Consider the following 55455-nt stretch of genomic DNA (forward strand, 5'->3'; position numbering starts at 1 on the left):
CTGAAGCCGAAGGAGCTGACGCCCGCCGTGCGCGGCCGGCCGTCGGCGCGGTCGGGCCACGGGCTCGTCCGGTCGTTCAGAACCACCGGCAGCCGCTCGACGTCGAGCCTCGGGTTGGGGGTGCGCAGGTGCAGGTTGCCGGGGATCTCCCCGTGCCGCAGGGAGAGGACCGTCTTGATCAGGCCCGCCACTCCGGCCGCCGCCTCCAGGTGTCCGATGTTGGACTTCACGGCGCCGATGCGCAGCGGGGTGGCCGCGGTCCGCCCGGCGCACAGGGCGTCGGCGGCGGCGCGCAGCTCGATCGGGTCGCCCAGCGGGGTGCCCGTGCCGTGCGCCTCCAGGTAGTCCACGTCGCGCGGGTCGGTCCGGGCCGTGTCCAGGGCCCGGCTGATCAGTTCGCGCTGCGCCCGGCCGTTGGGGGCGGTCAGGCCGCTGGTACGGCCGTCGTGGTTCACGGCCGATCCCCTGATGAGGGCGAGTACGGGGGCGCGTACGGCAACGGCGTCCGCGGCGCGCATGAGGGCGACCATGCCGCTGCCCTCCGCCCGTGCGTAGCCGTCGGCCGCGGCGTCGAAGACCTTGCAGCGCCCGTCTTCGGCGAGGGCTCCGATCTGGCTCAGGGCGAGCATGACGGCGGGTGACATCATCGCGCTGACCCCGCCGGCGACAGCCGCCGCGCACTCGCCGCGGCGCAGGCTCTCGACCGCGAGATGGACGGCGAGCAGCGACGAGGAGCACGCGGTGTCGACCGCGAGGGCGGGGCCGCGCAGTCCCAGGGTGTGGGCCACCCGGCCCGCGGCGAGGCTGACCGCGGAACCGGTGGCCGTATAGGGCCCGGTGTCCCGCGGTTGCCGGGGCCGAAGGGCGTTCTCGGAGCCGGAGACGCCGACGAAGACGCCGACGCGCTGTTCGGCGCGGGTGCCGGAGAGCAGCCCGGCGTGTTCGAGCGCCTGCCAACTCGCCTCCAGCAGCAGCCGGTGCTGCGGGTCCATCTCGCGGGCCTCGGCGTCCGGGATGCCGAAGAACGAGGCGTCGAACGCGTGGGCGCCTTCGGTGAGGAAGCCCCCGCGGCGGGTGGAGGCGGGGAGGTCGGGTGAGTACCAGCGGTCGGCGGGGACGTCCACGATGCAGTCGCGGCCCTCACGCAGCAGGTCCCAGAAGCGTTCGGGGCTGTCCGCGCCGCCGGGGAAGCGGCAGCCGATGCCGACCACCGCGATGGGCTCCTCGGTCCGGGCGCTCAACTGCCCGACCTGCTCCCGCAGTGCGCGGACGGCGTCCAGGGAACGCCTCAGCAGGGCGTCATCGGTATCGGTCATGGCCGTTCTTCTCCCCAGTGATTCGCCGGACGGCGGCGTGGCCGGCTCCGTCGCGGGCGTTCGACGCACGTGCTCGGATTTCACGCCCTGCGGCTTCAGTTTCACCAAAATGAGTCCTGTTTCGGCCGCCACGGCCGAGACGCCGTCCGCAGGCACCCGGGGGCGGGCCGTGCGGGAACGCGGTACCGGGCCCCTCGACGGGACGGCGGCCTTACTCCATCATTACTGTCATGGCCACGACACAACGCCTGGGTCTCGCGCTGTCCCTGACCGCCGCCCTCGTCCTGATCTCCACCGGCTCCGCGCACGCGGAGCCGACCGTGCCGGAACACGCCGTCATCGTCTGCGAGAGCGCCAGCTTCTACGCGAACTACGACAGCGCCTCCGGACCTGCCGGACTGAAACGGACCCTCCCGCGCGGCGACAAGGTCGGACACACCCGCGGCGCCCACCCCGTCTACAACGGATGGGCCGCCAGCTTCGACTTCGGCCCCAACGACTGGGGCTTCGTCAGGCAGGAATGCCTGGGCGGCTTCGGTTCCTGGTGACCCCGCAGCAACTCACACCCGCGAAGGACCGCCCATGACCCGCACCAGCAGGCACATCACCCTCGTCCTGGCCCTGACCGCCGCCGTGGCAGCGCTGACCGCCGGCCCCGCCACCGCGGCCAACGGCACCGCGGGACAACGCGAGGCCGTCTGCGCCCAAGACCTCGCCGTCCGGGTCACCGCCCCCCACGGAGCCTGGATGGGCACCCTGTACCGAGGTCAGACCTTCCTCGTCGAAGAAGCCGGCGGACAGTGGGTCTACGGCTTCGCGTACGGCGACATCAACCGCCGGGGCTGGGTCCAGAACGGCTGGTTCTGCTGACATCTGACACCCCGTACGCGACTCGCGGTCCGGGGTCCGTACAGCCGTGAGTTCCCGCGCCTCCCCGTGACGCGCGTACGCCTTCTTCAAGGCGTACGCGGTGAGGTCCGAAAAGACCGGACCCTGGGGGTGGCGCGGGAACTCGTTACCGTGGTGCCGAGCCGGGGTCAGCGGACGGTGGTGACCCGGTGCTCCTTCAGGGCCGCGCAGTTGGAGTTCTCCACCGCGACGTACACGTTGGCGATGTTGCCGCCCCAGCTCACGCAGTAGCCCTTGCCGTAGACACGGCTCGGACCCGCGTACGACGTGAAGTTCCCGGAGTCGTCGGCCCACTCGCCGGTGTCGGGCACGTAGATGTACGCCGACATGTTCTTGGCGGTGCCCGGGTTGGTGCGGATGGTCGCGACGCAGTTCTTGCCGTTCGCGGAGTTGTACGTGAGGTAGACCGTGCCCTGCGAACCGATGGGAGCCGAGTTCACGGTCTTGTAGGCACTGCCGCAGACTCCCTGCGGCGTGACGTTGGGCGCGGCATGTGCGGTGGCGCCGAATGTGGCGGTGGCGCCGATCACCAGTGCGGTCAACGCTCCCGCGGACGCGGCATTACGCGTGATTCCCATGATTTCCCCCTTGTTACTCCGAGAGCGGTTTGCTCACACTTGGTAGACCCCCGAACGGCATGGATGGTTGTACCCGGTCCGGCGCGGAGGTGCCGCGCCGCCGGCGCTCCTGGGGACCGGGTCCGGCCCGGGGTGCGGAATGGGCGGCCTCAGGTGAGGATCAGGTGTACGGGTGGCGGTCCGCCCGCCTCGTTCTCCCTACTGGTTGTTCTCCCTACCGGCGGCCTCGGCCGCCGTCCGGCCACGGAGGGTCGCATGCCGTCAGCTGTCTGGAGCGGTGCCATTTCATTCGGCCTGGTCACGATCCCGATCCGGCTGCTCCCCGCGGCGGAGGACCACAGCATCCACTTCCGCCGGGTCCACCTGGAGGACATGGGGCTCGTCCGGAACAGGAAGATCTGCGAGATCGACGGCGAGGAAGTCACGTCGGACGAGATCGGCAAGGGCTACGAGGTGGCGAAGGACAAGATCATCCCCATCTCGGACGACGAGCTGGCGGACATGCCGCTGCCGACCGCGAAGGCGATCGACGTCGTCGCCTTCGTCGACCGCGACAGCATCGACCAGATCCGCCTGGGGGACACCTACTACCTGGAGGCGGCCGGCGAGGTCGCCGCGAAGCCCTACACACTGCTGCGGAAGGCGCTGGAGCGGTCCGCGAAGGCGGCCGTCGCCAAGTACGCGCTGCGCGGCCGCGAGCGCCTCGGGCTGCTGTCCGTCAGAGAGAACGCGATGGTGCTGCACCAGATGCACTGGCCCGACGAGGTCCGCGACCCGGCGGAGCTCGCACCCGCGCCGGTCGAACTGGACGAGGGCGAGATCGAGGGCGCGCTGGCGCTGATGGACACGATGGAGCTGGACGGCGTGTCCGGCTTCCGCGACGCCTACACGGACGCCGTGGAGCAGCTGATCCGGGCGAAGGCCGAGGGCAGGACCCCGGCCGCGCCGAAGGCCGAGGCGAAGCCCGGCCGGGTGGTGGACCTCATGTCCGCGCTGGAGCAGTCTGTACAGCAGGCCAAGAAGTCCCGCGGCGAGCGGGGTGAGGGCGCCACGGTGCACGACATGCCGACCCGCAAGAAGGCCGCCGCGAAGAAGACGGCGAAGAAGGCCCCCGCCAGGAAGACGGCCGCGAAGAAGACCGGCGGCCGTAGGCCCCGCTCGGCGTGACGGCCGGGGCGGCGGCCGAGTCGAGCGCGCCGAGTGCCGGACAGAGCGGGGCTGCGGCAGGCCGGGATCCGGCTACTTGATCAGGGCATTCGCGATGATGATCACCAGGCCGATCAGCATGTCCAGGGCCCCCGCCCCGCACGAGGACGGCCATCCGTGCCCGGCGGTACGGGCGGCCCAGGTGCCCCAGCCGAACAGGGCGACGGTGTTGAACAGCAGGGCCGCGTCGACGGCCGTGGATTCCGCCCACCACCCGGCCACCGCGGCGAGGAGCATCGCCACCGCGGGCAGCACGGCGGCGACCAGTGGCCATTCGGCGAGCACCAACCGCACTCTGCTCACGGTGGCCGCTCCGTCGGCGGACGCACGCTGGGCGATGACGTGCGCGTACCCGTGGGCGGCGCTCGACGCCAGCGCGGTGAGCAGTACCCACAGCGCGTCCGGACCGGGATCGGCCGTGTCTCCCGTCGCGTCCAGGGCGGCCACCAGGGCGCTGGCCAGCACGAGACCGTAGATGCCGCTGAACAGCGACTGCTCCGGCGGTCGGTGCGGCGAAAGCAGCCTCGCTGCGACGCCCCTTCGGCGGACATGGTCGGCGCGCTCGGACATCGCCTCGCCTCGGTGCGGGAAGAGGGCTCGGGTCCGCACATACTCACCCGCGTGACGCCGGGGAACACGACGCCACGCGCAAGGGCGGTCGGGACGCCGCCGTCATCGGGCAGTACGGCGCCCCGGGGTCAGCGGCAGCGGCTGCCGGGCGCTTCTTCAGGCCCGCCCCGACACCGCGGGGCGGGCGTCATCCCCCTGTCTCGACCAACCCGGTCCGCTGCGTGGACCAAGCCCCCGGTTCCGCTCCGGTCGTTGACCGCGGCCCGGCCGCGATCACGCGCCGGGCGGTGAGCACTCGATACCGGAGACGGTGGCCGCCGAGGACTCCTGGACGGTGGCGGCGGCTCGCTCGTCGACTCCGCGGGCGGCATGGATTCGCAGCAGACCATCGATGCCGCGCAGCAGGGTCTCGCCGGCCAGGACGGGGTCACCGAGGTAGCCGGCGCTCATCGCGCCGTCGCGGAGCATGACGAAGTGCCGCCCCGCGTGGTCGGCGGACGTGTCCGCGATCCTGGCGAACAGCGCGGTGATCGTCCGCAGGAACCACTCGCGGTGTTCCACGACGGCACGGTGGACCGGGTGACCGGGATCAGGGAATTCCGCTGCCGCGTTGAGGAAGGCGCATCCGCGGTAGCCGGGCGAACGGATCTGCTCGACCAGGGACGCACCGATGCCCCGCAGGATGGCGTCGGCCGGCACGTCCGCGGCCGCCAGGGTCCCGATCTGGGCCCGGATGGCCTGGTCGACGCTGCCGATGTAGGCGACGGCGAGGTCGTCCTTGCCGCGGAAGTGGCGGTAGAAGGTGGCGTTGGTGACCTTCGCCTCGGCGACCAGACGGTCCACGCCCACCGTGTGGATGCCCTCCGCGTAGAAGAGCTGCCCGGCGGTCCCCAGAAGCCGCTCCCGCGCCTCCGAGACTCGCCTGCCGGTGCCTGCGCCCGCTGCCGTCCGTGTCATGTCACCCATGGTAGCGGGTAGAACGATCTCTCTTGTTTTCGTGAGGGGGGTGTGCCAGGCTACGAAGCAGAGAGAACGTTCTCTCTGCTTCGATACCCACTGGAGAGCCCCATGGCAACCACCGCCTCAGCCGGACACGTCGGCGCCACACCCGCCCTGCGCCGGCTGTACGTCTTCCGCTTCGTCTTCGCCGCCGCGTGGGCGGCGCTCCTGCTGGTGTCCGGCTCGGAACTCACCGTCGGGGCCAAGCTGCTGCTGATCCTCTATCCGGCCTTCGACGTGGCCGCGGCCGTCGTCGACTCCAGGTCGACGCGCTCCGGCGGCGCGCCGGTCAAGGGCCTGTACGCCAACATCGCCATCAGCTCACTCGCCGCCGCCGGCATCGCGATCGCCGGCACCTCGGGCGTTGCCGACGTGCTGCGCGTCTGGGGCGCCTGGGCGATCCTCTCCGGACTGGTCCAGCTCCTCGTGGGCGCCGCGCGCCGGCCGATGGGCGGCCAGTGGGCGATGATCGCCAGCGGCGGCATCTCGGTGCTCGCGGGCGCGACCTTCGTCCGGAGCGCCACGCAGGACAACCCCTCGCTGACCAGCCTCGCCGGCTACGCCACCCTCGGAGGGATCTTCTTCCTCGTCTCGGCGTTCCGCCTGCCCCGTACGGAGTCACGTCCGTAGCACCTGATCCACGCGCGGTGGTGCGAAGCGCATCGACCGGGTGCCGGTGGACCTCGCCGGCCGCCGGCTGCTCCGCTGTCTACTCCGGCGTCTTGATCACCACGGAGTTCGACACGACGGGAGGCGGCGACGGCAGCAGAACGTAATCCGTTTCGGGGTCTGTCGTGGCTTTCACCGACCGGTATGTGTCGTTGTCCATCAGCAGAACGGAAACGGTGCGCTCGGAGCCCGGCGCCGTTGTGCCGAGTACCGCGTCGTAGACATAGGTGCCTGATCCCTGGCTCAGGTCGTTCCGCAGCGTGTAGTGCACACGCGGGCTGGTGGCCGTACCGGTGACTTTCCGTACCACCCACGAGAGGTGGTCACCGGGTGCCAGGACACAGGTCACCGTCGCGACCACGTGTGCCGCCGAACGGCTCGGCCTCCCGTCCGGCTTGAGCACGACGTCCTTGGCCGATGTGCCGCAGGTGGACGAGGAACCCGCCGAAGGGCCGGGCGTGGGGGGCGGTGAGCCGGAGACACCCGGCTGCGGGGCTTCTGAGCCGCCGAACTGTACGAGGAGTTCCTTCCAGATCCCCAGGAACTGCCCCACCACGCCCGCGACGAGCGCCAGGAATGTGAACGTGGCGGTTGTCGTCGTCGCCCAGCGGCCAACGGCCCCGTTGGCGCCCCTTGTCGATGGACGCCGCCGACGGAGACGGGGGCGGTTTCCGCCCGGGGCCGGAGTCCTCGGTAACCTCGGCATACCGTCAGTTTTCCTGTATTGCCGGGAGTTCAATCGAGATCCCGGCAACCGGCCCCATCGCCCCGGACGGAGCGGCGCTGAATCAGTTGAGCGAACGGACAACTCCCTTTATCCCTCGCCAGATCCACTCGAACAGTCCTGCCGGTGTGGCCAGGTCGGCGGCTCCGGCGGCGGCCTTCTCCCGGCCCGCCCCCGAACGGCATTGAGAGCAGGCACGGGGCCAACGGCGCTTCTGAGCACCGCACTTCTTGCACATCGTCATGCCCCATTGTTACCTGCCGTCACACCCCCGCGGATCACCGGGAGTTCAGCAGTCCGCAGCTGCCGTCGGCGCCCCGCCGCCGGCCGGGGGGGCGTCTCGGTGTCAACCGACGTGGAAACCGGCCGCCTTCGTGTCGAGGGTCGTGGAACCGTCACCGGCGCGGAGCAGCACCGCGACGTGCCAGGGTCCGCCCGGGGACTCGGCGGCGTCGGCGCCCGTGACAGCGGCGGTGTAGGTGCAGCGCACGGTGTCCTCACCCGAGGGCTCGCACGTGGCCGCCTCGGCGCCGGCCATGTCCTTCTCGGTCAGCTCCTTCCCGGCGAACGACGAATCCGCAGGCCAGGCAAGGACCTTGACGTCCCTGACACCGGAGGACGCCGTCGCATCGGCCGTGAAGACCAGCGAGCCGTCACGGCCACCGTCGGGAGCCGTGTAACGGGCCGTACTCCGCTCCAGAACGGGCGACTGCTCCCCCGCGTGCGCGAGGGCGAACGTCCCCGCACCACCCAGGACAGCGACAGCGGTCACGGACAGAACCACGGCACGTCGGGACATAGGAGAATCTCCACCATCGTCTCAGCGGTATCGAAACCGGCGCTCTCAGCTCCACCGGTGCACCGATGGTCGCCCCGCGAGACCGCACCCGACATGAGTACCGGCACTCAAACCCACTGAGTAGAGCGGTTGTTGCCGCAGCGCCTTCACCACCACGCTCCGCTCAGGAGAGGACGCGGACCGGAGTGACCTCCTGTGTGTGGAGGATGGCGTTGAACCAGTCCGCGAGCGATCCACCGGAGAGGTGGTGGGCGGCGTTGTCGGTGGGGTCGTAGTCGGGACCGATCAGACGCGTCCTGGTCGGTGTGTCGAGCCAGGTCCGCACAGGGAGTGGGCCGTCGTGGCGCAGGTCCAGGAGATAGGCGTCCAGCCCGGTGCCTCCCAGGACCGCGTCGGCGAACTCCGCCGGAGGGGGCAGGACTTGGTAGGGAGCCATGCCGTGGTGGAAGGTCAGGCCGATGGAGACGTAACCGGCCCCGAAGTGCTCGCGGAGGTAGCTGCCCGCGTTCCGGTGTGTCATCGGCGGGGAGGAGGGAGAGACGGTCCGCGGATTACCGTTGGCTGTGTGCGCGACGCCGCCCCAGTAGACGATCCTGTCCGAGGTGTCTTCGTGCCACTGGATGACGCCGTCCGCCAGACTCCGCTCGATTCCGGCCAGGCCGTCGAGCCGGGAGGTCCGGCCGCGGGGAGATCGGTCGGCCCCGGCGAACCGGACCGGGTCGTCGGGGTGCCGCCGGTTGAAGGAGCGCATCCAGTGGACGACGTCGAGGATCTCCTCTGTCTGCCAGAAGGACCGGGCCTCGGACAGCATCAGCCGCGGGTCCCCCGCTCCGGTCCTGATGTACTCGTCGAGCCCGACGCGTGACGCGTCGTCCCCTTCCAGCGCAAGTGAGCGGAACCCCAACTCCTCGACCAGCAACCGGACGAGCCTGTGTGAGAGCGCGGACAGTTCGCGGGCCTGGCGGGTCGCGGAACCGACAGCCACGACCTCGGCATCACGCACGAAGTCGGCCACCGGCAGGAGATCGGTCAGCGGGGCTTCGGGGTCGGGCGTGGTGAGGCGACGGGCGTGCTGCCGGATCCACTCGATCACCGTCTCGGACATGGTCGGACCTCGAATTCTGAGCGATCGGCTCCGGGACGCGTCCCCGGTCGCGACTGACGCCGCCCGGACAGCCTCGGACATGAACCAAGGTTGAGGTCAAACCGACGCGGACCGCTGCGGGCGATCCGCCCCGCGTACCGCCGTGAGATGCCGTAGTCCGTGGAACCGGTCGGATACCGGCCCACCCACGCACCCACCAGACGCACGAAGACAGCGGCTCGCGGCGCGGCCGCGAGCCGGCGGAGACGGGCTCAGTGGTTGATCGGGTGGGAGTGCCGGCCCGACCTCTCGTCGATCTCCGTGTGCGCCTTCTCCAGGAGCTGTGACGCGAGGTCCGACAGGGCGCGTGAGCCCGCGATCTCCTCGCCCACGCGCCGTTGCTCCGTGTCGGTCGGGTGACGCATCGCGTAGCCGCGACCTCTCAGCTCGGAGCCGTCGGCAAGTCTGACCAGAGCCGCGGCGGTGGTGCGGTTGCCCTCCTCGGTGAACTCCAGCTCTACGTGCCATCCGACGAGCGTGGACATGATGAACCACCTCCAGGTCCCCCTGTGCCGTACACCGCATGAACGCCCCCGTTCCAGCGTGCGCCCGGTCCGGCCCCGGAGCCAGTCGAAGCGCCCCGGCGGGCACAACGGGGCCGGGACCGTACGGAGTTCTGCGCGCGCCTCACGTTCCAGGAGTGGGTGCCGGCGCGGCGCCACAGGTGATCAAGAGTTCTCGCGGTCCCGACCGAGGACCGGTAAGGGCCAGGCCGGGTTCCAGCTCCAGGCCGCCCACCGGCCGGCGTCCGCGAACGGCCCGGCCCGGTCTTCGAGCATCCCGAGGACCTGCGCGCGGGCGAGCTCCACCGCTTGGTGCTCGGTGTCGGTGACGATGCCCAGACGTCGAACGTGGGCGTACTCGTCCTCGTCCTTCCATGTGAAGGCGCTCAGGTCGGGGTCGATGACGAGGTCGACGGTCAGGTCGAAGGTGTCGAACCCCTCATGGGTACGGCGGATGGGGTGCTCGAAATTGACGTACCAGTTCCTCAGTCCGACGCCTGTGTAGAAGGCGTTGACGCTGAACCACGCCGTCGGCGGCTTCCACAGCAGCAACTCGGTCTCCTGCCACTCCCCGGGGGTCAGCTCCCACTCCCCCCTCGACATCGCGTCGAACGCCTCGGTACGCACCGAGCGATCGTCCTGGGCGCGGGCCTTGGCGTAGAGGGTGGGCCACCGGGCCTCGGCCCCGGGCGCGCACGCGGCCACCAACGCGTCGGCGGTGTCACCGATGACCCGCAGAGCCTGCTCGCTCCACACCCGCCCCGAGCGGTGCACGTCGCGGCGTACGATCCGCTCCCCCACCTTGAAGTTCTCCACTGGCTCCTCCTCGGTGCCGTCCGGACGGAGGACCTACCCCGCACCGGGCAGGACGGTCACCTGCGGGAGCGGCGCACGGAACCGCCATCCGGATCACCCCGGGCGGCCCTTCCGGTGATTGCGAGACACCTCGTGAGCGAGGGGGCCGCTGCGAGGGTACGGCACCTCAGCGCAAGGACGAACCCGGAACCCCGCGAGGAGATCAGCCATGTACGCAGCGGTACGGCGGTACGAAGGCGTCACCGATCCGCCCGAGGTGGCACGCATCGTGAAGGAGGGCTTCGTGCCGCTTCTGCGCGAGATCCCCGGCCTGGTGGCCTTCTACTGGGTCGATGCCGGGGACGGGGTCTTCGTCTCGACCAGCGTCTTCGAAGACCGCGCCGGTGCCGAGGAATCGACACGGCGGGCATCGCACTTCGTGCGGGACAACCTGGCCTCGCGTCTCCCCAACCCTCCCCAGGTCACAGCCGGCGAGGTCGGGGCCTCGGCCTAGCGGTACACGCCCGTGGGCACAGCTCACGGGCGGTCAGCACTCTCCCGTACCAACGCGCCCTGACCTGGGCGCAGTTGAGGCGCGGCGCGGTCAGGAGTCGTCGTCGCGTTTGAGCGACTTCCTGGCGCCCTCGACACGGTCGCGCATGTCGGCGGCCTTCTTCTCTGCGGCGGCCTTGACCTGGTCAGTCCTGCCCTCCGTCTCCTTGCTCTTGTCGCCGGACGCCTTGCCGGTCATTTCCTTCGCTTTGCCCTTGAGCTTGTCCATGTCCTTGTCGTCACTCACGATCGCTCCGTCACGCATAGGAATAGGGATAATTTTCCACTTTTCACTATAAAATGCCCCACGTCGCCGCGCCAGGGCGTGGACCGCGCCCCCGCCTCCGCACGCAGCCGCGGCCCCCAATTCGCCTGGGATGTCCGTCTTTTCGATATGCGCAACCAGGGGTTGACCGTTCCGGGAAGTGCCCCTAGGTTTCTCGCAGCCCACTGGTACATCGATTAACCACATGGTTAACGTCCTGGTTGGAGACATCCCGCTGTGCGCTCATCCCTGAGTCGGCGCGGTTTCCTCGCAGCAGGCTCCGGCCTCGCCGCCGCTACCGCACTTCCCGCTCTGTCCGGCTGTTCCACGCTCGCCTCGGCCGATTCCGACCCCGGCACCCTGCTCGTGCACACCCAGCTCGGCACCACCGCACCCGGCTCCCCCACCTACACGGCGGTCGTCAAGGAATTCCAGGAGGCGAACCCCGGTCTCCGGATCAAGAACCTCGTCAACGGCGACGACCTTCCCCAGGTGTACGAGACCTCCCGGCTGGCCCGCAAGGAGCCGGACGTGGTCATGGTCAACCTGTACGACAAGACGCTGGCCTGGACCGATGTCGGTGCCACCGTCGACGTGAAGGGGTACCTCGACGACTGGGGGCTGCGCGAGCGCGTCCTGCCCGCCGCACTGGCGGAGTGGACCGACGGTGAGGGCAGGCTGCGTGCCTTCCCCTACTTCGCCACCAACTGGCCCGTCGCCTACAACACGGCCCTGCTGGAGCGGGCCGGCGTCGACTCCGTACCCACCACCGGCGACCAGCTGATCGGCGCCGCGCGCAAGCTGCGCGCCGAGGGCATCGCCCCCGTCACCGTCGGCGGCAACGACTGGACCGGCCAGAAGCTGCTGGCCCAGATCATCCAGACGTTCCTCACGCCCGACGAGGCCAGGAAGGTCTACTCGACCGGTGACTTCAGCGGCGGCAGGGGTGTCCGCGAGGGCATCGACTACTTCGTCGAGCTGCGCGACGCCGGTGTCTTCGCCGACAAGGCGCAGGGGCTGACGTCCGACACGATGACGACGCAGTACAACACCGAGGCGGCGGCCATCCAGTCCGCGATGTCCTCGGCGCTGGCGAAGGTCGCCCCGAAGCCGGCCGGGCACACCGCGATCGGTGGCTGGCCGCTGGCCCCCGGCGCCTCGCACGGCAGACCGACCATCCTGCGCTCGTACACCCTCATCGGTTTCTGGATCAGCCCCAACGGCGTCAAGAAGCTGTCCTCGGTCGAGAAGTTCCTGCGCTTCATGTACCGGCCCGAGGTGGTCTCGCGCTTCATCACCGAGAGCGGACGGGACATGGCTCTCGTGACGGACACGGTCAGCAAGCAGTTCCCGCTGGTCGCCGAGGCGCAGCGGCTCGGTGACCGGGTCAGCCAGGTCCTGCTGCCCGATCTGTACGTCCCTCCGACGGCGACCCAGCCGCTGATCACGGCGACCAGTACCGCCTTCACCCCGGGGACGAGCGCGGCCGCCGTGCGCTCCGCCCTCGAATCCGCCTACCGCACGGCCTGATCCGCGCGCCCGAGCCCTCTGCGAGTCCCTCATGACGTTGCTCTCGTCCGCCCCGGGCGGCGCCCCGGTCCGCCGGCCGGACCCCCCGTCGCCGTCCCCCGCCGCTCCCTCGCGACGCAAGCAGGGCGGGGTCGTCCTGGCCGTGCCGGCGCTGGTCTGGTACCTCGTCTTCATGGTCGGCCCGCTGGTCGCCATTTTCGTCATCGCCGCCCTGCACTGGCCGGGCATGCTCCAGCCGGTGTCGTTCGCCGGTTCCGGCAACGTCCGCGCCGTCCTCGACGACCCGGTCTTCCGGGACGCGGTGGCCAACACCGCCGTCCAGCTCGTCGTCGCGCTGCCCGTGATGATCGTGGGCGCGTACATGCTGGGGTACTACGTCGCGCAGAGGCCGCCGGGCCACCGCGCTCTGCGGTACCTGCTGTTCATACCCGGTCTGATCTCCACCCCGGCCAAGGCGATGGTCTTCTACGCGGTCCTCTCGCCGGACGGGCTGCTCAACGGCGGTCTGGAGAAGGTCGGTCTGGGTTCGCTGACGGACGCCTGGCTGGCGTCGCCGTCGACCGCGCTGTACTGCCTGATCGTCCTCGACGTGTGGAGCGGCATCGGCTTCACAGCCGTGCTGTTCGCCGCCCGGCTGGGAAGTGTGCCGGACGAGATCGGGGAGGCCGCCCAGCTGGACGGCGCCGGGCACTGGCGCGCCATGTGGCGTATCCACTTCCCGGTGATCAGGGACTTCGTCGGTGTCGTGACGATGCTTCAGTTCCTGTGGACCCTGTTCGGCTCCGCTCAGAACGTGCTGCTGCTGACCCAGGGCGGTCCGGGAAGCTCGTCGACAACGTTGTCCTTCCTCGTGTACCAGAAGGCGTTCATCGCGGCCGATCTGGGCTACAGCCAGACCGTCGGTGTGGTGCTGTTCCTGGTCGGTCTGGCCGGACTGCTGACCATCCGTCGCGTCTTCCGCCAGAACTACTGATCGGAGCGGTTCCATGAAGTTCGGAAGGTCCTGGCTGCCGGCCCACATCCTCGCCTGGCTGTACGCGGCACTGCTGGTGGTCCCCCTCTACTACCTGCTGGTCTCGGCGTTCAAGACGAACGACCAGATCTTCGGGAGCCCGTTCTCCCTGCCCTCCTCCATGTCCCTGGGCAACTTCGGGGAGGCGTTCTCCTCCGCGGACCTGGGTACGGCGATCGTCAACTCGGTGCTGGTCACGGTGCTCGCCCTGGTTCTCACCCTGGCGCTCGCCATACCGGCGGCCTTCGCCATCGCGCGCAGCGAGGGGCGCCTCGGCGCGTTCGTGGAGCGGGTGTTCTCGCTGGGATTCCTGGTCCCTACGTTCGCCGCGCTGTTCCCCACGTTCCTGCTCGCCGCCGCGACCGGGCTGTTCCACACCCGGGCGTTCATGGTGCTGTTCCTGCCGGCCACGGCGATGCCGCTCTCGGTCGTGATCCTGGTGCAGTTCATGCGGACCATCCCGCACGAGATGGAGGAGGCGGCACGCCTGGACGGCGCGTCGACGTTCGCCGTGCTCCGGCACATCTACACGCCGATGTGCATGCCGGGGATCGCGACGATCCTCCTGCTGAACTTCCTGACCTTCTGGAACGAGTACCTCTACTCGCTCGTCATCGTCGGACCCGACCCGGAGCAGCGGACCGTGCAGGTGGCGCTGCCCACCCTGAAGTCCCTCACCGGCACCGACTACGGCATTCTGACGGCGGGCACGGTTCTGACGCTGGTCCCGGTGTGGGTGGTGTACACCGTGCTCCAGAAGCGCATGCAACAGGCTCTCGTCAGCGGGGCGGTGAAGATGTGACATCACGTATCGAGCAGCGTCCCGAGGACGCGGGGAGCGGCGGAGGCACGTCGCCGGGGTCGGAGGCCCCGGCCGCGCGACCGGACCGGACTCCTGACGGTCCTCCCGGCGGGCACCGGTCCCGTACGGGATCCGAGGGAGCCGCCAGGCCCACGATCAAGGCCGTGGCCGCGGCGGCCGGGGTCTCCACCGCCGCGGTCTCGCAGGCGGTCAACGGCACCGGCCGGATCTCGGAGGCCACCCGCCGCCGGGTCCTGGACGCGGCCGCCGAACTGGGCTGGTCGCCGAGCGCGTCGGCGTCGGCCCTGCGCCGGGCGCGCACCCGTACGATCGCGCTCGTCGTGCGGCGGCCCACGGATGTGCTCGGCGCGGACCCGCACTTCAGTGAGCTGATCACCGGTCTGGAGGGCGAACTGGCCCCCCGGGGCTACGGTCTGCTCCTCCATCTGGTCGCCGACATCGCCCAGGAGAGCGCACTGTACGAACGGCTGGCCGCGGAGGGCCGGATCGACGGTGCGGTGCTGACCGACGCGCGGGCGGACGACCCCCGCCCCCGGCTGCTGCGGAGCCTCGGACTGCCCGCCGTACTGCTGGGCGCGCCGGACCCGGCGTCGCCGGTGCCCGGCGTCGGCCTCGGGCAGCAGGACGCCGGTGTCCGGGAGGCCGTCGCGCATCTGCTGGAGCTCGGGCACCGGCGTCTCGCGTACGTCGCGGGCCCGGCCGAGCTGGTGCACACCGGGCTGCGCCGGGCCGCGTTCGAGGACGCGCTCGCCGGGGCGGGGCTGCGGCCCGTCGCCGTGCGGCACACCGATTTCACGGAGCGGGCGGCCGTCGCCGTCACCGAGGAACTGCTCGCCCTGGCCGACCGGCCGACCGCGCTGGTGTTCTCCAACGACTCCATGGCCGTCTGCGGTGTCGGTACGGCCCAGCGCGGCGGGTTCCGGGTGCCCGCGGACGTGTCGGTGGTGGGGTACGACAACCTGCCGCTCGGCCGCTGGCTGCACCCCCGGCTCACCACCGTGGACCAGCAGGTGCAGCGGGTCGGTGCCGCCGCCGCCCGTGCGCTGCTCGTCCGGTGCGGCGAGGACGTACCCCCGCCGGTCCTCGACGGGCGCCCGCGCCTGGTCGTACGGGAGTCCACCGGTCCCGTACCGTCCGCGCCCTGACGCATGGGCCCGCCACTCCTCACCGCGCGAGGCCCGCCGGGGCACGGCCCCGCCCCGCCCCGCGGCTCACCGGCGTGGCCCGAACGGCCCCGCGCCGGCCGCACCGGCCCCACCCCCGCACTTCGAAGAGGTCAGAGAAAGACCATGCGACGCCACAGCGCCCAGCTCACCCATGACTCCGCCGTCCTGCCCTGGCTCGGCGCCAACTTCTGGTCCCGCAGCGGTGGTCCGCTGATGTGGCGGAACTACGAGCCGAGGACGGTCCGCGAGGAGCTGGCCGTCCTGCGGGACCACGGGCTGAACATGACCCGGTCCTTCTTCTACTGGCCCGACTTCCACCCGGAGCCGGGACGGATCGACGAGGAACTGTGTGACCGCTTCCGTGACTTCCTCGACGCCCATACCGAGGCGGGGATGGGGACCGTTCCCACCTTCATCGTCGGCCACATGTCGGGCGAGAACTGGGATCCCGCCTGGCGCGGGGACCGTGATCTGTACGAGGACGTATGGCTCGTCGGCCGGCAGGCGTGGTTCGTCTCCCAGATGACCCGCCGCTTCAAGGACCATCCCGCGGTCACCGGCTGGCTGATCACCAACGAGATGCCGGGCTACGGCCGGATCTACCAGGTCGACCCGCCGTCCGCCGATGTCGTCACCGCCTGGGCGCAGTTCATGTGCGACGCGGTGCGGGCGGCGGGCGGCACCCAGCCCGTGTCGCTCGGGGACGGCGCGTGGGGCATCGAGGTGACGGGCCGCGACAACGGCTTCTCGCTGCGGGACACCGCCGAGTACGTGGACTTCGTGGGGCCGCACGTCTACCGCTCGGACACCGACCGGGCGCGCCAGCACTACCGTGCCGCGTTCGAGTGCGAACTCGCCGCCGTCACCGGCCAGCCGGTCGTACTGGAGGAGTTCGGGCTGTCGACCGACACGGTGTCGGCGGCGAACGCGGGCGTGTTCTACCGGCAGACCCTCCACAACTCGCTGCTCGGCGGCGCCACGGGCTGGATCGCCTGGAACAACACGGACTACGACGAACTGTGGGAGCAGTCGCCGTACGACCATCATCCCTTCGAGATGCACTTCGGGATCACCGACCACACCGGCAGGCCGAAGGAGCCGCTGCGGGAGCTGGCCGAGTTCGCCGAGGTGCTGAAGCGGGTCGACTTCGCCCGCTGCCGCCGTACGGACGCCGACACCGCCCTGGTCGTGCCCGCCTTCCTGGAGCGCGGCTACCCCTACAGCCGGCCCGCCGACCGGCCGCTGATCTTCACTTCGCTGCACCAGGGGTACGTGGCCGCGCGCGGCGCGGACCTGCCCGTGGCGTTCGCCAGGGAGGCGGACGGGCTGCCGGAGGACGCCGCGCTGTATCTGCTGCCCTCGACACGGCAGTTGACGACCCGTACCCGGCGGGTGCTGGAGCGGCGGGCGCGGGAGGGCGCCACGGTCTACCTGTCGTTCTGCTCGGGCGAGCACCCGGCGACCCGCGGTCCGTGGTTCCACGACCTGGACGGCCTGTTCGGTGTGGAGCTGCAGCTCTCCTACGGGGTCGCGGAGCCGATCGAGGACGAGGTCCTGGAGATGACGTTCGCCGAGGACTTCGGCTCCGTAGCCGCGGGCGAGACGCTGGTCTTCCCGGTCGCCGGCAACGAGGACAGCCGCGCCTACCTGCCCGTCGTACCGGCCGGCGCACGGGTCGTCGCCACCGACGCGCACGGCCGCCCGGCGCTGCTGTGCCACGAGACGGGCGAGGGCCGTACGGTCCTGGCCACCTATCCGCTGGAGCACATGGCCGCCCGCACGGCCCGCGCGAACCCGGAGCAGACGCACCGGCTGTACGCGGCGCTCGCCGGACTCGCCGGGGCCGCACGGCCGGTGACGGTCGACACGCCGTACGTCGCCGCGGACACCCTGGTCCACGAGGACGGGACCCGCCATGTGTGGCTGGTGAGCCAGTCGGACGAGGAGCTGACCGTCCGCCCGTCGGCGGACGGAGAGCTGCGCGAGCCGGCCGGGGGCGGGCCGGTGCGGGACGTGGTGATCGCCCCGTACGGGGTGCGCGTCCTCGAACTGCGCTGACCCGAACTGCGGCGGCCGGCCGCGTTTCGCGCCGGACGACTGTGCCCGCCAAGGGTGCTGCCGAACGGCGCGCACCCACTCCCCCCGTTACGTGAAAGTGAGCCGCCCGATGTCCGAGCCGATCTTCCGGGATCCCACGGCGCCCGTCGCCGGCCGGGTGCGTGACCTGCTGGCGCGGATGACGCTCACCGAGAAGGTGGGTCAGGTCAACCAGCGGATGTACGGGTGGGACGCGTACGAACGCACCTCCTCGGGCCACCGGCTGACGGAGGCGTTCAGGGCGGAGGTCGCCGCGTACGACGGGATGGGCGCGCTCTACGGACTGCAGCGCGCCGACCCCTGGTCGGGCGTGACGGCGGCCACGGGCATCGGCGCGGCGGACGGCGGACGGGTCTCCGACGACGTGCAGCGGCACGTCGTGGAGAACACCCGTCTCGGCATTCCCGTCCTGCTGGTCGAGGAGATGCCGCACGGCCTCCAGGCGCTGGACGGCACGCTGCTGCCCGTGAACCTGGCCGTCGGCGCCACGTGGAACCCGGAGCTGTACGAGGAGGCCGTCGCCCTCGCCGCCGCGCAGCTCCGCTCACGCGGCGGTCATGTGGCGCTGGTGTCCGCGCTCGACCTGGTGCGGGACCCGCGGTGGGGCCGCGCGGAGGAGTGCTTCGGTGAGGATCCCTACCTGGCGGCACGGTTCACCGAAGCCCTGGTGCGCGGCGTGCAGGGGCCGCCCGGGGAGCGCATCGGGCCGGAGCGGGCGGCCGTCGTGCTCAAGCATTTCGCGGGACAGGGTGCCACGGTCGGCGGCCGTAACAGCGCGGCCACCGAACTGGGCGCCCGTGAGCTGCACGAGATCCATCTGGAGGCCGCACTGGCAGGGGTACGTGCCGGGGCGGCGGGTGTCATGGCGGCGTACAACGAGTTCGACGGCGTGCCGTGTGCGGCAAATCGTGAGCTGCTGACCGGGATCCTGCGCGAACGGTGGGGGTTCACCGGTCTGGTGATGGCCGACGGACTCGCGCTCGACCGCCTGGTGCGGCTGGCCGGGGACCCGGTGGCGGCCGGCGCGAGGGCCCTGGAGGCGGGGACCGATCTGAGTCTGTGGGACGACTGCTTCCCCCGACTGGAGGAGGCCGTGCGGCGTGGGCTGGTCGACGAGCGGACCCTGGACACGGCGGTCGGGCGTGTCCTCGCCCTGAAGTTCCGGCTCGGCCTCTTCGAACACCCGTACACCGGGGAGCACGCGCCGGCTCCGGGCCCGGAGCGGCTGAGTGAGCGCATCGCCCGGGAATCCGTCACCCTGCTCGCCCACGACGGCGTGACGCTCCCGCTGGCCGGTGGCGTCCGGCGGGTCGCTGTCATCGGCCCGAACGCCGACTCCCTGCCTCAGCAGATCGGCGACTACACCGCGCCCCAGCGGCCCGGCACGGGCGTCAGCGTCCTCGACGGGTTCAGGGCCGCGGCTCCGGAGGGCGTGGAGGTCGTTCATGCCCGGGGCAGCGATCTCGTGGGCGGTGACCTGTCGGCCGTGCCCGGGGCGGCCGACGCAGCCGCGGGCGCGGATGTCGCGGTGGTGGTGCTGGGCGGTTCGAGTGCGCGGGCGTCGGGGACGCGCTTCGACGCCAACGGGGCGGCGGTCGTCGCATCGGGCAACCCCGTGGAGATGACCTGCGGGGAAGGCGTGGACCTGGCCGAACTCGGGCTTCCCGAGGGGCAGTCGGCGCTGCTCGACGCGGTCGCGGCGACGGGGACCCCGGTCGTCGTGGTGCTGGTCCAGGGACGTCCGCACGCGCTGCCGGACCTCTCGGACCGGGCCGGCGCGGTGCTGAGCGCCTGGTATCCCGGTCCGTGGGGCGGGCGTGCGGTGGCGGACGTGGTCTTCGGCACGGCGGAACCGGTGGGCCGGCTGCCCGTCTCGGTCCCCCGGTCGGCGGCGCAGCTGCCCGTGTTCTACAACGGGAAGGACCACGGCTACCGGGGCTACGTCGACCAGCCCGCCACCGCGCGTCACGCGTTCGGGCACGGGATGGGCTACTCGACGGTCGAGTACGGCGAACCCCGGCTGTCCCACTCGTCCGTCGCGGCGGCGGAGTTGGCCGGCGGCACGTCGGCCGGGGCAGGGGGGCCGCTGCTGTGCACGGTCGAGGTCCACAACACGGGCGGGCGTCCCACGCGGGAGACGGTGCAGCTGTACGTACGCCGGGTGGTCGGCGGCACGTCGTGGCCGCGCGTGCGCGAACTGCGCGGTTTCGCCCGGATCGTGCTGGGGCCCGGGGAGAGGGCGGAGGTCCGCTTCCCGGTGGGGGCGTCGACGCTGGCGTCCGTGACCCGCGGGTGGGAACGCGCGGTGGAGCCGGGCGAGTTCGCGATCGAGACGGGCCCGTCATCGGACCGCACCCGCGGCGCCGGGCTCCTGGTGACCGTCCCGGCGGACGGCGGGGCGTGAACGTCCCGGAGTGCGGCGGCACGTGGCCACCGCCCGGCCGCCGGCACGCCGTTCACGCTGTGCCGCACGCGGTCGGCGTGACGCGTGGTGCGGACGCCGGCGCCGTCGGCGTCGCGATGCCGGTGGGGCCGGGGTCGTAACCCCGGCCCGGCACACGGAACTTGCGCACCAACTCGCCGAAGAGGATCGCCGTCTCCGTCGGCATGTCCTCGGCGAGGCCGTATCGCGGCATGGCCCGCGACGCGGACTTCGCACCGCCGTGGAGTCAGTCCTGCGGGGTGAGCAGGACGACCGGGATTTCGCGTGCGGTCTTCTGTGCGTACTCGTCGTACAGCGGGAAGACGCGCGCCATCTGGGGCCAGAGACGCTCACGTTCGGCCGGGGACGCGACCCGGGCGCGAGCGGTGAACCGGCGCCCGCCGACCTGCACTCCGACGCTCGGCTCCGACTGAAGGTTCTTGAACCACGCCGGATCCTCGTCGGCGCCGCCTTTGGAGGCGACGACGACGAAGTCCTCGCCCGAGGTTCCGTAGATCAGACACGTGCGGCGCGCGATGCCGGTCCTGCGTCCGGTCGTGGCGAGCACGAGCGTGTGGACGCCGTTCGACTCGTGTCCCTCGGTGCCGCCCGAGGCGAGATACGTACGGGTCTGCTCGGCGACCCAGTCCCACTGCGAGTCGGTGGCGTGGTCGAGGTCATCGGCGACAGCCATGACGGTCGGTCCTTTCCGGAAGGGATATCTGTACGGAGATCTGAACTGGGATCCTGAACTGAATCCTGTACTGGACATGCTGCCGGGCGATCCACTTCAGTGGAGCTCCTCGACCAGCCCGATGACGATGCCGTCGGGGCCGCGAACGTAGCAGTACCGGTAGATGTCCTCGTACTGCGCCACCTTGCCCACGAGTTCGGCGCCGTGGGCGCGCAGGCGGCCGAGGACGTCGTCGACCGCGTCGACGGCGAACGTGAGGCGCGGGATGCCCGGGGTGTTCATCGGCGCCCTCGGGGCAGCGCCGGTGGCCACCGGGGTGCGGAACGCCGACACCTCGATCCGGCTGTGGCCGTCCGGGGTCCGCAGGACCGCGATGTCGGCTCGGACGCCGTCCAGCCCGACGAGTTGGTCCGCCCAGTCACCCCCGACTTCCGCCTCGCCTTCGAGTTCCAGGCCCAGCTCGATGAAGAAGGCGATGGCAGCGGCGAGATCCTCGACCACGACGCCGGCGTGATCCATCCGGTAGATCATCGTTCCTCCTGTGTCCCGCGGCCCGCTCCGGCCGCTCGTGCCCCTGGGACGGAGCCGGCGCGCCGTTCTCGACACAGCAGCCTCTGTGCCACAAGGCGCGGGGGCGGACCCGCACCGGAGTCTCGCCGATGTGGCCACGCGGCGGCCCCGCTCCGCGTATCGACCACCCCCCACTGACCGTCCGGTCACCCACCGATGCCCACCGACACCACCGATCGGAAGTGCTGCTGACATGCGACCCACCCTGTTCACAGTTGACGTGCCCGGCCCAGGGCGACTGAGCACCATGGCCAAGCCCAGGGGCGGGGACTGGCTCGGGGACGAGATGAACGGACTGAGCACGGCGGGTGTCGACACCCTGGTGTGCGCAGTCACCCGGTCCGAACTCGACGAACTCGGGCTCGGGGAGGAGGACCGAGCAGCCGCGACCGCGGGGCTGCGATTCGTCGCCATCCCCATACCCGACCGCACCGTCCCCGATCTCGCCGTGGTTCTGCCCACGCTTCGCGACCTCGCCGAACGGCTGCGCGGGGGCGCTCATGTCGTCACCCACTGCCGCTTCGGCATAGGACGGGCGTCCCTCCTCGCCGCCGCGCTCCTGATCCTCAACGGTGTCGATCCCGACACCGCGTGGAGCCGGCTCGAACGGGCCCGGGGCCTCCCGGTCCCGGACACCGCCGAACAGCGGGCGTGGACGGTGGAACTGATCGGATACCGGCGTGATGGTGACGAGAGGGCTCGACAGTGAGCACGGGCAGGGCGGTGTGACTCAGGTCCTGGAACTCACAGCTGAGTGCCGGACGGGTCGGACGCCGTCCGGACAGGCGACGAGGTCACGGTCGTCGTCACCGCGATCGACCGGGAGCGGCGCAGGCTCCTTCTCTCCCGGCGACAAGGCTCACCCCAACTCCCCCTCGTCGCAGGGAAAGCACCACCTCCGGCCCAGTGAGCCCAAGCGGTCACCGCAGATCCTGGACACAGGACGGTCCTGGGGGATTCGGGCCGAGGTGGCGCCGCTCCCCCAGCCGGTGGGAGCGGCGCCGGGCCCCCGTTACTCGGCGGGCAGCAGGAAGTCGGCCGGTCTCAGTGCGCGGTCGACGATGCGGGTGTCGCCGATCCAGCCGTAGAAGCCCTGGCCGAACTTGTCGTCGAACTGGGTGCCGCCGATGGCGAACGGCTTGCCCAGCGTCGCGATGCCGGTGGCCCGCTGGGTCGGGTTGCGGGCGATCCTGGACCCGTCCACGTACATCACCGTGCGGCGGCCGTCGTTGACGACCGCGATGTGTGTCCAGCGGCCCACGGGCAGGGCGTGGCTCCACGATGTGGGGTCGGCGTCCTGGACGTGCGGGTAGAGGACGAACTGCAGGAACCGTTCCGGTGTGACGTTGAGGCTGCACGTCGGCTCGTCCGTCGACCAGCCCGTCGTCTTTCCGGCGTCGCCGTTGCGGCCCTCCCAGCTGAGGATGCCCATCCAGGCGTGGTCGCCCTCGTAGGGGTCCGGCAGCTTGATGAACGTCTCGATGGTGAAACCGGACGTGAACCGGGCGCTGTTGAGCGGGGCCGTGGCGCTCGTGGTGAGTACCGCGCCCCGGTCGGGTCCCTTGCCGCCGTCGAAGCGCAGACTCGCGTGGGCCGGCTGCTGGGCGTGGTGGTCGGCGGAGCGGGTCAGTACCTCCGGCGCGCTGTCGTGCAGGAGTTGTACGCGCAGGTCGTTGCCGTGGCCGGAGAGGTCGCGGGCCACGACTCCCCCGCCCACCACGGATCCCGGCTTGCCCGCCCCGGCGAGGCCGTCGGCGTCGAACCGCCAGTACGCCACGGTTCCGCGCGGCATCACGCGGCCGGCCGGGCGCGGCTTCGGCGGGACGAGTCCGTCGAACCCCTTGAACCGCTCGGCGAAGTCGATGTCGAGGCTGAACCGGTCGACCGGGCCGGTCAGTTCGACCGTCTCGGCCTCCAGCGGCGTCCGCTTCCGCGGGTCGCGGCGCAGGAACCACGGGGAGAACGTCTCGATGTCGACGACGTCGCGCGTGGTGTCGAAGGCGTAGAGCCGGATCATCCCCGCGCCGCCGTAGTAGCGGTCCTGGTAGTTGGTGATGTGCACGTGCACGTCGTGGCCGGCGTCGTTCTTCAGGACCGTGCGGCCCGAAGGCCAGTAGTGCCCGCCCAGCGCGAGGAAGATCTGGTCGTTGCCGCGGATGAGGCGGTCCCAGAGCCGCCGGCCGTGGTCCGACAGCTGTGCCTCACCGTTGTCGTCGGCCCAGGCGATGTCATGGGTGGTCACCACGGCGGGCATCGTGGGGTGGTCGTCGAGGACGCCCTGGGCCCAGGCCAGGGCCTTGTCCGAGGCGCGCCAGTCGAGGGCGAAGACCAGCCAGCTCCGGCCGGCCGCCTTGATCACGTGGTAGCTGTTGTAGCCGCCGGGGGAAGCGCCGCCGAAGGTCGGCATGGCGGTGTACCGGGCGGGGCCGAACGCCTTCAGGTAGGCGGAGTTCCCACGCTGGTCGTCGGTGCTCCCGTCGATGTCGTGGTTGCCGGCCAGGACGCTGTACGGCACCTTGCCGTGAATGGTCCGGAAGGTGTCGGCCGCGAGCGCTATCTCCTGCTCCGTACCGTGCTCGGTCACGTCGCCGAGGTGCGTCATGAAGGCGATGTTCGCCTCGGCGCGCTCCGACACGAGGTAGTCGAAGGTCTCCCGCAGGGGCTTGGGGTCGGCGCTGTCGGCGTCGAAGAGGTACTGCGTGTCGGGCAGCACCGCGAGCGCGAAGCGCGGGCTGTCCTCGTCGTAGCGGCCCCGCCCGGAGGAGGCGGGGCCGGGCGCGTGGGGTGCGGCCTGGGCCGACTGCGTGCCCAGGACCGTGGCGGCGGCCCCGACGGCGGGGGCGGCGATCGCCGCTTGCAGCAGCGACCGGCGGTCCGGACCGGATGTGGTGGACTTGGTCATACGATCTCCCAGCTCTGGGCACCTTGCGTGTCCGTGGGGATCGTGTGCCTCTCCGGCGACCGCTCGACAAAGCGCTACTGAACACCGGCCGTCGCGGACCGGTCCGGAGTCTCGGTGACGGTACGCCGGCCGCGGGCCCCGGGCGCTGTGCGGTGTCGGGACGAGCGACCGCGGCCGCTCAATTACCGCCGGCCGGCCGGGTCGATCCGGCGCCCCGGCGACGCGCGAGGATCATGCCGCCGAGCCTGCTCTCGGCCGAGGTGACAGTCGTGTGCGACTCGACGGCGAAGCCGGCTTCGTCGAGCCATGTGATCAGTTGGGCGTGTTGCCGCCGGTGGACATGGACGTTCATCGGGTGGCCGCCGTAGCCCTCGGTCTTCACCTTCGCCTCATCGCCGACGTGGAAGGCGAGCAGCAGCGGCCCACCGGCCCTGACGACGCGCTTGAAGTGCGCGAGAACGCGCCCGATCTCGTCGTCGGGGACATGGATCAGCGAATACCAGGCGATCAGGCCGGTCAACGAGTCGTCGGCGATGGCGAGGTCCGTCATGGAGCCGAGAGCGAACGGGAGATCGGGGTGATCACGCCGGGCCACCTCGATCATGCCGGGCGACAGGTCGATCCCGAAAACATCCACGCCCGACCGGTGCAGGTGAGCCGTGATCCTCCCTGTCCCGCATCCCACGTCGGCGACTCGCCCGCCGCCCTGGGCCCGCACGAGGTCCGCGAACCTCGCCAGGAAGGCGCGTTCCTCGGGCGCTTCCTCCAGGATGTGACGCGTCAGGTCCGCGTAACTGGCGGCCACGGTGTCGTAGGACGTCCGTGTGTCGTGCAGCCAGCCGTCGGTATGCGGTTTCATGTCCACGGCCGCAGGCTACCCATCCGTGCGCGGCCGCCGGAGGTCCGGGGATGCCCGGGTAGTCCTACGTGATGCGGGCGAGGAAGAACTCCCGGACGTCCCCGGCGAGCAGTTCCGGCACCTCCATGGCGGCGAAGTGGCCGCCGCGGTCGAACTCCGACCAGTGCCTGATGTCGTACAGCCGCTCGGCCAGCGGTCGCACCGACTGCGTGATGTCGTACGCGAACACCGCCACGCCCACCGGTACCGGGCACGGCTCGGTCCGCCGCGGGGCGTCGTGGTGCAGGCGCGCCGAGGAGGCGGCGGTGGCGGTCAGCCAGTACAGCGAGATGTCGGTGAGCATCCGCTCGTCGCTGATCGGCGAGCGGGGGTCGGTCCACTGGGCGAAGCGCTCGGCGATCCAGGCCAGTTGACCGACCGGCGAGTCGGTCAGCGCGTAGCCGACGGTCTGCGGGGTGGCGGCCTGCAGTGCCTGGTACGGCGGGCGGTTCGCCATCAGCTGCCTGACCTTGTCCAGCCGGGCTTCGTCGGTCGCGGACAGTTCGACGCCGGCGTCCGGAACCGGCCTGGTGGGCAGGTAGTTGACGTGCACCCCGACGACCTGCTCGGGTGCCACCGCGCCGAGCGCCGTCGAGATGCCGGAGCCGAAGTCGCCGCCCTGCGCGCCGTAGCGCTCGTACCCGAGACGGCGCATGAGCTCGGCCCAGGCGCGTGCGATCCGGACGATGTCCCAGCCGCGCTCGTGAGTCGGCCCGGAGAAGCCGTAACCCGGGATGGAGGGAATCACCAGGTGGAAGTCGCGCGACAGCGGTTCGATCATGTCGAGGAACTCCAGGAACGAGCCGGGCCAGCCGTGGGTGAGGACCAGCGCGAGGGCGTCCGGTCTCGGGGACCGGACGTGGACGAAGTGGATGTTCTGGCCGTCGATCTCGGTGGTGAAGTGCGGAAGCTCGTTGAGCCCGGCCTCGTGCTCGCGCCAGTCGTAGCGGGTGCGCCAGTGGTCGGCCAGTTCTCTGAGCCGGGCCAGGGGGAAGCCGTAGTCCCATCCGGCATTGGCGACCTCGTTGGGCCAACGAGTGCGGGAGAGACGGTCGTTGAGGTCGTCGAGGTCGGCCTGGGGGATGTCGATACGGAACGGCTTGATCATGATCTCTTCACTCCAGGGCGTCAGTGGGCATCCATGGGTTCGAGTGATCCGCGTCGTGTGGCACGAGATTGTTCGTCACACCAACGTTCTCTCGTCGGCGACGATAGTTTGTTGGTGGGACTAACGCAACGTACGATCTCGGCATGAGCGACAGCACGCCCGACAGGGTGAGGCCGACCGACCGGCCGGCCACCGCCGCACGGCTGCGGAATCTGGGCACCCGGCTTCTGTCACTGGCCGCGATCCAGTCGGATCGCCTGGTGAACGAGGAGTTGGCGCGCGCGGGCGCCCGCAAGTGGCACTACGCGGTGCTGGCCACACTGGAGGAGTTCGGACCCGCCAGCCAGTCGGAGCTGAGCCGGCGTACGGGAATCCACCGCAGCGACATGGTCGCGGTGATCAACGAGCTGGCCGATCACGGACGGGTGGAACGCTCACCCAACCCGGCCGATCGCCGGCAGAACGTCATCGCTGTCACCGAGCGGGGCCGCGAGCTGATACTGCGGCTGGACAGACTGCTCGCCGAGGTGGAGGACGAGGTACTCGCGCCGCTGAACCCGTCGGAACGCGCGCAGTTGACCCGGCTCCTCACCACCCTGGTGGATCACCACGGCCACCAGATGTGAACCGGCTGGGCGCATGGCGTGGGTCGAACCGGCTGGGGTGCGTGCGGACCCGTCTAGCCCACGCGGGCCTCGACGCACTTCCGTTCGCCGGCGGCGGACGCGGGGAGGAAGCAGGACCGGACGGTGTCTCCGGGGTTGACCGCGGTCATCTCGGTGTGGACGTAGTTTTCCGCGTCGGTGGTGTCGTTGATGCGTACGTCACGCGTCGGGCCCGCCGCCGTGACCTCCACCCGGTCACCGATCCGGGCCCCCCACATGCGGGCCCAGGCCGCACCGCACTTCTCGCTGTAGCGCAGCTCCACCTGCGCGCCGGTGGCGGTGCGGTACGTGGTGAGGGTGCCGGGGCCGACGGCGCAGATCAGCGGCATCGGGTCCCGGCCCTCACAGGCGGCTCCGTGGCACTGGGGGCCCAGAGTGTAGGGGGCGGAGGCCGGCCGCGGTTCGTCCGCCGAGGTGTCGCGGTCCGACAGCAGGAACACCAGTGACACACCACCGACGATCACGGCGTAGGCCGACACCAGCACCAGCGCGAGCCGGCCCCTGCGGCCGCGCGGCTGTCCGGGCGCGGCGGGCCGGGGCGGTCCGGGCGACTGTGGCGGCGCTTCCTCGGCGGCGGGGGCGGGGGACGCCGCGCGTCCGCTCCAGCCGGACTCGGCTATCTCCCACAGGGCCGACACCCGCCCGGGCGGCTCGTTCGCGAGTCGGCACAGCTCTCGCACGGCCTGGAGAGGGGGCAGGCTCTTGCCGTTGAGGTAGCGCTCCCAGGAGGACTTGCTGTACGGAGTTCGTTCCGACAGTGCTGCCAGGCTCAGACCGGTACGGGCGCGCAGCTCGCGCAGCGCCGCCGCCAACCGATCGTGTTCAGCGGTCACTTGGACGCCGCCTCCCGCAGGGATTTCCAGGTGTGCGGACCGATGACACCGTCCACGACCAGCCCGTCCCGCTTCTGCAGGCGCACGACGGCGCGCTGTGTCTCCGGGCCGAAGATGCCGTCGATGTCGCCCGGCGAGACGCCCGCCCGGCGCAACAGGCACTGTGCCTCGGCCACTTCCCGCCCGACGTGTGTGTACGCCAGCATGGTGTCCGTGGTGTTGCTGTGGCCCGCGTACCAGCGGCCGTCGTGCCGCTCCAGTCGGCAGGTGTAGGCGATCGGTATCAGGGTCTCCGACACGACGGCCGGGGTCCCCGGGCCCGTACCGGCACGGTCCGCGAGCTGGGCGCGGGCGTCGGCCAGGCGTACGGCCAGCAGGAACACGGCGGAGACGGACAACACCAGGGCCACTGCTCCCGCCGTGACCGCGGCGCGCAGATAACGCCGCTGCTGCTCGGTGGGAGCGTGGAGAGCCGTCACCGGGGTGCCCTCCGGGGCGCTCTCCGACACGTCGGCGGTGACCGGGTTCCCCCGGGCCCAGTGTTCGGCCGCTGTCTCGTGCAGCGCCAGCAGCCGGTCCGGATCCTCACCGCCGATGCGGGCCATCGCCTCGACGGCCTCCCGGGGCGGCAGCGACCTGCCGTTCAGATACCGCTGCCACGATCTCGCGCTGTACCCGGTTTTCACACCCAGTTGGCGCGTGCTCAGCTCCCCGCGGTCCTTCAGTCCGCGCAGTCGCACGATCAGCTGGTGCACGTGTGGGTGCAGTTCGGCGGGCAGCGGCTTCCAACGCGACATGTATCCCCCATTCGCGTTCGGGACCGCCGGTCCGGCCCCGTCTTCCGGGCTCATTCTGCATCATCACGGCGCCTGCCCAGGCGGGGCCCCGCCCCGGACGGAATCGGTGTCCCCGTTCGCGGTCGTCCCGCCGTACGGACTCGACGGGTGACGTTCCAGCAGGTCAGGGCGTGGGACGTCTCAGGATGACGTCACTTCCCCGTCGACTGTGGCCGGGCATCGCGCCGAACCAGCAGTCTCGTGGCGGAACCGGCCCGGCGCGGACGGCTCCGCTCAGCGCACACCATGAAGGAGAACAGCATGCGAGCTCTCACGAAGGCACTCGTCGGTGTCACCACCGCCGTAGGGGTTGCCGCCGGGGGGCTGGCCCACGCGGGGGCGGCCGTGGCGGCTCCCGCACCGACCCAGCAGCGGACGGCTGGCACAGAGGTCACGCCACTCGCCGTGGTCAACCTGGGACTGAGCACCGCCCAGGCGAAGGACTGGCAATGCCAGCTGCGCGTACTGGGCTACAACACCGGGACGCCCGACGGGCGACTGGGCACGAGCAGCTGGAAGGCGGCGCAGCGGTACTTCAACGACCTGGGCCTCAAGGCCGGCACCCCCGACGGGGTGGTCGGAGCGAACACGGTCATGGCGCTCCAGCGTTTCCTGAACATGAACCTCAAGGAGAACCTGGCCGTCGACGGCGCCCCGGGCGCACGCACCAAGGCCGCGTTCGCAAAGTACGCCAACCTGCTCTCCAGCGTCTGCTGAGCGGATCTCAAGGAGACGGCTCCGAGGAAGAACGCCTCGCGATGGTTGATACCGGCCATCGCTTCCTTGCCGGCCGTGCCGTTGTCGCGGACAGCGAACCCACCCGTGAAGTGCCGGCCCTCTGGCGTTCGTTGACGGCCGATGAGCCCGTGGTGAACGGCGACATCGACGACGCGTCCCGGAAGACGACCGACGGTTGGCGGTCCGAGACCACCGCGGTCGACTCCACCGGCGCGACGGGGGCGCACCATTCGGACCGGTTTCGACGGCACTCTCCCGACCGAGGCGATCGCCGCGTACGAGCCGGTGGACGCCGGACATCCCGTCGTCCACGCGGGCCTTCAGCCGCCGTCCACCAACTCGCCGGGAGCCCGGCGCCGGGTCTCGGTGAAGCGCCGTCGAGATGAGGAGCGCAAGGGGCGCCTGACGGCGCCGCGTCTCCCGGCACTCCCGGCCGAACACTGAACACAGAAACGCAAGAAGGAGCCCATCGGGTGACCAGTACTTTGAAACTGCGGGCGCTGCGGCGGCTGCGGACGGCTCCCGGCGGGCAGTTCGACTGCCAGATCGACTTCTCCGACGGGTCGGGCGCCTCGCGCCCGGTCGCCCATGTGGAACGCGAACTGCCGCCGGGCGGCATACCCGCCTACCTCGCGGCCCGCAAGAGCGGCGCACGCTCGTTCGTGCTGTGGGCGGACGAGGAGCGTCGGGGGCGGGTCGTCAGCCTCGTCACCCTCACCGCGGGCCGACGGGCGCAGTTCGAGGTGCTCGGCCCGGGGGGCGAGTCACTCGGCAGGATCACGCGCGACAAGGCGTTCAGCCGGGGCCTGCGCACTCGCTGGACGGTGAGCCGCCCCGCCGCACCCGACGCCGTGGGATACAAGGGCCGGCTCTGCTGGTGGTGTCTGTGGTGGCTCTGCACGCCGCTGTTGCCGTTCGTCGTCATCGTCCCGCTGTTCAGCGGCGGCATCGGCGGTGACTTCCCGCGTGGCCCCCGGCGCATCAAGTGGCGCGCCGGCGGACGGATACCGCTGGAGTTCAGGTCCTCCGGCGACACGCTGCGCATGAAAGCACCCGACCTCGACTGGCGGCTCGGAGCGGCCCTCGCGGCCCTGATTCCTTCGTTCGACGGCTGGATCGGGGATCCGTGGGACAGCCGGACGGACTGATGTCCGGGAGCGAGGCCCGAGTGACGCGCCGGCGGACCGTTCTCGCCCCAGTCCCGCGGCCTCGTGCCACCACGGGACACGGGCGAGTGGGACGGCGAGCGGCCGCATGGCGCCGGTCCCGTTCCCGTGTCCCGCATCGGCCTCACTCGGGGCCCGCGGGACGGTACGGAGCTGCGTGGCGGACCACTTCACCCGCTCGGCGCCGTCGAGCCACCATGAGAACGAATCCAGGACTCCGGACAATCGGCGCCCGGCCCGCTCCCGGTCCTCCAAGGCCGTCCCGGCCGGCCTGCGCAGAGCGGTCTTCGTGGTCAGGAGCCGGCCCGGCTCGGAGATGTCATCCATCGCCCTTCGCTGTCGTGGCACGGGCCCCGGGCCCGGGCGGGGAGTCGCCGCTGTCGCGTTCCCCGGGTCGGTCATCTGATTCGGCACCCTGCGCATTCGTTCATCGACGGCTCGCCCCGTTCGCCGGACGCGCTGCCTCGCATCCGACCCGGCTCTGTCACTGCCCGTGCGACAGGCACAGTAGCCCGGTCCGGTCACGGAGTGTGCCGGTCGTTCGACCCACAAGGACCGGCCGTCGCACCCACCGGAGAACGCTGTGACGGGAGACGCGGACGAGGGCGCCGAGACGGCTGAGGTCCGCGGGTCCGGCGAGCGCCTGCTGAACGTGACCGTCGAGCGGTACGGGGTGTGGCTCCGGTCCGCCGTGGTCGGCCTGTGCGGTGCGCTGGGCATCGTCGCGGCGGACTCGACGGAGATCTTCCCGGCGCTCTCTCTGCTGGTGCCCGCCCTGATCGCGTGCGGTATCCGGCTTTACGGGCTGCGCCATCCGCTTCCGTTGTCCCTGCTGGGGGCGTCGGACGCCTCCGTGGTGGTACTGACGGGGCTGTCCCAGCCGGTTCTCGGCGGCGCCGGCGCGAATGTGATGGTGGAGGCGATCGTCGCCATCTGCGCCATCACCTTCCAGCAGGAGTGGGCGGTGCGCCCCGTCGCCGGCGCGGGCCTGGCCGCGCTCGGGGCGGCGGCCTGCGCGCTCGGCGACGTGCTCTCCTCTCCCGGGCACCTTGCGGAGCCGGCCCCGCTGGTGCGCCTGCTCTTCGTGGCGGGCCTGTCCAGGGCCGCCTACGTCGTCGTTCGCACTCGGGTCAGGGCAGCCGACCGGGCGGCCGCGCTCAGAGCGGCGGCCCGGCGGGAGGCCGCTGTGGCCGCCGCGCGAAGGGCGACCGAGCGCGAGTACCTGGCGACCTTGCACGACACTGCGAGCGCGACGCTGCTGATGGTCTCCCAGGGCGTGGGCCGGGACTGGGCATGGCTTGCGCCACGCGCCAGACAGGATCTGGAGGCGCTGTCCACCGTGCCCGGATTCGAGACGGGGCGCGTCGACCTCGCCGAGCTGCTCGGCTGCGTGACCGGGGGCGAGGGGCGGGCCATGGTGCGGCTCAGGACACGCGTCGAGGGCCCGCTCACGGTTCCGTCCGGTCCTGGGCTCGCGATATTCAACGGGGTCCGGGAGGCCGTGACCAATGTGGCACGCCATGCCGGAGTCCGCGAGGCGGAGCTCACGGCATGGGCGGAGGCGGACGGCGCGGTCGTCGAACTCTCCGACGCGGGGCGGGGGTTCGACCCCGAGTCCGTCTCCGCGCGGCGCAGGGGCATCTCCGGTTCCATCATCGGCAGGATGCAGGCGGTCGGCGGCTCGGCCACGGTCACCTCGCGTCCGGGCACCGGGACGCGCGTGCGGTGGAACTGGCACGCCCGGCCTCGTACCTCCCAAGAGTCGGAGCTGTCACAGGCATCCCGGGCGGGGGACGGCGCGCAGGTGAAGCGTGTGCCGCGAACGCCCCCCGCCGCGGCACAGCCCACGGTCGCCGGCCGCCTCATCCGTGGGCAGTTGCTCCACGGGGCCCAGCTGGCCGCGCTGTTGATCAGTCTGCTGTCGCAGTTCACCCTCTCGCTGAACCAACTCACGACCTACCAGAGTGTGTACCGCCCCGCGTGGGCGCAGACGGCGGCCTTCGTCTGCCTCACCGTCGTCGCGGCGACCGGGGCCACCTTTCTGCTGCGCGGCAGGCCGATCCCGCCGCGGGTGCGCGGTTGGGGTCTCGCCGCGGTGCTGAGCGCTTCGGCGACATGCGCGTTCACCCTCCCTCCGGAGCGGTTGACGGGTGCGGAGGACTGGGCGTTCGGACTGGTCGGCTGGCATGCGCTGTATCTGCTGGCCGACCTGCGGGTCAGGGTGTTCGCGGCTTTCCTGGGGGTGCACATGGGGCTCAACGCGACCGCTGTGCTGCTGTTGGGGGCGCCGGACGCCGCGGAGGTGGCGGCGATGGGGATCGCGGCGGTCTCCAACTGCGGCTTCCAGTTGTCCGTCGGTGTACTGACGCGCCTGCTGCACGGTGCGGCGCTGACTGCGGGCACCGCGGCGGCGCGGGAGGAGGAGCTGCGTACCCGGGAACGCGTCCACGCGGACATGCAGCGCGACCACAAGGAGCGCTACCGCGCCCTGACGGCGACGACGGTTCCCCTGCTCGTCGGCCTCGGGCACGGTGTGCTGAGCCCGCACGACGACGATGTCAGGCTGCGCTGCGGTGTGGAAGCCGCGCGTATGCGCCGCCTGTTCGCGGAGAGCGACGCCGTACTGGACCCGCTGCTCAACGAGTTGCGGGCGTGCGTCGAGGTGGCCGAGCACCAGGGGGCGACGGTGAGTCTGGCCGTACGGGGCCGGCGGGGCGAGGTGCCGGTCGAGATACGCAGGGAGTTGATCGACCCGGTGGCGGTGGTGATGAGTGGTACCCGTTCGGTCGCACGGGTGACCGTCGTGTGGACGCCTCGCTCGGTGCGCGTGAGCGTGATCGGCGAGGGCCGCACCGACGGCGGCGGCCTTTCGGAAGAGGCCGCGCGAGCGCACGGCCGTGACATGGACGCGAAGGTGACAGTGACCAGAACGGCGCGGGGCGGAAGTCTGTGGGTGGAGGCCAGCTGGACACGGCCCACGACGAAGGGAGTTGACCCGGCATGAGGGACGATGCACCGGTCAGCGTGGTTGTCGTCGACGACCATCCGGCCATCCTCTCCGGCGTGGAGGCGTGGTACGCCGCGTCGCGGCGGCCGATCACCGTGGTCGCGGCGGGCTCCTCCGTACAGGAGGCGTGGACCGCGCCCGGCAGCATGGCCGATGTCGTCGTCCTGGATCTGCAACTGGGGCAGGGCGGCCCCGCCTTCGGCAGCCTCCGCGGACTCGTCGACGCCGGGCGGCAGGTGGTCGTCTACTCGATGCGGGACGACGAGAAGACGGCGCTCAACTGCCTGGACCTGGGAGCGGCGACCTTCCTGACCAAGAGCGAGGGCCGACAGCACCTGGTCGAGGCGACACTGGCGGCAGCCGACGAGCGGCCCTACATGCCGCCCGCGCTGGCCGGCGCGCTGGGTACGAACGCCCGCGCCGACCGCCCCCAGCTCTCCGTACGCGAGGAGAACGTGCTCATCGAGTGGTTCCAGTCGGAGTCGAAGGAGCTGGTCGCGCAGCGACTCGGGATCTCGGTACGGACGGTCAACTCGTATCTGGACCGGGTACGGATCAAGTACGCGAACGTCGGCCGCCCCGCGCGCACCAAGGCGAGTCTGGTGGCCCGCGCCGTCCAGGACGGGCTGGTCGACGTGGACGATCTCTGAACGCGGGAACGACCGTGCGCACCCGCAGCGGTTTCGACGAGGGATTCGCCTCCGCCAGTCGGGCGCGCACGTCGCTGTTGTGCCGGTCGGCCGTCCGGGAAGGTTCCGGGCCGCCCGTCAGATCGTCAGAGCGCCGCGGCCAGCGCGGTGAGTCCCGGTCCGTCGAGGTCGTCCAGGGCCACCCGCCGACGGGAGACGGCCAGGAGCAGTGAGAGCGCGGGCCCGCGCACCTCCGGGCCTTCGCCGATCGACACGTCGGCGTCGGTGGCCGTCAGCCGGGTGCGTGCCACGAGTTCCCTGGCCCCGCCGAAGGAGTCGGAGGTGCGGACTTGCAACCGCAGCGACCTGACCACCGCCTCGCTCGGGTAGGAGTGCGAGAGCCCCAGCGGCCGGCGGATGTCCTCGCCGTGCACGATCTCCTCGACGAGCCGGCTGTCGAGGGGCGCGGGCGGGGTCGAACGGCGCGACGCCACCCTGCGCAGCCGCTCCAGCGTCTCCCGCGGCGAGGCGCCGCGTTCGCGCGCGACACCGCGGGCGTTCAGCCGGTCGAAGTCGAACCGCGCCCGCGCCAGGCCGGCCAGGAAACCCAGGCGCGTCGTGCGGGCGGTGTCGGCCAGGTGGGCGGCCACGTCGTGCACGGTCCACCCCGCGCAGAGCGACGGCTCCTCCCACCGCTCGTCGTCGAGGCGTCCGAGATCACCGATGAGCGCCGCACGCTCCGCGTGGACCAACGGCCAGACATCTCCCACAGCTTCCTCCACAGGTCGACCAGAGCGTCTGCCAGGAGAGACCGGCCACGTGCCGGGAACTCATCGGCCGCCTTCGCAGCAGTCTCCGGCCTCGCGTCCACGGGCGGGCGGTTCGCCGTGCCGGCACGGGACGCCGGCCGAGTGACCGGTACGGGCTGCCCCGCGTCCCGCCGTTACGCTGTCCGGATGACCCAGCACCCCACGTCGGACGCGCGGAGACCCGCGAACCGGGGGCCGAAGGCCGCCGCCGGCAACCGGGCCGCTCTGGTCGCCGCCGCACGGGAGATCTACGCGGTGGACGGGCTGGACGCCCCGCTGTCCAGGATCGCGCGCAGGGCCGGGGTCGGGCAGGGCGTGCTGTACCGGCATTTCCCCGACCGGGACTCCATCGCGTCCGCCGTCCTGGAGGAGAACGTACGCCAGGTCGAGGAGGCGGCGGCCGGGGAGGGCGCGAGCTTCGCGGGAGTTCTGGGAGTGGTGACCTGGCATCTGGTGCAGTCGGCCGCTTTCATCGGGCTCCTGCACGCCGACGGGGCGAACGGCCGTTCTCACGCCCACGCGTTGGCCCCGGACCTGTCCGAGCGGTTCGCCCGCGCCCTGCGGGGGTGTCTGCCCGACGGCCACCGCCTGGCCGCCCCCGACGCGCCGGACGACCTCATGCTGGCCGTCGCCATGGTCTCGGGAGCCGTCATCGGTCCCACTCCCGAGGAGCGTGAGCGCCGGGCGCTGGCGGCCTGGCGGTTGCTCGGCATCACGGTGGGACCGGTGGCGCCCTTCCAAGGATGAGGGCGGGTGGCGTCAGCCGCCGTTGGACTGCCGTACGCCCTCCGCGAGCGCTTCGAAGGTGTAGAGGTATCCACCGGCGGGCCCGCTGACGGTCATGTACGCCCTGGTCCCGCCGGGTGTGATCGCCACGTTGGTCGCCGACTCCAGTCCCCCGGCGCGGGCCGGGACCTCCACCGTGGCGAGACGTTCGCCGTACTTGTCGTACACGGCCATCGCGGGCCGGCCGTGCAGGCCCTGGTACAGGTTGCCGTCCGCGTCCACGGCGATCGAGTCGGTCTGGGCGATGCCGCCGTCGACACGGACGGCCGTGTGACGGCCCGCCGCCCCGGCCCGCTGGACGACGGGCAGGTAGGAGATCCGGTTCTCCGTCAGCTCGCTGATCCACAGACCTCGGTAACCGGTGTCGAACGAGATGCCGTTGACCGCGGCGAGGCCGTCCGCCAGGACGGTTGCGTTCCCGCCGTCGCGGTCGATGCGCACCACGCGTCCGCGTGCCTCACCCTCGGACATGCCGAGGGAGTCGCTGACGTACAGGTTGCCGTCCCGGTCGAAGGCGATGTCGTCGGGCCTCATCCGGGCGCCGTCGACCTCGCCGGTGAACAGGGTGCGCCGGTCGGCGCCGTCGGGGGCCAGGGTGACGATCTCGCCGTGGGCGAAGTCGGTCAGGTGGAGCCGGCCGTCGTACGGGCTGAACTGGGCCGAGGTGTACGCGCCCCGGTCGTCGGTGAAGACCGTCCGCACCGTCTTTTTCCGGACATCCACGCTCATGACTTTGGGCTCCCCGGCGGGTGCGGTGACGTCGACGACGATCAGCCTGCCGTCCTCGCCGAAGACCGGGCCTTCCAGCAAGGTCATTCCGGTCTCCTCGTGAACCGTGGTCAGTCGCATGAGCTTGTGGGCGGTGACCGTCCTGCCCGGGCCGGTGGATGCCGCCCCGTCGCCGGGGGTGTGCCGGTCGGTGCCGCATCCGGCCAGGACCAGCACGCCGAGCGCGGCGAACGTGGCAAGGGACCGGTTCCGGAGTCGTCGCATGGGGGGTCGCTCTCTCTGTCCGAAGGTCGTCGTACCCCCGAACTCTAACCGGACATCACTGTCCGGTTGTTTGTTACGGTTCCTCAAGGCCGTTCACCGGCACGGCAGTTCAGCAGGCCGAGGACTGCCGGCCCCTACCGATCAGATGGACAGAAGAGAGGCACCCCCCACATGACGACGACATCCCCCCAGGCGCCCACGCCCGACGAACTCGCCGCCCTGCGCCTGCGCTACCGCCACGAGCGTGAGCGGCGCGTGCGGCCCGACGGAGCGGGTCAGTACCGCGGCGCGGAAGCCGAGTTCGGCTTCTACGCCGACGATCCGTACGTCGGCGAGGTGGCCGGGCGAGACCCCTCGCGGGACAGGGTCGACGTCGCCGTCATCGGCGGCGGGTTCGGCGGGATCCTCGCCGGGGCGCGGTTGCGGCAGCGGGGTGTGGAGCGTGTCCGCCTCATCGACAAGGGCGGTGACTTCGGCGGCACCTGGTACTGGAACCGGTATCCGGGCGTCCACTGCGACATCGAGTCGCACGTCTATCTGCCGATGCTGGACGAGACCGGCTACGTACCGGGGTGGAAGTACTCCCCCGGTGAGGAGATCCGGCTCCACGCGGTACGGATCGCGCGGAAGTTCGGCCTGTACGCGGACGCCCTGTTCTCCACCTCGGTCACCGCGCTGACCTGGGAGGAGGAATCCCGCTCATGGATCGTGGACACGGACCGCGGCGACTCGTTCCGGGCCACGTACGTCGTCACCGCCACCGGCCCGCTGACCGAGCCGAAACTGCCCGGGATTCCCGGCATCGAGGACTTCAAGGGGCACACCTTCCACACGTCCCGGTGGGACTACGCCTACACCGGCGGCACGCCGGACGGCGGCCTGACCGGGCTCGCGGACAAACGTGTGGGTGTCGTCGGCACCGGCGCCACCGGTGTGCAGGTCATTCCGATGCTGGCCGCGGACGCCCGGCATGTGCACGTCTTCCAGCGCACCCCCTCCACCGTGGACGTACGGGGCAACCGCCGCACCACGGCGGCGGACGTCGGCGCGGAGCGCGACGGCTGGGCCCGGGAGCGGCGGGAGAACTTCCTGCGCATCGTCTCGGGCGAGAAGTACGGGGAGGACCTGGTGGCGGACGGGTGGACGTCGTCGGCCGGCCTCCTGGAGAAGCTGCTGCCGAGCTTCCGCCGCTCCGGCGACCGGGACGCCTTCGAAGCCGCGTACGAAGCCGCCGACGCCGCCAAGATGAATGAGGTGCGCGCCCGCGTCGGGCGGACGGTCACCGATCCGGCGACCGCCGAGACGCTCAAACCCTGGTACCGGTACGCCTGCAAGCGCCCCGCCTTCTCCGACCTGTACTACCCGGCGTTCAACCGGAGCAACGTCACCCTCGTCGACACCGCGGACACCCATGGCATCGAACGCGTCACCGAGACCGGCGTCGTGGCCGGCGGCACCGTCCACGAACTCGACTGCCTGATCTTCGCCACCGGATTCTCCGTCGGTGTCTCCGGCATCTGGTCCGGGAAGCTCCCCGTCCACGGCCGGGGCGGAACCCGTCTGCTCGACGCGTGGGCACGGCACGGCATCCGCACCCTCCACGGGATCACCAGCAACGGCTTCCCGAACCTGATCCAGATGGGGTCACTGCAGAACGCCAGCAGCGTCAACTTCACACACGTCCTTGACGAGCAGGCCGTGCACGCCGCCGCCCTCGTCGCGGCGGCCGAGGCCAGAGGCGCCCTGATCGAGCCTTCCCGGGCGGCGGAGGACGCCTGGATCGCCACCATGGCGCGGGACGCACCCGACCACGAGTGGTTCCACGCCGAATGCACTCCCGGCTACTACAACCGGGAGGGGCGCGGCCGCCCGAACGGTCCGACCGCCTACCCGCACGGCGCCCGCGCCTTCCACGAACTCCTGCGCCGCTGGCGCGAGGAGTCCATCGACGAGGTGTTCGGGCAGGCAGTCGCGTAGGGAAAAGGTTTCGCGCGTGCCGTCGTCCGGATGATGAGGTGGCACGGTGACCGACCACGACGAGACCACGGCCGTGCGCCCGTTGACACGGGCCTGGGTGGGCCGGCACCTGAGGGCGGGCGAACGGATCGTCGGGACCGAGGCGCTGCACGGCGGCATCACCGCGGAGATGCGCGGGCTGACCATCGGTGCGCGGGGCGGCGGCACGCGGGAGCTGGTGCTGCGGACGTTCGTCGGCGTGGAACACGCCGGTCACGGGCTGGAGAGGGAGGCCGGCGCCCTGGCCCTGCTCGCGGGGACCGGTGTGCCGGCTCCCAAACTCGTCGCGGTCGATCCGACCGCCGCGCACTGCGAGTATCCGTCGCTCCTGATGACCCGTCTGGCGGGCCGGACGGTCCTCGACGACACGGGACTTGAGGCGCGCGTGCCTCTGCTGGCCCGTCAGCTCGTGGCGATCCACGCGCTGCGTCCCGCCGAACGGCCACCGAAGTACGAAACGTTGACGACCGCCGACACCGTCGTGACTCCGCGGGGCGCCGTCACGGCGGCCTGGGCCGCTGCGATCGACCTGATCCGCGGGCCCGCGCCGGCCTATGAAGGGCGTTTCCTGCACCGGGACTTCCACCCCGGCAACGTGCTGTTCGACGTGCCGCCCTCAAGGCCGGCGGATGCCCGGATCAGCGGCGTCGTCGACTGGGTGGGGGTCTCCTGGGGCCCGGCGGATCTCGATGTGGCGCACTGCTCCACCAATCTCGCGCTGCTGCACGGCCCGGCGTGGGGCCCGCGGTTCACCCGGGCGTACGAGGAGGCCGGCGGGGTCCTCGCCGCGGCCCCGGCCGAGCGGCTGTACTGGCTGGTGCGCGACGGGCTGGCGTTCTCGGAGGAAGTGGCGCTGGTGTCGCGGCCATGGCGGGAAGCGGGAAGGACTGAGCTGACGGCGCGAGCCGTGGAGGAACGGCTGGACGTCTACCTCACCGCCCTGATGAACGCGCCGGGCTGAGACAGGACGGTCCCGGTCGGCGGAATCCCCACCTTGTCGGCGGACATGAGGCGGTGAAACATGAGCGGACCGGATTGATGAAGGCATGACATAACGGAGGATCCCGTGAACCGTACTCCCGCTCCCCGCGCACGACTGGTCGCCGTGGCTTCCGGGCTGCTGGCCGCCACCGTGCTGACCGCGCCGAGCGCCAACGCCAACGGGTCGGGCGCGAGAGCGGCCACCGCGGCGCAGCTCACCGCGGCACACACCGCCCTGGCACGTGCGGACGTCGCGGGCAGCGCGTGGTACACCGACACGGCGAGAGGCACCGTGGTGGTCACCGTGGACAGCACGGTCGACTCCCGCGAGGTCGCCGCACTCACCAGAGCGGCGTCGACTCCGGCCGGGAAGCCCGAGATCAACCGCGCCACCGGGGAGTTCACCAAGCACGTCGCGGGCGGCGAGTACATCCAGCTGCCCGGCGGTTTACGCTGTCTGGTCGGCTTCAACGTGCGCGACAGCGCGGGCGTCAAGTACGCCCTGACCGCGGGCCACTGCACGAACACCGGCGACGTCACGAGCATCGGCACCACCGTCGGCTCCAGTTTCCCGGGCAACGACTACGCCATCATCCGCTACGCGAACCAAAGTGACGCCGAGGGCTCCGTCTACCTCTGGAACGGCACCTACCAGGACATCACCAACGCCGGTGCCGCCGCCGTCGGACAGCGGGTCAGCACCGTCTCCCCCACGACGGGTCTACGCAGCGGCACCGTCACCGGCCTGAACGCCACGGTCAACTACGGCAGCGACGGCATCGTGTACGGACTGATCCAGACCAACCTCTGCTCCGAGCAGGGCTCCAGTGGCGGCCCGGTCTTCGCGGCCACCCGGGCCGTCGGCCTGATCTCCGGCGGCAGCGGCAACTGCGCCTCGGGCGGCACCACCTTCGCCCAGCCCGTGGTCGAACCCCTCTCCGCCTACGGCGTGTCCGTCTTCTGATTCCTGCCAGGCACGGCGTGCGGACGGAGGACCATGAGCGAGTCCTCCGGGGCCGCCACCATCGCGAAGGGGAACCGGTCGAGCTCGAGGCAGAGTGCGACGTCATCAGGATGCGCTCCTTGACGCACACCCCGCGCGAGCTCGACCGCCGCGCGCGACTCGCCGGCGCGGCGCAGGAACCCGGCCGCGTCCGTCGCGGCGCCGGCGGCCCGGCGGGCGATGTAGTGGGCGCACGCCAGATCCTCCTCGGCGTGCCCGTCGTCGCCGGTGACGACGAACGTGACACTTCCGCACGCGCGTGTCCGCAGGAGCCGGGCCGTCGCCCCGGCCACCACGAAGGAGGCGCACAGCACGAGTGACGCCTCCTTGACCGCGAGGGCGCCGACCGTACCCGCGGTGGTCTTCTGCACGACGGTCCGTCCGCCGAGGTCGACGGACCGCAGCAGCCCTGGTGAGTTGACGGCGTCGAACCCGGCAGCGCGCGGACCGTCTTTCAGCGCGACCCAATCCGGATGGCGGGCCTTGAGCGCCAGGGCTTCGTCCAGCGACCCGGCGAGGACGATCTTCTCCACCCCCTGGCCGAAGGCCAGGGCAGCCACGGTGAAAGCGCGCATGACGTCGACCACGACCGCCACGGCCGGGGTTTCGTCCAGCTCGGCGATGCCGAGGAAACGTGCGTCCATCCGGTCATGATCGCGCATGCCCGACCTGTCGGGGGGACGGCCGGTGGCGGGACGGAATCGGGCGCCACTCTGTATACTTACTGTATGCAACCATTGGGGTCATGGGGGAAATCATGACGTCGGAGCGGACGTCGGGCCGGGAGAAGGCGTACGCCTTCCTCAAGGAGAACGTTCTCACCGACCCGGACCGGCAGGGCGAGTTCCTCTCCGAGCAGGAGCTCGCCGACCGCATCGGAGTCTCCCGCACCCCCATCCGTGAAGCGCTGCTGCTCCTCGCGGCCGAGGATCTCGTCCGGCTGGTACCCAAACGCGGGGCTCAGATCGTGCCGCTGTCCGGGCGGGAGATCACCGAGGTGATGGAGCTGCGCGGCATCGTCGAACGGTACGCGGCGGAGCAGGTCATCCCCCTCGGGGACCGGGAACTCATGTCGCGGCTGACCGAACTCCTTGAGCGTCAGAGCGCGTTGAGCGGGCCCGAGCACGCGAAGGAGTTCATCGCGGTGGATCACCTCTTCCATGCGACGATCGTCGCCGCGGCGGGCAACTCCCTGCTCAACCGGCACTACGACGGGCTCCGCAGCCGGCAGATCCGGGCGGGCGTGGTGGCTCTGTACAACCAGCAGGGCCGCCAGGACGCGGTGCTGACCGAGCATCGGGCGATCCTGGCGGCGATCGCCGCCGGTGACCCGCGCGCCGCGCGCCTCGCGATCGACAGTCACCTGGAGACGACTCTCAAGGTCCTGCTGGCGGGCTGAGCCCCGCCGCGGGACGGCCTGGCGTCAACCCAGCGGCAGGCGGCGATTGGACAGTACCGGTACGGCCCGCCGGACCGCGGAGACCTCGTCGGGGTCCAGGTCCGCCAGCAGCATCCCCGGCCCTTCTCCGAGGCGTTGCCGTACGGTCCCGTCGGGGCCGATGACCGCGCTGTGGCCGATACCGGTGGGGGCGTTCGAGGTCGCGGGAGTGCCGGAGGCCGCCGGGTCCGCCTGGCCCACGGCCGCGAGCCAGAGGGTGGAGTCGAGGGCGCGGGCGCGGATGAGCAGTTCCCACTGCTCGCGCTTGCCGGGGCCCGCGCCCCAGGAGGCGAGGAGCAGCGAGAGGACCGCTCCGGCGTCGGCGTGCGCCCGGAACAGTTCGGGGAAGCGGACGTCGTAGCAGGTGGCCAGGCCGATACGGACGCCGTCCACGTCGACGGTGACGACCTCGGAGCCGGGTGCCACGGAGTCGGACTCGGCGTAGCCGAAGGCGTCGTAGAGATGGATCTTGTCGTAGGCGGCCTCGACGCCGGGGCCGGTGGCGAGCAGGGTGTTGGCCACTTTCCCGTCCGGGGCCGGGGTGAACATGCCCGCGACCATGACGAGTCCGGTCTCTTCGGCGATCTGCCGGACGGCGGTGGCCCACGGGCCGTCGAGAGGTTCGGCCAGCGGCGCCAGAGGGGTCCCGAAGCAGGCCATCGCGGCTTCGGGGAAGACGACGACGCGGGCATCCGCGTCCGCCGCCCGGTGGGCCTGTTGGCGGAGGAGTCCGAGGTTCTGCCCGGGGTGGGGGCCGGTGGTGATCTGGCTCAGCGCGATGCGCACGGTGCGGCTCCTGTCTCGCGTGCGGGTGTCGGAGGGGGGTCAGTCGGTCGTCGTGGAGGGCGCGTCGTGCTTGGTGAGCGTGCGGGCGGGCGGCTGCGCGGAGGCGTCGTCGGCGCTGTCGCCGGACTCGTCCCCGTCGCGGCCCAGCAAGAGTCCGGTGATCGTGACCACCGCGGTGCCCGCGACGTAGAGGGCGAGCGGCACCCAGGAGTCGTAGGCGTCGAGCAGCGCCGTGAACACCAGGGGCGCGACGGCCCCGCCGATGACTCCGGCGAGCGTGTAGGCGAGTGAGGAGCCGGTGTAGCGCAGCCGGGGGGAGAACTGTTCGGCGATGAAGGCCGCCTGCGGCCCGTACATGAACGAGTGGATGGCCAGCGCCACCACCACGCCGAGGGTGAGCAGCGGCCAGTTCCCGCCGCCGGTCACGGAGAAGAACACGAACGGCCACACTCCGGCGGCCAGTGCCGAAAGCCCGTACAGCAGACGCCGGTTGACGCGGTCGGAGAGAGCCCCCGCGAGTGGGATGAGAAAGACCTGGAAGGAGGATCCGATGAGTACGGCGGCGAGCGCCGCGCCGCGGGACATGCCGAGTTCGCCCGTCGCGTAGGTCAGGACGAAGACGGTGAACAGCGCGTACAGCACATCGGGGGCGACGCGGCTCAGGATCGCGGCCACCAGTGCGCGGGGGTGGGTGGCGAACACCTCGCGGATCGGGGCCGTGGGACGTGTCTGTTCGGCCTCCATCGCCTTGAAGACCGGGGTCTCCTCCAGCTTGGTGCGGATCCACAGCCCGAAGACGACGAGCACGCCGGAGAGCAGGAACGCCACACGCCAGCCCCAGGAAACGAACTGGTCCTCGGAGAGCAGCGCGCCGAGGGCCGCGAGGACGCCGTTGGCCATGAGGTTGCCGGCCGGGGGGCCTATCTGGGCGGCGGAGGCGTAGAAGCCGCGCCGGCGCGGATCGCCGAACTCGCTGGACAGGAGTACGGCCCCGCCCCACTCGCCGCCGACACCGACGCCCTGGGCGAAGCGGAGGATGACCAGGGCGATGGGAGCGGCCACGCCGATGGTGGCGTAGGAGGGCAGCAGACCGATCAGGAGCGTCGCGACGCCGATCAGTACGAGGGTCGCGATGAGGACTTTCTTGCGGCCGATCTTGTCGCCGAGGCGGCCGAAGACGAAACCGCCGAGCGGGCGGGACACGTAGCCGACGGCGTATGTGGAGAAGGCCAGCAGGGTGCCGGTGGCGGGGTCCTCGGAGGGGAAGAAGACGTCGCCGAAGACCAGCGCCGCGGCGACGGAGTAGATGGCGAAGTCGTACCACTCCAGAGCGGTGCCGGTGAGGCTGGCGAAGAACGCGCGGCGTACGGCGGACCCGCCGTCACCGCTGGTGCTGTTGTTCACAGTGCTTGTTCCTTTTTGAGGGGCTCCGGGTGAAGGACAGCTGTCGCCCTACCGGCATACTTCTTGTATACAGGTCGTATGCGCAACCCTTCCGCGCATATTCGACCTCGCCGGTACCCCGATCGATACGGAGAGACACCCCATGGCGCTGCTCACCTTCGAACTGCCCGACGGCACCACCCGCACCATCGATGTCGTCCGGGTGCTCAACGCCGGCTACGCCGGACGCAGCCAGGCCGACGTGGCCGCGCATGTGGCCGAGCTCGCCGAGCTGGGCGTGCCCGCGCCGTCCGTGACCCCCGCCCTCTACCCCGTCTCCCCCTACCTCGCCCAGCACACCGAACACGTGAGCGTCCAGCACGGCCGCACGTCGGGAGAGGCCGAATGGGCCCTGGTGGTGGACGGCGAGGGGGATCTGCTGCTGACCGCCGCCTGCGACCACACCGACCGTGAGCTGGAGGTGCACGGTGTCGCGTGGAGCAAGAACGCGAGCCCCGACGTGCTCGCCCGCCGCGCCTGGCGGCTCGCCGACGTACAGGAGCGGCTCGACGATCTGGCGCTGCGGGCCTGGGTCACCCACGACGGGCGGGAGACCCTCATCCAGGACGGCACACTGGCCGAGCTGCTCACCCCCGGCTACTGGGCCGGTGTACTGCGTGAGCGCGGCGATCTGGTGCCCGGTACCGTGCTGATCTCCGGCACCATTCCGATGGCCGAGGGCGTCGACCAGTTCGCCGACCGCTGGCGCGTCGAGCTGAGCGACCCGGCCACCGGGGACGCGATCGGCCTCGCCTACGACGTGGTGCGCATGCCAGCCGCCATCGGCTGAGGGCCACGGACCGGCAAGGGCCGTCGGCCGCTTCTACGCGCGGGGCGCCGGTCCGAGCCGGTCGCGTACGGTCCGGGTGATACGGCCCACCAGCTGCTCCCGGTGGTCGTTGAGATAGAAGTGCCCTCCCGAATAGGTGTGCTGCCCGAGGAAGTCGTCCGTCAGGCGCGGCCAGTTCTCCAGCTGCCGGGAGGCCACGACGGTGTCGTCGGTGCCGCCGAACACGGTGAGCGGCACCGGCAGGGGGGTTCGGGGCGTCTCGCGGTCCCAGGTGTCCGCGAGTCCGAGATCGCTGCGCAGCACGGGAGCGAAGGCGTTCCACAGGCTGTCGTCGCTCAGGAGCCGGTCCGGGGCGCCGCCCGTGGTCCTGAGCCAGTCGCGCAGGGCGGTGTCGGATCGCAGGCTCCGGCCCAGTGGCGGCTCCGGCGAATCCGGCTGCGGTGCGCGGAAGGACGACACCCCGAGCCAGAGGGGCAGTTCGCGTGCAGTCTCTTCGAGGCGGCGCGTGAGCGCGTAGGCGACGCGGGCTCCCACGCTGTGGCCGAAGAACGCGAACGGCCGGTTCAGCAGCGGGGCGAGGGCCTCGTCGAGGAATCCGACGAGGCCGGCGCAGTCGCCGATGAGGGGGAGGGCCTGCGCGTTGCCCCGGCCGGGCGCGTCCAGCAGGCAGATGTCCCAGTCGTCGGGGAAAAGGCGCGTCCAGCCGCGGTAGAGGAGATGGGAGCCGCCCGCGTGGTGGAAGAAGAACAGGCGGACGGCGGGATCGTCGACCGGCCGGCGCCGGGTGACCGGGCCGGGCGGGGCGGTGGATCTCATTCGCGTCCCGCCCACCGCGGGAGATCCGGGCCCTGTCTCACGAGGGCGGCCAGGTTTCTCACATCACCAACCCGCCGTCGACGCCGAGGACTTGGCCGGTGATGTAGGAGGACCGCGGGGACAGGAGGAACGAGACGAGATCGGCCACCTCCTCCGAGGTGCCGAATCTCGACAGCGGGATCTGGCCGAGATATTTCTTCCTGGCCCTCTCGGGCAGGTCGGCCGTCATCTCCGTGTCGATGAAGCCCGGCGCCACGGTATTGGCCCGTACGCCGAATTTGCCGTACTCCTTCGCCACGGCCCGGGTGAATCCGATGATCCCGGCCTTGGACGCGGAGTAGTTGGTCTGCCCGGCGCTTCCGCGGACACCGGCGATCGAGGAGAGTGTCACCAGGGAACCGGCCCGGCGCCTGGCCATTGCTTCGACGGCGGGACGGCAGACGTGGTAGACGCCGTCCAGGTTCGTGGTGAGCACGTCGTGCCACTGGGCGTCCTCCATCGTCGCCAGCGGCTTGTCCCGGGTGATGCCCGCGGCGGTCACCACGGCGTCGACCGGGCCGAGTTCGTCCTCTGTAGCGGCGAAGAAGGCACGGCACTCGCCGGCGTCGGCGACGTCGACCCGCCGGGCGAAGACACGGGCTCCGCGTTCGGCGGCCTCCCGTTCGGTCTCCTTGGCGGCATCGGCGCGGGAGAGATAGCAGAACGCGACGTCGAATCCGTCCCGGGCCAGTCTGGTGACGACGGCCCGCCCGATTCCCCGGGATCCGCCGCTCACCAGCGCGATTCTTCTTTCGGTCACGCCGCGGATCCCCCGGCCAGCAGGGATTCGACCAGACCGCGCAGTTCGGTGAGATTCTCCACCGAGCCGATGGACGCGTCCTGCACCGATATGGGGTAGCGCTGTTCCAGCCGGGAGGATATTTCCAGGACCATCAGCGAGTCCATTCCGAGGTCCTCGGCGAAGTGGTCGCTGTCGCCGACCTCTTCGGGCTCCAGTTCAAGAGACTCGGCGACGATCGTGCGCAGTTCCTCTGCGTCCACGGCCAATTCCATGAAGGATTTTCCCATCATTCGTTGTTTTCGTTCGTCAGCAGAAGGGCGGCTGCCGCGTCATCGGTGTCGGCACCTCCCGTGAACGCGAGTACCGCTTGTGTTCCGTGCGTCCGGATGTGAAGGGCGCCGACGGCCGCCTGGAGTACGCCCAGGGCGCCCGAGCACTCCCCCAGCCGCGCGGTGAGATCCAGGCTCTGCCCGGCCGGGGCGCCGGGCGGTCGCGCGAGCCCGCCGGTGAGCCGGAGCCCGACCGGGGCGGGTGCCAGGGATTCGGTGACCGCGACGGTGGACGCGAGTTCGGCACCGCGCGTGTAGGCCGACAGGTGCGCGTAGACGCCCGCCCGGCGCGCGGCGGCCTCGGCAGCCGATTCGACGACCACGGCGCAGGCCACGTCGGGGGCCGTACCGCCGAGCAGCTTGTCGGCGTGTTCGGTTGCCGGTTCGACGCCGAGCACCACCGCTCTGCGGCAGCGCCCCGCCCCGATGAGGTTCCGGGCCCAGTGCAGGGCGTCCAGGCCGCTGGTGGCGCCGTTGCAGACGGTGAGGTTGGGGCCGCGCAGCCCGTACCGGATGGCGACCCAGCCCGCGACGACATTGCTCGACGTCTGCGGCAGGCCGAGCGGGCTCAGTCCGGTGACCGAGTCGCGGGCGATGGTGTCGGTGAACTCGCAGACCGTCTGCAGGGAGCCGAGGTTCGAACTGGCGACCACGGCCGTGACATGGGCCGTGGCCCCCTGGAAGTGCCCCTTCCCGTCGAGCAGTCCGGCGTCGCCGAGCGCCTGCTCGGCGGCGTACAGGGCGAGGCGCGAGGCGCGGTCCTTGTTGCGCATCTCCCGGCCCTTCAGGGCCGTCGCCGGATCGAAGCCGTCCGCGGGGAGCCGGTCGGTGAGCAGGTCGTGCACGGAGCGGAGGCCGGGGACGGCCAGCCCGACGCCGGTGACGACGGTCGCGTTCGGTGCCGTACCCACGGGGACGGCGGAGCCCGCCGGGGACACGTCCGGCCCCCCGGTCACTTCGGCGGCGGTCATACGGCCGCTCCGACCAGCGCGACGGCGTTGATTCCGCCCAGGCCGAAGGCGTTGATCTGCGCGGTGGTGATGTCGGCGGCGGTGGCCGTCCCGCGGACCAGTCCGAGTCCGGCCGCCTGCGCGATGGGTTCGGCGAGACCGAGTACCGGCGGCACGGCCTTGCGCGCCATGGCCTGGACGGCGACGACCATGCTGAGCAGGCCGGATCCGCCGAGCGTGTGGCCCGTCATGGATTTGATGGCCGTCATCAGCGGGCCGTCCCCCGTCCCCGCGAACACCTCGGAGAGGACGGCGGCCTCGGTCTCGTCGTTACGGGGTGTGCCGCTGCCGTGCAGCATCACCAGGTCGATGTCCTCGGCGCCGACGCCGGCACGCCGGTGGGCGTCGAGAACGGCGGCCCGTATCCCGTCGGCGTCGGGCGCGGTGGCGTGGTGGGCGTCGCAGTTCATGCTGACGGCCCTGAGCCGGGCGAGGGGGCGCCGGTCGTGGGTACCCGCGCGCCGCAGGACGACCGCGACCGCCCCCTCCCCCATCAGCATCCCCTTGTGCGAGACGTCGAACGGCCGGAGCATCTGCGGCGACTCGTTCTGCACCCGGTCCAGCATTCCGAAGGCGCTCTCGGTGAGGGCGTCCGTGCCGGCGACGACGACCGTGTCGGTGGTGCCGGACTCGATCATGTCGGTGGCCAGACCCAGCGCGTACAGCGAGGCGGAGCACGCGTTGGCGAAGGTGTACGTGGAGACGGCGCCGAACGCCTCGCGCAGGGCACCGCCGAAGTGGAGATCGGCCGGACGGACGGGGGCGCCCCCGGTCCACCACAGTTCCGTACTGCGCTGCTCGCGCAGTGTCGTACCGACGAGCACCGGTGTCCGGGACAGGTCGTCCGGCAGACCGGCGTCGGCGAGAGCCTGCCGGACGGCGAGGAGCAGCCACTTGGTCGCCCGCAACGGCTCGTCCCGGCCGGCGGGGCGGTCGTCGATCTCGTAGGCATGGCGGGTCCGGTACTTGGTGCTGTCGAAGACCTTCAGCGCCGCGCGCGTCTCCTGCCCGGCACAGAGCGCGTCGAATATCTGCCCAGGTGTGCGGCCGATGTTGGCGACGGCACCGGTTCCGGTGATGTCCCAGGTCAAGGCTGGGTCACCCGGTTCCGGAGCTGGAAGGACGCGAGTTTCCCGGTGGAGGTGACCGGCAGTCTGTCGAGGAACTCCACCCGGGCCGGGCGTTTGAAGGGGGCCAGCCCGGTGCGGATGGCGGCGGTGATGGAGCGGCGGACCAGGCCGGTGTCGCATCCGCTCTCGGCGACGGCGTACAGGACCGCCTGTTCCAGTCCGTGTGCGTCGGCCTGGCCGACCACCACGCACTCCCGGACGCCTTCGACGGCCCGGGCCACCGCCTCGATCTCGCCGGGCGGGACCTTGTAGCCCCCCAGGTTCAGCAGGTCGTCGGCGCGGCACAGGTGTGAGACGGTGCCGTCGCCGTCGCGGACCGCGATGTCGCCGGTGTACACCCCGCCGTCGGCGAACGTCCCGGCCGCGGCTTCGGGCCGGCCTATGTAGCCGAGCGCGACCGTGGGGCCGTCGATGTGGAGGCGTCCTTCGACCCCGTCGGCGACCGGGAGGCCGTCGGTGTCACGGATGGTGGCCCGCACGCCCGGTACGGGCAGGCCGATGGTCCCGGGCATGGGACGGCCCGCGGGGGTGGCCACGACGATGTGGAGCACCTCGGTCGCGCCGAGCCCGTTGATCAGGTCGGCGGAGAAGGTGTCCTGGATGCGCTCGCTCAGCCGGGCCGGCAGGTTCTCACCGGCGGCGACACACAGCCGCACCGACTCCGTCCCCGGACCCCCGTCGCCCGTGCCCGCGGCGTCGACCAGGGCCGCGTATAAACGTGGCACCGACCAGAGAACCGTCGGTCGGTACTCGTCCAGGGCGGCCGTCACGGTGTGCAGGTCGATACTGCCGCGTAAGAGGACCGCCCGCGCGCCGGCGGCGAGCGGGAAGAGCACCGTGCCGCCGAATCCGTATCCGAAGGACATGCGTGCCGTGGAGAGCACGATGTCGTCCTCCCGCAGCGCCAGCGACGAGCCGAACCCGGCCAGGGCCGCCAGGACGGCACCCGCGCTGTGCCTGACGCCCTTGGGCAGACCCGTACTTCCCGACGTGTACTGGATCAGCGCCTCACCGTCCGACGGCCACGGCGCGGCGTCGCGGTTCCGGGGCGGATCAGCGGCACTGTCCGTGCCGATGCCGGCCCGTACGTCCCGGCCGGCGATCCGGCGGCGGTCCGAGAAGAGGGCTTCCAGGGCTCGCTGCCGCTTGGGCGGGGCGTCGAGGTGGATCACGTCCGCCCGGCAGTCGTCGGCGATGTAGCCCAGTTCCTCGTCGGTGAGGAGGGGGCTGACCACCGCGGGCACGCATCCGTGCCACCACATGCCGAGGACGGCGGCGACCGTGGTGACGGAGTCGTCGGCGACGACAAGTCCGCGCGCGCCGACGGGAGTTCCGTTCGCGGCCAGTGTCGCCGCGTACCGCAGGGCGGCACCGTACAGGGAGCGGTAGGAGACGTCGCCGGAGTCGGGATCGGTGTACGCGATCCGCTCCCCGCGTCCCTCGGTGAGGTGGCATCCGACCAGCCGCCCGACGAGGTCGACGTGCTCCGTCCCCTCTTGCGGCGGGCCGCTCAACTTGCCGGCCAGCACGGCCACGGAGTCTTCGACACAGCGCATGGCGGCCGCGTCGGCTGCGCTGAGCTTGACGCCGAATTCCCGCTCGACACGGACGACCACCTCGGTCTTCTCCAGAGAGTCGAGGCCGAGGTCTTCGAAGAAGAGCGCGTCGTCCTCGATGTCCTCTTCGGCGGTTTCCAGAACATCGGCGACAATGGTCCGCAATCTTCGCAGCGGTGTGCCGATACCCGCTATGCCAGACACCAGGCGACTCTCCTTCTCGTACATCGCTTTGCGGGGACGCCGAATAAAACCGGAGCGCGGATATCAGAACGCCACTCCGCACAAAGGCGTTTCAAATGGAGATTATCGAACAAGGTCGATCGATACCCGTGAAGCACAATTTCCCAAACGTCGAGAACAAGCCACTTGATCTGGCCGATCTCCGTCGGTCCGCCTTCAACTCCGCGAGCTGACACGCTTAAGCGCCCGCCTTTTGCCACACAAAAAACGGAAATACCAGCGCGTAGGATTACGGCTCCGGAGGTGGCGCGAAACGCGGACCGCGTCCGTGCCGTGCGACACCGCCGCGGGGCGGCCGGTGTCAGCCCGGCTGTCCGGTGAGCCGCTTGGTCAGGAACCGGCAGGGGTCGGCGACTTCGTGCCGCGAGCCGTTGTCGTCGAGGTAGTGGTACCGGTCGAGGTAGCGGCAGCCGGTTTCCTCGTAGCCGAGTCGGAGGTAGAGCGAGGCCGCGCGGAGGTTCCGGTCGTCCACGCCCAGGCCGATCCGGTGGTGACCGGCGCGCCGCGCCCGGGTCTCGGCCGCGCGGATGACGGCCGTCCCGATGCCCCGGGACCGCAGCCGCGGCGGCCAGACCCCCAGACCGTTCAGCTCGGGGCACCCGGGGAAGCGCTCACGCACCTCGGGCGCCTCGCATCCCCGCCAGAGAATCTGCGCCGTCCCGACAGGGGTTCCGTCGGACCAGGCGACCAGGAACGTGCTCAGGCCCCGCTGTTGCTTCTCGAACCGCGCCGCGTGGCGCCGGGTCCGCCCGGGCGACGGCATGTGTGCCTCAAGGAGTTCAAGGTCTTCTTCTCGGCAGGGCCGGATGTCCATGAGTCGTCCTCGTGTCGGTCGCGGGCGGCCCGGGCCCCCTTCGCGCGGGAGCCCGGCACGTTCACGCACTCAGTCGAGACAGAACTCGTTGCCCTCGATGTCCTGCATCACGAGGCACGACTCGTTGTCCTCATCGGCGAGCAGCAGTCGTACGCGTACGGCGCCGAGCGCGATCAACCGTGCGCATTCGGCCTCGAGTACGGCCAGTCGCTCCTCGCCCACGAGACCGGTGCCGACCCGTACACAGGGATGCACCCGATTCTTGACGACCTTCCCCTCGGGCACGCGCTGGAAGTACAGTCGCGGGCCCACGCCCGAGGGGTCCACACACGCGAAGGACGCTCCCCGGCGCTCGGGCGGCAGCGCGCGATCGTAATCGTCCCAGCCGGCGAATCCCTCGGGCGGCGGCGGTACGACATACCCCAGGACCTCGCACCAGAAACGAGCGACGCGCTCGGGTTCCGCGCAGTCGAAGGTGAGTTGGAACTGCCTGATCGAAGACATCCGTCCATCGTAGAGGCGGGGTCGCCTCAGCGTGACTGCAGTGCGTCCAGCGCCACGGTCTGCGCGATGGCGAGGCGGCGGTCGGCGGCGGGGTCCGCGATGTCGAGCACGTACCGGTCGCGCAGCCCGAACTTCTTGTCGACCGCCATCAACCGCTTGTCGCCCTCGGTGAAATCGAAGTGGTACGGCCACAGGAACGGCACGAAATCGGTGAACGGCAGGAAGTCCCAGACCCTGCGCAGCACGGCCACCACCGCGTTGCGCTCGCGCCCGGTGAGCTCCGCCGTGCCCGGCTGCTCCAGGACCCACGTCGAGCGGAGCATGGAGGCGACAGGCTTCTCGCGGAACGAGCCGATGGGTTCCCCCGCACCGTCCCGCACGGCGTAGACGGCACCGACGTCGAGGACTTGGTCGGCCTCGAAGACGCACAGGACACGGTCCTTGGACTCGTCGGTGTAGATGGTCACCTCTTCCTTGAGCGACATGGGTTTCTGCTCGGCGTAGGCGACGACCTCGCCCTCCGAGCCGTCGGGACGGGCCGCGGTCACCACGTACTGGTTGACCATGAGGGTCGTCTTCTGGCGCATGGTGAACCTCTCGTGACCCTGAAGGTGCGCGTTGTCCATGTGACGTCTCCCGCTTTCCGTCTCCCGCGCGGCCCAGTCGTGGACTGCCCGCCGCCGTTGCTGGTGTGCGGGACCATCGTGTTCGCGGCGGCCACCCGAAACAGTCCCCGGAAGTCGCGGCCCGCGGTGACCAACGGTGGCGCCGTGGGCGCGCTCAACCGCCCCCGCGCCGCCGGTGGTTGTTCACTTTCGTCGTTCGCCGGCACGACGCACGGATGACGCGGCGCCCCCGGGGACTGACTATCGTCGGCCCGTGGAACTGGACGAAGGACCTGCCGACCGCATCGCACGGCCCCTCGGGGCCCGGCTCGCCGCCGCCTCCCCCTGGAGCCGCGGGCGGATCGCCGGAGAGAGCGTGCTCACCGTCGTCCTCGCCGGGCTCGCGGGCCTCGCCGACGGCGCGATGGCCGGTTTCGGCGTGCGGACGGGTGCCGTCGTCGCGGGCATCGCCGTGCTGTCGCTGGCCAGGCGTGCGCTGCCGGCGACGGTGCTGATCGTCTCGGCCGGTGGGGCAGCGGTGTTCCCTTCCGCGGTGCCGTTGCTGGTCTGCGCCAGCTGGTCCGCGGGAAGCCGTGTGATCAGACCCGGGCGGGCGGTCGCCGCCTACGCCGCCGCGCTCGTCCTGTACACCGCGCTGTCCACCCATGACGAGATCAGTGCGGGCTCAGGTGTGTCGCTGCCCGTCACCACCGTGCTGGGCGCGGCGGTGTTCTTCACGCTGTCGATCGTGCCCGGGCTGATGGCCCGCTACCGGGCGCAGCGCCGGTCGCTGGTGGAGGCGCTGCGGCGCAACAACGTCCAGCTGATGCGCGAGCAGGCGATGGTGGCACAGCAGGCGCGCCTGCTGGAGCGGGGCCGTATCGCCCAGGACATGCACGACAGTCTCGGCCACCAGCTCGTACTGATCGCCGTGCACGCGGGCGCCCTTCAGGTCGATCCGGACCTGACCGATCGCCAGCGGGAAGGCGTCCAGGTCCTGCGGGACGCCTCGGTGGCCGCGATGAAGGAGCTGCGTGAGGCCGTCGGCATCCTCCATGAGGACCGGGACGACCGGAACGGCCCCGACGAGAACACCGGACGGGCCGAACACACCGAGCGTGCCAGGCAAGGAGCCGGGCACGCGCCGGCAGCCGGTGACGATCAGCGCGGCGACCAGCGCGGCGCACGTCCGGTCTCCCGTGCGGTGGCCTCCATCGACGGTCTTGTCGCGTCGTCCCGGGCCGCGGGCACGACCGTGGAAGTGCGGCGGTCGGGCACTGTCCGGCCACTGGCGCCCGCCGCCGACCACGCTGCCTTCCGCATAGCCCAGGAAGGTCTGACCAACGCCCACAAGCACGCCCCGGGCGCCCCGATCACCCTCGCCCTGCGCTACGAGTCGGACAGCCTGGTCGTGGAGGTCGCCAACGGGCCCGCGCCGGCCGGGCCGCCGGGCGCACCGGCCGCGATCAGCGGCGGCCAGGGACTGACGGGCCTGCGGGAGCGGGCCCGGCTCGTCGGCGGCATGGTGCACACGGGGCGCACCCCGGACGGCGGGTTCCGCGTCGCGGGCATGCTGCCCTACGGCGGCGACGGCGGGGCGACCCGCCCGGAGAACGCGACCTCCGTCGGTGCGGACGACGACTTTGTGGGACAGCCGGGGGCGGGAGGGGCGGGCGACAGTGGGGCGGACATCAACCTTTCAGCGACACAAGGGGAGTTCGCCGCCATCATGAGCAGCAAGAAGAACCTGGCCATCGGCTGCGCCGTCACCGCCGTCGTCCTCGTCCTCGGTACCGTTGCCCTGGGCGTGTGGGGGGTGAGCGCGCTGATGGACGAGTTGGAGAAGGCCACGATCGCGCCGAGCGTGTACGAGCGGGCGAAGGTGGGCGACCCCGAGGCCGACGTGCAGGGCAAGCTGCCCGCCGAGGACTCGTACCTGACCTCGGACCTGGAGAGCAGAGGTCCAGAGATCCCCGAGGGCGCGACCTGCCGCCACTTCGCGTCCGACGACCCGGACGACGTCTCGACCATCTTCCGGTTCTGCTTCGACGGCGGAAAGCTGGTCGCGAAGCAGACCTTCCAGGACGGGAGCTGACCCGCGAGCCGGGCAAACGACGGGCAGGTTCCGGGAGTTGCCCGGCCCCTGGAGACGCGCCGGACAGCGCTTAGGGCATGATGGCGAGGCCATGCCGTACGCTTCCCCGTCCGCCACCGCGCAGGAGGCCGCGTGATCCGGGTCCTCGTCGCCGACGACGAGCCGCTCATCCGGGCCGGTATCAGGATGATCCTCACCTCGGCCGACGACATCGACGTCGTCGCGGAGGCGGGCAACGGACGCGAAGCCGTGGAAACCGCCCGTGGCACCGCCGTCGACGTCGCCCTGCTGGACATCCAGATGCCGGTGATGGACGGCCTGACGGCCCTGGCCGAGCTGCGCCGGGCGGCGCCGCACGTACAGGTGCTGATCCTGACCACGTTCGGCGAGCGGGAGAACGTA

General features: G+C 71.1%; 58 protein-coding genes (1 of these 58 only partly in view). 26 read left to right on the forward strand and 32 right to left on the reverse strand.

The features are described from left to right. Positions 1 to 1316 (reverse strand): polyketide synthase (locus GXP76_RS03610; RefSeq protein WP_242569928.1); only part of this gene is annotated, 1316 nt, incomplete at its 3' end. Positions 1317 to 1546: 230 nt separating this feature from the next. Between GXP76_RS03610 and GXP76_RS03615 the strand changes: the two genes are divergently transcribed. Together GXP76_RS03615 and GXP76_RS03620 are read left to right on the forward strand one after the other, a co-directional pair. Beyond that, the gene (locus tag GXP76_RS03615; protein WP_242569929.1) at positions 1547 to 1864 is read left to right on the forward strand and encodes a hypothetical protein; all 318 of its coding nucleotides are present in this window, start codon (positions 1547 to 1549) and stop codon (positions 1862 to 1864) included. A 34-nt stretch (positions 1865 to 1898) separates the two neighbouring features. Beyond that, on the forward strand, positions 1899 to 2186 hold the full coding sequence (locus tag GXP76_RS03620; RefSeq protein ID WP_242569930.1) for a hypothetical protein: 288 nt from the start codon (positions 1899 to 1901) through the stop codon (positions 2184 to 2186). Between the two features lie 167 nt (positions 2187 to 2353). On the opposite strand, the gene GXP76_RS03625 is transcribed toward GXP76_RS03620, so the two are convergent. Continuing rightward, the gene (locus GXP76_RS03625; protein ID WP_242569931.1) at positions 2354 to 2803 is read right to left on the reverse strand and encodes a spore-associated protein; all 450 of its coding nucleotides are present in this window, start codon (positions 2801 to 2803) and stop codon (positions 2354 to 2356) included. Positions 2804 to 3058: 255 nt separating this feature from the next. Between GXP76_RS03625 and GXP76_RS03630 the strand changes: the two genes are divergently transcribed. Further along, the gene (locus tag GXP76_RS03630; RefSeq protein ID WP_242569932.1) at positions 3059 to 3970 is read left to right on the forward strand and encodes a Ku protein; all 912 of its coding nucleotides are present in this window, start codon (positions 3059 to 3061) and stop codon (positions 3968 to 3970) included. 72 nt (positions 3971 to 4042) lie between these two features. Here GXP76_RS03630 and GXP76_RS03635 read toward each other — a convergent pair whose 3' ends face one another. Together GXP76_RS03635 and GXP76_RS03640 are read right to left on the reverse strand one after the other, a co-directional pair. Then, complete coding sequence (locus GXP76_RS03635) at positions 4043 to 4579, reverse strand: hypothetical protein (protein ID WP_242569933.1); 537 nt, start codon at positions 4577 to 4579, stop codon at positions 4043 to 4045. A gap of 273 nt (positions 4580 to 4852) precedes the next feature. Beyond that, entirely contained in the window at positions 4853 to 5545 is a 693-nt protein-coding gene (locus tag GXP76_RS03640) for a TetR/AcrR family transcriptional regulator (protein WP_242569934.1), read from the reverse strand. Between the two features lie 102 nt (positions 5546 to 5647). Here GXP76_RS03640 and GXP76_RS03645 point away from each other — a divergent pair, with 102 nt between their 5' ends. After that, entirely contained in the window at positions 5648 to 6208 is a 561-nt protein-coding gene (locus tag GXP76_RS03645; protein WP_242569935.1) for a hypothetical protein, read from the forward strand. A gap of 79 nt (positions 6209 to 6287) precedes the next feature. Here the strand turns inward: GXP76_RS03645 and GXP76_RS03650 are convergent, their stop codons facing one another. The 5 genes from GXP76_RS03650 to GXP76_RS03670 form a co-directional block, all read right to left on the reverse strand. Then, complete coding sequence (locus GXP76_RS03650; RefSeq protein ID WP_242569936.1) at positions 6288 to 6803, reverse strand: hypothetical protein; 516 nt, start codon at positions 6801 to 6803, stop codon at positions 6288 to 6290. Between the two features lie 514 nt (positions 6804 to 7317). Then, positions 7318 to 7770, reverse strand: coding sequence for a DUF5707 domain-containing protein (locus GXP76_RS03655; protein ID WP_242569937.1), 453 nt, complete (start codon positions 7768 to 7770; stop codon positions 7318 to 7320). A gap of 163 nt (positions 7771 to 7933) precedes the next feature. Further along, on the reverse strand, positions 7934 to 8875 hold the full coding sequence (locus GXP76_RS03660; protein ID WP_242569938.1) for an erythromycin esterase family protein: 942 nt from the start codon (positions 8873 to 8875) through the stop codon (positions 7934 to 7936). Between the two features lie 251 nt (positions 8876 to 9126). Beyond that, the gene (locus GXP76_RS03665) at positions 9127 to 9399 is read right to left on the reverse strand and encodes a DUF1876 domain-containing protein (protein WP_242569939.1); all 273 of its coding nucleotides are present in this window, start codon (positions 9397 to 9399) and stop codon (positions 9127 to 9129) included. Between the two features lie 183 nt (positions 9400 to 9582). Further along, positions 9583 to 10233 carry a DUF402 domain-containing protein gene (locus GXP76_RS03670; RefSeq protein WP_242569940.1) on the reverse strand — a complete coding sequence of 217 codons (651 nt, stop codon included), beginning with the start codon at positions 10231 to 10233 and terminating at the stop codon, positions 9583 to 9585. Positions 10234 to 10441: 208 nt separating this feature from the next. Here GXP76_RS03670 and GXP76_RS03675 point away from each other — a divergent pair, with 208 nt between their 5' ends. Then, on the forward strand, positions 10442 to 10726 hold the full coding sequence (locus GXP76_RS03675) for a hypothetical protein (RefSeq protein ID WP_242569941.1): 285 nt from the start codon (positions 10442 to 10444) through the stop codon (positions 10724 to 10726). Positions 10727 to 10816: 90 nt separating this feature from the next. On the opposite strand, the gene GXP76_RS03680 is transcribed toward GXP76_RS03675, so the two are convergent. Then, positions 10817 to 11011: a CsbD family protein gene (locus GXP76_RS03680; protein WP_374359750.1), complete on the reverse strand. Its 195-nt coding sequence runs from the start codon at positions 11009 to 11011 to the stop codon at positions 10817 to 10819. 255 nt (positions 11012 to 11266) lie between these two features. On the opposite strand from GXP76_RS03680, the gene GXP76_RS03685 reads away from it, so the two are divergent. From GXP76_RS03685 to GXP76_RS03710, 6 genes are all read left to right on the forward strand, one after another. Next, positions 11267 to 12559, forward strand: coding sequence for an ABC transporter substrate-binding protein (locus GXP76_RS03685; RefSeq protein WP_242569942.1), 1293 nt, complete (start codon positions 11267 to 11269; stop codon positions 12557 to 12559). Positions 12560 to 12590: 31 nt separating this feature from the next. Next, positions 12591 to 13532, forward strand: coding sequence for a carbohydrate ABC transporter permease (locus GXP76_RS03690; RefSeq protein ID WP_242569943.1), 942 nt, complete (start codon positions 12591 to 12593; stop codon positions 13530 to 13532). Between the two features lie 13 nt (positions 13533 to 13545). Continuing rightward, positions 13546 to 14373: a carbohydrate ABC transporter permease gene (locus GXP76_RS03695; RefSeq protein WP_242569944.1), complete on the forward strand. Its 828-nt coding sequence runs from the start codon at positions 13546 to 13548 to the stop codon at positions 14371 to 14373. Between the two features lie 164 nt (positions 14374 to 14537). Then, a complete protein-coding gene (locus tag GXP76_RS03700; protein ID WP_242569945.1) occupies positions 14538 to 15539 on the forward strand; it encodes a LacI family DNA-binding transcriptional regulator in 1002 nt (333 codons plus the stop codon). 144 nt (positions 15540 to 15683) lie between these two features. After that, positions 15684 to 17618: a cellulase family glycosylhydrolase gene (locus tag GXP76_RS03705; protein ID WP_242569946.1), complete on the forward strand. Its 1935-nt coding sequence runs from the start codon at positions 15684 to 15686 to the stop codon at positions 17616 to 17618. A gap of 109 nt (positions 17619 to 17727) precedes the next feature. Further along, positions 17728 to 20061 (forward strand): glycoside hydrolase family 3 N-terminal domain-containing protein, encoded by a 2334-nt coding sequence (locus tag GXP76_RS03710; protein WP_242569947.1) that lies wholly within the window; start codon positions 17728 to 17730, stop codon positions 20059 to 20061. 52 nt (positions 20062 to 20113) lie between these two features. Here the strand turns inward: GXP76_RS03710 and GXP76_RS03715 are convergent, their stop codons facing one another. From GXP76_RS03715 to GXP76_RS03725, 3 genes are all read right to left on the reverse strand, one after another. Beyond that, on the reverse strand, positions 20114 to 20293 hold the full coding sequence (locus tag GXP76_RS03715; RefSeq protein ID WP_277992962.1) for a hypothetical protein: 180 nt from the start codon (positions 20291 to 20293) through the stop codon (positions 20114 to 20116). A 33-nt stretch (positions 20294 to 20326) separates the two neighbouring features. Then, on the reverse strand, positions 20327 to 20773 hold the full coding sequence (locus tag GXP76_RS03720; RefSeq protein WP_242569948.1) for a nitroreductase family deazaflavin-dependent oxidoreductase: 447 nt from the start codon (positions 20771 to 20773) through the stop codon (positions 20327 to 20329). A 96-nt stretch (positions 20774 to 20869) separates the two neighbouring features. Next, on the reverse strand, positions 20870 to 21304 hold the full coding sequence (locus tag GXP76_RS03725) for a VOC family protein (RefSeq protein WP_242569949.1): 435 nt from the start codon (positions 21302 to 21304) through the stop codon (positions 20870 to 20872). A gap of 232 nt (positions 21305 to 21536) precedes the next feature. Between GXP76_RS03725 and GXP76_RS03730 the strand changes: the two genes are divergently transcribed. Continuing rightward, entirely contained in the window at positions 21537 to 22052 is a 516-nt protein-coding gene (locus GXP76_RS03730; protein ID WP_374359755.1) for a tyrosine protein phosphatase, read from the forward strand. Positions 22053 to 22097: 45 nt separating this feature from the next. After that, positions 22098 to 22253: a S1 RNA-binding domain-containing protein gene (locus tag GXP76_RS03735; RefSeq protein ID WP_242569951.1), complete on the forward strand. Its 156-nt coding sequence runs from the start codon at positions 22098 to 22100 to the stop codon at positions 22251 to 22253. Positions 22254 to 22355: 102 nt separating this feature from the next. Here the strand turns inward: GXP76_RS03735 and GXP76_RS03740 are convergent, their stop codons facing one another. The 3 genes from GXP76_RS03740 to GXP76_RS03750 form a co-directional block, all read right to left on the reverse strand. Then, positions 22356 to 24245 (reverse strand): LamG-like jellyroll fold domain-containing protein, encoded by a 1890-nt coding sequence (locus GXP76_RS03740; protein WP_242569952.1) that lies wholly within the window; start codon positions 24243 to 24245, stop codon positions 22356 to 22358. A gap of 178 nt (positions 24246 to 24423) precedes the next feature. Then, complete coding sequence (locus GXP76_RS03745; RefSeq protein WP_242570002.1) at positions 24424 to 25104, reverse strand: class I SAM-dependent methyltransferase; 681 nt, start codon at positions 25102 to 25104, stop codon at positions 24424 to 24426. A gap of 64 nt (positions 25105 to 25168) precedes the next feature. Next, positions 25169 to 26251, reverse strand: coding sequence for an epoxide hydrolase family protein (locus tag GXP76_RS03750; protein ID WP_242569953.1), 1083 nt, complete (start codon positions 26249 to 26251; stop codon positions 25169 to 25171). A gap of 143 nt (positions 26252 to 26394) precedes the next feature. On the opposite strand from GXP76_RS03750, the gene GXP76_RS03755 reads away from it, so the two are divergent. Beyond that, complete coding sequence (locus GXP76_RS03755; RefSeq protein WP_242569954.1) at positions 26395 to 26877, forward strand: MarR family winged helix-turn-helix transcriptional regulator; 483 nt, start codon at positions 26395 to 26397, stop codon at positions 26875 to 26877. 53 nt (positions 26878 to 26930) lie between these two features. On the opposite strand, the gene GXP76_RS03760 is transcribed toward GXP76_RS03755, so the two are convergent. Together GXP76_RS03760 and GXP76_RS03765 are read right to left on the reverse strand one after the other, a co-directional pair. Further along, complete coding sequence (locus tag GXP76_RS03760) at positions 26931 to 27749, reverse strand: XRE family transcriptional regulator (RefSeq protein ID WP_242569955.1); 819 nt, start codon at positions 27747 to 27749, stop codon at positions 26931 to 26933. Continuing rightward, on the reverse strand, positions 27746 to 28546 hold the full coding sequence (locus GXP76_RS03765) for a peptidoglycan-binding protein (protein ID WP_242569956.1): 801 nt from the start codon (positions 28544 to 28546) through the stop codon (positions 27746 to 27748). Before GXP76_RS03765 ends, GXP76_RS03760 begins: the two co-directional genes overlap by 4 nt. 300 nt (positions 28547 to 28846) lie before the next feature. Between GXP76_RS03765 and GXP76_RS03770 the strand changes: the two genes are divergently transcribed. The 4 genes from GXP76_RS03770 (at position 28847) to GXP76_RS03785 (ending at position 34146) form a co-directional block, all read left to right on the forward strand. Then, positions 28847 to 29302 (forward strand): peptidoglycan-binding protein, encoded by a 456-nt coding sequence (locus GXP76_RS03770; RefSeq protein WP_242569957.1) that lies wholly within the window; start codon positions 28847 to 28849, stop codon positions 29300 to 29302. Positions 29303 to 29796: 494 nt separating this feature from the next. Further along, positions 29797 to 30471: a hypothetical protein gene (locus tag GXP76_RS03775; protein ID WP_242569958.1), complete on the forward strand. Its 675-nt coding sequence runs from the start codon at positions 29797 to 29799 to the stop codon at positions 30469 to 30471. Positions 30472 to 31072: 601 nt separating this feature from the next. Beyond that, on the forward strand, positions 31073 to 33493 hold the full coding sequence (locus tag GXP76_RS03780; RefSeq protein WP_242569959.1) for a sensor histidine kinase: 2421 nt from the start codon (positions 31073 to 31075) through the stop codon (positions 33491 to 33493). After that, positions 33490 to 34146, forward strand: a complete 657-nt coding sequence (locus tag GXP76_RS03785) for a response regulator transcription factor (RefSeq protein ID WP_242569960.1) — start codon at positions 33490 to 33492, stop codon at positions 34144 to 34146. The genes GXP76_RS03780 and GXP76_RS03785 overlap by 4 nt, the downstream gene beginning before the upstream one ends. Before the next feature lie 125 nt (positions 34147 to 34271). Here GXP76_RS03785 and GXP76_RS03790 read toward each other — a convergent pair whose 3' ends face one another. Next, positions 34272 to 34895, reverse strand: coding sequence for a maleylpyruvate isomerase family mycothiol-dependent enzyme (locus tag GXP76_RS03790; protein WP_242569961.1), 624 nt, complete (start codon positions 34893 to 34895; stop codon positions 34272 to 34274). Between the two features lie 186 nt (positions 34896 to 35081). Between GXP76_RS03790 and GXP76_RS03795 the strand changes: the two genes are divergently transcribed. Next, positions 35082 to 35681, forward strand: coding sequence for a TetR/AcrR family transcriptional regulator (locus tag GXP76_RS03795; protein ID WP_242569962.1), 600 nt, complete (start codon positions 35082 to 35084; stop codon positions 35679 to 35681). A 12-nt stretch (positions 35682 to 35693) separates the two neighbouring features. Here the strand turns inward: GXP76_RS03795 and GXP76_RS03800 are convergent, their stop codons facing one another. After that, entirely contained in the window at positions 35694 to 36713 is a 1020-nt protein-coding gene (locus GXP76_RS03800) for an SMP-30/gluconolactonase/LRE family protein (protein ID WP_242569963.1), read from the reverse strand. 171 nt (positions 36714 to 36884) lie between these two features. Between GXP76_RS03800 and GXP76_RS03805 the strand changes: the two genes are divergently transcribed. The 3 genes from GXP76_RS03805 (at position 36885) to GXP76_RS03815 (ending at position 40674) form a co-directional block, all read left to right on the forward strand. Next, positions 36885 to 38690 (forward strand): NAD(P)/FAD-dependent oxidoreductase, encoded by a 1806-nt coding sequence (locus GXP76_RS03805; protein WP_242569964.1) that lies wholly within the window; start codon positions 36885 to 36887, stop codon positions 38688 to 38690. A gap of 46 nt (positions 38691 to 38736) precedes the next feature. Then, positions 38737 to 39690 (forward strand): phosphotransferase family protein, encoded by a 954-nt coding sequence (locus GXP76_RS03810; RefSeq protein ID WP_242569965.1) that lies wholly within the window; start codon positions 38737 to 38739, stop codon positions 39688 to 39690. 105 nt (positions 39691 to 39795) lie between these two features. Next, positions 39796 to 40674, forward strand: a complete 879-nt coding sequence (locus GXP76_RS03815) for a S1 family peptidase (RefSeq protein ID WP_242569966.1) — start codon at positions 39796 to 39798, stop codon at positions 40672 to 40674. On the opposite strand, the gene GXP76_RS03820 is transcribed toward GXP76_RS03815, so the two are convergent. Next, positions 40653 to 41357: a 2-phosphosulfolactate phosphatase gene (locus tag GXP76_RS03820; RefSeq protein ID WP_242569967.1), complete on the reverse strand. Its 705-nt coding sequence runs from the start codon at positions 41355 to 41357 to the stop codon at positions 40653 to 40655. The genes GXP76_RS03815 and GXP76_RS03820 overlap by 22 nt on opposite strands. A gap of 101 nt (positions 41358 to 41458) precedes the next feature. On the opposite strand from GXP76_RS03820, the gene GXP76_RS03825 reads away from it, so the two are divergent. Next, positions 41459 to 42112 carry a GntR family transcriptional regulator gene (locus tag GXP76_RS03825; protein WP_242569968.1) on the forward strand — a complete coding sequence of 218 codons (654 nt, stop codon included), beginning with the start codon at positions 41459 to 41461 and terminating at the stop codon, positions 42110 to 42112. A 24-nt stretch (positions 42113 to 42136) separates the two neighbouring features. Here the strand turns inward: GXP76_RS03825 and GXP76_RS03830 are convergent, their stop codons facing one another. Next, positions 42137 to 42937 (reverse strand): carbon-nitrogen hydrolase family protein, encoded by an 801-nt coding sequence (locus tag GXP76_RS03830; protein WP_242569969.1) that lies wholly within the window; start codon positions 42935 to 42937, stop codon positions 42137 to 42139. A gap of 39 nt (positions 42938 to 42976) precedes the next feature. Beyond that, positions 42977 to 44341, reverse strand: coding sequence for an MFS transporter (locus tag GXP76_RS03835; RefSeq protein WP_242569970.1), 1365 nt, complete (start codon positions 44339 to 44341; stop codon positions 42977 to 42979). Between the two features lie 142 nt (positions 44342 to 44483). On the opposite strand from GXP76_RS03835, the gene GXP76_RS03840 reads away from it, so the two are divergent. Further along, positions 44484 to 45170 carry a DUF2848 domain-containing protein gene (locus GXP76_RS03840; RefSeq protein ID WP_242569971.1) on the forward strand — a complete coding sequence of 229 codons (687 nt, stop codon included), beginning with the start codon at positions 44484 to 44486 and terminating at the stop codon, positions 45168 to 45170. 33 nt (positions 45171 to 45203) lie between these two features. On the opposite strand, the gene GXP76_RS03845 is transcribed toward GXP76_RS03840, so the two are convergent. The 9 genes from GXP76_RS03845 to GXP76_RS03885 form a co-directional block, all read right to left on the reverse strand. Continuing rightward, positions 45204 to 45986: a thioesterase II family protein gene (locus tag GXP76_RS03845; RefSeq protein ID WP_242569972.1), complete on the reverse strand. Its 783-nt coding sequence runs from the start codon at positions 45984 to 45986 to the stop codon at positions 45204 to 45206. A gap of 58 nt (positions 45987 to 46044) precedes the next feature. Continuing rightward, positions 46045 to 46785, reverse strand: a complete 741-nt coding sequence (locus GXP76_RS03850; protein ID WP_242569973.1) for a beta-ketoacyl-ACP reductase — start codon at positions 46783 to 46785, stop codon at positions 46045 to 46047. After that, on the reverse strand, positions 46782 to 47027 hold the full coding sequence (locus GXP76_RS03855) for an acyl carrier protein (protein ID WP_242569974.1): 246 nt from the start codon (positions 47025 to 47027) through the stop codon (positions 46782 to 46784). Before GXP76_RS03855 ends, GXP76_RS03850 begins: the two co-directional genes overlap by 4 nt. A gap of 26 nt (positions 47028 to 47053) precedes the next feature. Continuing rightward, positions 47054 to 48067: a beta-ketoacyl synthase N-terminal-like domain-containing protein gene (locus GXP76_RS03860; protein WP_242569975.1), complete on the reverse strand. Its 1014-nt coding sequence runs from the start codon at positions 48065 to 48067 to the stop codon at positions 47054 to 47056. Beyond that, complete coding sequence (locus tag GXP76_RS03865) at positions 48064 to 49197, reverse strand: beta-ketoacyl synthase N-terminal-like domain-containing protein (RefSeq protein ID WP_242569976.1); 1134 nt, start codon at positions 49195 to 49197, stop codon at positions 48064 to 48066. Before GXP76_RS03865 ends, GXP76_RS03860 begins: the two co-directional genes overlap by 4 nt. After that, positions 49194 to 50996, reverse strand: a complete 1803-nt coding sequence (locus tag GXP76_RS03870; protein WP_242569977.1) for an AMP-binding protein — start codon at positions 50994 to 50996, stop codon at positions 49194 to 49196. The genes GXP76_RS03865 and GXP76_RS03870 overlap by 4 nt, the downstream gene beginning before the upstream one ends. Positions 50997 to 51336: 340 nt before the next feature. Beyond that, complete coding sequence (locus GXP76_RS03875; RefSeq protein WP_242569978.1) at positions 51337 to 51849, reverse strand: GNAT family N-acetyltransferase; 513 nt, start codon at positions 51847 to 51849, stop codon at positions 51337 to 51339. Between the two features lie 69 nt (positions 51850 to 51918). Next, positions 51919 to 52353 carry a VOC family protein gene (locus tag GXP76_RS03880; protein ID WP_242569979.1) on the reverse strand — a complete coding sequence of 145 codons (435 nt, stop codon included), beginning with the start codon at positions 52351 to 52353 and terminating at the stop codon, positions 51919 to 51921. Positions 52354 to 52379: 26 nt separating this feature from the next. Continuing rightward, a complete protein-coding gene (locus GXP76_RS03885; RefSeq protein ID WP_242569980.1) occupies positions 52380 to 52979 on the reverse strand; it encodes a hypothetical protein in 600 nt (199 codons plus the stop codon). 253 nt (positions 52980 to 53232) lie between these two features. Here GXP76_RS03885 and GXP76_RS03890 point away from each other — a divergent pair, with 253 nt between their 5' ends. Next, complete coding sequence (locus GXP76_RS03890) at positions 53233 to 55053, forward strand: sensor histidine kinase (protein ID WP_242569981.1); 1821 nt, start codon at positions 53233 to 53235, stop codon at positions 55051 to 55053. A 132-nt stretch (positions 55054 to 55185) separates the two neighbouring features. Then, on the forward strand, positions 55186 to 55455 hold the start of the coding sequence (locus GXP76_RS03895; RefSeq protein WP_242569982.1) for a response regulator transcription factor. Its footprint extends 393 nt past the window's final position; the window shows 270 of its 663 coding nt (coding positions 1–270); its start codon is at positions 55186 to 55188; its stop codon lies beyond the right edge, outside the window.

The sequence above is a fragment of the Streptomyces sp. NP-1717 genome, assembly GCF_022695985.1.
GTDB lineage: Bacteria > Actinomycetota > Actinomycetes > Streptomycetales > Streptomycetaceae > Streptomyces.

Excerpts from the sequence above, each read along its gene's own strand:
- GXP76_RS03660 (WP_242569938.1), bottom strand. The coding sequence starts at position 8,875 with ATGTCCGAGACGGTGATCGAGTGGATCCGGCAGCACGCCCGTCGCCTC.
- GXP76_RS03715 (WP_277992962.1), bottom strand. The coding sequence starts at position 20,293 with ATGCCGCGATACGGCCTCGCCGAGGACATGCCGACGGAGACGGCGATC.
- GXP76_RS03615 (WP_242569929.1), top strand. The coding sequence starts at position 1,547 with ATGGCCACGACACAACGCCTGGGTCTCGCGCTGTCCCTGACCGCCGCC.
- GXP76_RS03765 (WP_242569956.1), bottom strand. The coding sequence starts at position 28,546 with ATGTCGCGTTGGAAGCCGCTGCCCGCCGAACTGCACCCACACGTGCAC.
- GXP76_RS03625 (WP_242569931.1), bottom strand. The coding sequence starts at position 2,803 with ATGGGAATCACGCGTAATGCCGCGTCCGCGGGAGCGTTGACCGCACTG.
- GXP76_RS03875 (WP_242569978.1), bottom strand. The coding sequence starts at position 51,849 with ATGGACATCCGGCCCTGCCGAGAAGAAGACCTTGAACTCCTTGAGGCA.
- GXP76_RS03880 (WP_242569979.1), bottom strand. The coding sequence starts at position 52,353 with ATGTCTTCGATCAGGCAGTTCCAACTCACCTTCGACTGCGCGGAACCC.
- GXP76_RS03770 (WP_242569957.1), top strand. The coding sequence starts at position 28,847 with ATGCGAGCTCTCACGAAGGCACTCGTCGGTGTCACCACCGCCGTAGGG.
- GXP76_RS03665 (WP_242569939.1), bottom strand. The coding sequence starts at position 9,399 with ATGTCCACGCTCGTCGGATGGCACGTAGAGCTGGAGTTCACCGAGGAG.
- GXP76_RS03755 (WP_242569954.1), top strand. The coding sequence starts at position 26,395 with ATGAGCGACAGCACGCCCGACAGGGTGAGGCCGACCGACCGGCCGGCC.
- GXP76_RS03840 (WP_242569971.1), top strand. The coding sequence starts at position 44,484 with ATGGCGCTGCTCACCTTCGAACTGCCCGACGGCACCACCCGCACCATC.
- GXP76_RS03800 (WP_242569963.1), bottom strand. The coding sequence starts at position 36,713 with ATGCGACGACTCCGGAACCGGTCCCTTGCCACGTTCGCCGCGCTCGGC.
- GXP76_RS03845 (WP_242569972.1), bottom strand. The coding sequence starts at position 45,986 with ATGAGATCCACCGCCCCGCCCGGCCCGGTCACCCGGCGCCGGCCGGTC.
- GXP76_RS03820 (WP_242569967.1), bottom strand. The coding sequence starts at position 41,357 with ATGGACGCACGTTTCCTCGGCATCGCCGAGCTGGACGAAACCCCGGCC.
- GXP76_RS03750 (WP_242569953.1), bottom strand. The coding sequence starts at position 26,251 with ATGATCAAGCCGTTCCGTATCGACATCCCCCAGGCCGACCTCGACGAC.
- GXP76_RS03630 (WP_242569932.1), top strand. The coding sequence starts at position 3,059 with ATGCCGTCAGCTGTCTGGAGCGGTGCCATTTCATTCGGCCTGGTCACG.
- GXP76_RS03705 (WP_242569946.1), top strand. The coding sequence starts at position 15,684 with ATGCGACGCCACAGCGCCCAGCTCACCCATGACTCCGCCGTCCTGCCC.
- GXP76_RS03635 (WP_242569933.1), bottom strand. The coding sequence starts at position 4,579 with ATGTCCGAGCGCGCCGACCATGTCCGCCGAAGGGGCGTCGCAGCGAGG.
- GXP76_RS03795 (WP_242569962.1), top strand. The coding sequence starts at position 35,082 with ATGACCCAGCACCCCACGTCGGACGCGCGGAGACCCGCGAACCGGGGG.
- GXP76_RS03885 (WP_242569980.1), bottom strand. The coding sequence starts at position 52,979 with ATGGACAACGCGCACCTTCAGGGTCACGAGAGGTTCACCATGCGCCAG.
- GXP76_RS03710 (WP_242569947.1), top strand. The coding sequence starts at position 17,728 with ATGTCCGAGCCGATCTTCCGGGATCCCACGGCGCCCGTCGCCGGCCGG.
- GXP76_RS03860 (WP_242569975.1), bottom strand. The coding sequence starts at position 48,067 with ATGACCGCCGCCGAAGTGACCGGGGGGCCGGACGTGTCCCCGGCGGGC.
- GXP76_RS03690 (WP_242569943.1), top strand. The coding sequence starts at position 12,591 with ATGACGTTGCTCTCGTCCGCCCCGGGCGGCGCCCCGGTCCGCCGGCCG.
- GXP76_RS03620 (WP_242569930.1), top strand. The coding sequence starts at position 1,899 with ATGACCCGCACCAGCAGGCACATCACCCTCGTCCTGGCCCTGACCGCC.
- GXP76_RS03805 (WP_242569964.1), top strand. The coding sequence starts at position 36,885 with ATGACGACGACATCCCCCCAGGCGCCCACGCCCGACGAACTCGCCGCC.
- GXP76_RS03645 (WP_242569935.1), top strand. The coding sequence starts at position 5,648 with ATGGCAACCACCGCCTCAGCCGGACACGTCGGCGCCACACCCGCCCTG.
- GXP76_RS03695 (WP_242569944.1), top strand. The coding sequence starts at position 13,546 with ATGAAGTTCGGAAGGTCCTGGCTGCCGGCCCACATCCTCGCCTGGCTG.
- GXP76_RS03745 (WP_242570002.1), bottom strand. The coding sequence starts at position 25,104 with ATGAAACCGCATACCGACGGCTGGCTGCACGACACACGGACGTCCTAC.
- GXP76_RS03725 (WP_242569949.1), bottom strand. The coding sequence starts at position 21,304 with ATGATCTACCGGATGGATCACGCCGGCGTCGTGGTCGAGGATCTCGCC.
- GXP76_RS03740 (WP_242569952.1), bottom strand. The coding sequence starts at position 24,245 with ATGACCAAGTCCACCACATCCGGTCCGGACCGCCGGTCGCTGCTGCAA.
- GXP76_RS03730 (WP_374359755.1), top strand. The coding sequence starts at position 21,537 with ATGCGACCCACCCTGTTCACAGTTGACGTGCCCGGCCCAGGGCGACTG.
- GXP76_RS03675 (WP_242569941.1), top strand. The coding sequence starts at position 10,442 with ATGTACGCAGCGGTACGGCGGTACGAAGGCGTCACCGATCCGCCCGAG.
- GXP76_RS03655 (WP_242569937.1), bottom strand. The coding sequence starts at position 7,770 with ATGTCCCGACGTGCCGTGGTTCTGTCCGTGACCGCTGTCGCTGTCCTG.
- GXP76_RS03720 (WP_242569948.1), bottom strand. The coding sequence starts at position 20,773 with ATGGCTGTCGCCGATGACCTCGACCACGCCACCGACTCGCAGTGGGAC.
- GXP76_RS03785 (WP_242569960.1), top strand. The coding sequence starts at position 33,490 with ATGAGGGACGATGCACCGGTCAGCGTGGTTGTCGTCGACGACCATCCG.
- GXP76_RS03825 (WP_242569968.1), top strand. The coding sequence starts at position 41,459 with ATGGGGGAAATCATGACGTCGGAGCGGACGTCGGGCCGGGAGAAGGCG.
- GXP76_RS03640 (WP_242569934.1), bottom strand. The coding sequence starts at position 5,545 with ATGGGTGACATGACACGGACGGCAGCGGGCGCAGGCACCGGCAGGCGA.